General features: G+C 70.9%; 39 protein-coding genes and 1 pseudogene (1 of these 40 running past the window's edge). 20 read left to right on the plus strand and 20 right to left on the minus strand.

What is annotated here, in order from left to right:
• Nucleotides 1-478, minus strand: the 5' portion of a protein-coding gene (locus ACIRA5_RS30155) for a hypothetical protein (RefSeq protein ID WP_403695748.1). The gene continues 155 nt to the left of window position 1, outside the view; 478 of the gene's 633 nt are visible here — the first part of the coding sequence; it begins with the start codon at nt 476-478; the stop codon falls past the left edge of the window.
• A 159-nt stretch (nt 479-637) separates the two neighbouring features.
• On the minus strand, nt 638-2,311 hold the full coding sequence (locus ACIRA5_RS30160; protein WP_403695751.1) for a glycoside hydrolase family 3 protein: 1,674 nt from the start codon (nt 2,309-2,311) through the stop codon (nt 638-640).
• A gap of 546 nt (nt 2,312-2,857) precedes the next feature.
• On the opposite strand from ACIRA5_RS30160, the gene aroA reads away from it, so the two are divergent.
• Entirely contained in the window at nt 2,858-4,099 is a 1,242-nt protein-coding gene (gene aroA, locus ACIRA5_RS30165) for a 3-phosphoshikimate 1-carboxyvinyltransferase (RefSeq protein WP_403695753.1), read from the plus strand.
• On the opposite strand, the gene hemC is transcribed toward aroA, so the two are convergent.
• Together hemC and ACIRA5_RS30175 are read right to left on the minus strand one after the other, a co-directional pair.
• Nucleotides 4,100-5,035, minus strand: coding sequence for a hydroxymethylbilane synthase (gene hemC / locus ACIRA5_RS30170; RefSeq protein ID WP_403695756.1), 936 nt, complete (start codon nt 5,033-5,035; stop codon nt 4,100-4,102).
• 83 nt (nt 5,036-5,118) lie between these two features.
• Nucleotides 5,119-5,919, minus strand: a complete 801-nt coding sequence (locus ACIRA5_RS30175) for a sugar phosphate isomerase/epimerase family protein (protein ID WP_403695873.1) — start codon at nt 5,917-5,919, stop codon at nt 5,119-5,121.
• 73 nt (nt 5,920-5,992) lie between these two features.
• Between ACIRA5_RS30175 and ACIRA5_RS30180 the strand changes: the two genes are divergently transcribed.
• A complete protein-coding gene (locus ACIRA5_RS30180; protein WP_403695758.1) occupies nt 5,993-6,124 on the plus strand; it encodes a hypothetical protein in 132 nt (43 codons plus the stop codon).
• A 10-nt stretch (nt 6,125-6,134) separates the two neighbouring features.
• On the opposite strand, the gene ACIRA5_RS30185 is transcribed toward ACIRA5_RS30180, so the two are convergent.
• Nucleotides 6,135-7,067: a bifunctional helix-turn-helix transcriptional regulator/GNAT family N-acetyltransferase gene (locus tag ACIRA5_RS30185; RefSeq protein ID WP_352046929.1), complete on the minus strand. Its 933-nt coding sequence runs from the start codon at nt 7,065-7,067 to the stop codon at nt 6,135-6,137.
• Nucleotides 7,068-7,383: 316 nt separating this feature from the next.
• On the opposite strand from ACIRA5_RS30185, the gene ACIRA5_RS30190 reads away from it, so the two are divergent.
• Nucleotides 7,384-8,811, plus strand: coding sequence for an alkaline phosphatase family protein (locus ACIRA5_RS30190; protein ID WP_403695761.1), 1,428 nt, complete (start codon nt 7,384-7,386; stop codon nt 8,809-8,811).
• Between the two features lie 312 nt (nt 8,812-9,123).
• Here ACIRA5_RS30190 and ACIRA5_RS30195 read toward each other — a convergent pair whose 3' ends face one another.
• The gene (locus tag ACIRA5_RS30195; RefSeq protein WP_403695764.1) at nt 9,124-10,173 is read right to left on the minus strand and encodes a LacI family DNA-binding transcriptional regulator; all 1,050 of its coding nucleotides are present in this window, start codon (nt 10,171-10,173) and stop codon (nt 9,124-9,126) included.
• A 304-nt stretch (nt 10,174-10,477) separates the two neighbouring features.
• Between ACIRA5_RS30195 and ACIRA5_RS30200 the strand changes: the two genes are divergently transcribed.
• Genes ACIRA5_RS30200 through ACIRA5_RS30210 form a run of 3 tightly spaced genes read left to right on the plus strand, consistent with a single transcriptional unit; the run spans nt 10,478 to nt 13,607 of the window.
• Nucleotides 10,478-11,629 carry a Gfo/Idh/MocA family protein gene (locus tag ACIRA5_RS30200; RefSeq protein ID WP_388521268.1) on the plus strand — a complete coding sequence of 384 codons (1,152 nt, stop codon included), beginning with the start codon at nt 10,478-10,480 and terminating at the stop codon, nt 11,627-11,629.
• Nucleotides 11,626-12,780, plus strand: a complete 1,155-nt coding sequence (locus ACIRA5_RS30205) for a dihydrodipicolinate synthase family protein (protein ID WP_403695767.1) — start codon at nt 11,626-11,628, stop codon at nt 12,778-12,780. The genes ACIRA5_RS30200 and ACIRA5_RS30205 overlap by 4 nt, the downstream gene beginning before the upstream one ends.
• Nucleotides 12,777-13,607 carry a sugar phosphate isomerase/epimerase gene (locus ACIRA5_RS30210; RefSeq protein WP_054231848.1) on the plus strand — a complete coding sequence of 277 codons (831 nt, stop codon included), beginning with the start codon at nt 12,777-12,779 and terminating at the stop codon, nt 13,605-13,607. Before ACIRA5_RS30205 ends, ACIRA5_RS30210 begins: the two co-directional genes overlap by 4 nt.
• Before the next feature lie 29 nt (nt 13,608-13,636).
• Here the strand turns inward: ACIRA5_RS30210 and ACIRA5_RS30215 are convergent, their stop codons facing one another.
• From ACIRA5_RS30215 to ACIRA5_RS30245, 7 genes and pseudogenes are all read right to left on the minus strand, one after another.
• Entirely contained in the window at nt 13,637-14,023 is a 387-nt protein-coding gene (locus ACIRA5_RS30215) for a DUF937 domain-containing protein (RefSeq protein WP_403695770.1), read from the minus strand.
• A gap of 226 nt (nt 14,024-14,249) precedes the next feature.
• Complete coding sequence (gene rbsD / locus ACIRA5_RS30220; protein ID WP_261684776.1) at nt 14,250-14,639, minus strand: D-ribose pyranase; 390 nt, start codon at nt 14,637-14,639, stop codon at nt 14,250-14,252.
• Entirely contained in the window at nt 14,636-15,535 is a 900-nt protein-coding gene (locus tag ACIRA5_RS30225; protein WP_403695773.1) for a ribokinase, read from the minus strand. Before ACIRA5_RS30225 ends, rbsD begins: the two co-directional genes overlap by 4 nt.
• A 99-nt stretch (nt 15,536-15,634) precedes the next feature.
• Complete coding sequence (locus ACIRA5_RS30230; protein WP_403695776.1) at nt 15,635-17,587, minus strand: substrate-binding domain-containing protein; 1,953 nt, start codon at nt 17,585-17,587, stop codon at nt 15,635-15,637.
• Nucleotides 17,577-19,121: a sugar ABC transporter ATP-binding protein gene (locus ACIRA5_RS30235; protein WP_403695779.1), complete on the minus strand. Its 1,545-nt coding sequence runs from the start codon at nt 19,119-19,121 to the stop codon at nt 17,577-17,579. Before ACIRA5_RS30235 ends, ACIRA5_RS30230 begins: the two co-directional genes overlap by 11 nt.
• Nucleotides 19,118-20,152, minus strand: a complete 1,035-nt coding sequence (locus ACIRA5_RS30240; protein ID WP_403695782.1) for a LacI family DNA-binding transcriptional regulator — start codon at nt 20,150-20,152, stop codon at nt 19,118-19,120. The genes ACIRA5_RS30235 and ACIRA5_RS30240 overlap by 4 nt, the downstream gene beginning before the upstream one ends.
• A 389-nt stretch (nt 20,153-20,541) precedes the next feature.
• Nucleotides 20,542-20,749 (minus strand): annotated as a pseudogene (locus tag ACIRA5_RS30245) (LysR family transcriptional regulator); the annotation flags it as partial.
• A gap of 103 nt (nt 20,750-20,852) precedes the next feature.
• Between ACIRA5_RS30245 and ACIRA5_RS30250 the strand changes: the two are divergent.
• Both ACIRA5_RS30250 and ACIRA5_RS30255 read left to right on the plus strand, forming a co-directional pair.
• Nucleotides 20,853-23,117, plus strand: coding sequence for an ATP-dependent RecD-like DNA helicase (locus ACIRA5_RS30250; protein WP_403695785.1), 2,265 nt, complete (start codon nt 20,853-20,855; stop codon nt 23,115-23,117).
• A 335-nt stretch (nt 23,118-23,452) separates the two neighbouring features.
• Complete coding sequence (locus tag ACIRA5_RS30255; RefSeq protein WP_054231840.1) at nt 23,453-24,742, plus strand: citrate synthase; 1,290 nt, start codon at nt 23,453-23,455, stop codon at nt 24,740-24,742.
• A gap of 580 nt (nt 24,743-25,322) precedes the next feature.
• Here the strand turns inward: ACIRA5_RS30255 and ACIRA5_RS30260 are convergent.
• The 4 genes from ACIRA5_RS30260 to ACIRA5_RS30275 form a co-directional block, all read right to left on the minus strand.
• On the minus strand, nt 25,323-27,626 hold the full coding sequence (locus ACIRA5_RS30260) for a heavy metal translocating P-type ATPase (RefSeq protein WP_403695789.1): 2,304 nt from the start codon (nt 27,624-27,626) through the stop codon (nt 25,323-25,325).
• Between the two features lie 173 nt (nt 27,627-27,799).
• On the minus strand, nt 27,800-28,039 hold the full coding sequence (locus ACIRA5_RS30265; protein WP_403695792.1) for a heavy-metal-associated domain-containing protein: 240 nt from the start codon (nt 28,037-28,039) through the stop codon (nt 27,800-27,802).
• A gap of 64 nt (nt 28,040-28,103) precedes the next feature.
• Nucleotides 28,104-29,054, minus strand: coding sequence for a PrsW family intramembrane metalloprotease (locus ACIRA5_RS30270; RefSeq protein WP_403695795.1), 951 nt, complete (start codon nt 29,052-29,054; stop codon nt 28,104-28,106).
• Nucleotides 29,055-29,184: 130 nt separating this feature from the next.
• Nucleotides 29,185-29,808 (minus strand): TetR family transcriptional regulator, encoded by a 624-nt coding sequence (locus tag ACIRA5_RS30275; RefSeq protein ID WP_403695876.1) that lies wholly within the window; start codon nt 29,806-29,808, stop codon nt 29,185-29,187.
• Between the two features lie 605 nt (nt 29,809-30,413).
• Here ACIRA5_RS30275 and ACIRA5_RS30280 point away from each other — a divergent pair.
• Together ACIRA5_RS30280 and ACIRA5_RS30285 are read left to right on the plus strand one after the other, a co-directional pair.
• Nucleotides 30,414-32,687 carry an MMPL family transporter gene (locus ACIRA5_RS30280; protein WP_403695798.1) on the plus strand — a complete coding sequence of 758 codons (2,274 nt, stop codon included), beginning with the start codon at nt 30,414-30,416 and terminating at the stop codon, nt 32,685-32,687.
• 44 nt (nt 32,688-32,731) lie between these two features.
• Complete coding sequence (locus ACIRA5_RS30285; RefSeq protein ID WP_403695802.1) at nt 32,732-33,766, plus strand: zinc-dependent alcohol dehydrogenase family protein; 1,035 nt, start codon at nt 32,732-32,734, stop codon at nt 33,764-33,766.
• A 108-nt stretch (nt 33,767-33,874) separates the two neighbouring features.
• Here ACIRA5_RS30285 and ACIRA5_RS30290 read toward each other — a convergent pair whose 3' ends face one another.
• Nucleotides 33,875-34,072: an AlpA family transcriptional regulator gene (locus ACIRA5_RS30290; protein ID WP_054231835.1), complete on the minus strand. Its 198-nt coding sequence runs from the start codon at nt 34,070-34,072 to the stop codon at nt 33,875-33,877.
• Nucleotides 34,073-35,557: 1,485 nt separating this feature from the next.
• The gene (locus ACIRA5_RS30295; protein ID WP_403695805.1) at nt 35,558-36,487 is read right to left on the minus strand and encodes a sugar phosphate isomerase/epimerase family protein; all 930 of its coding nucleotides are present in this window, start codon (nt 36,485-36,487) and stop codon (nt 35,558-35,560) included.
• 122 nt (nt 36,488-36,609) lie between these two features.
• On the opposite strand from ACIRA5_RS30295, the gene iolC reads away from it, so the two are divergent.
• The 10 genes from iolC to ACIRA5_RS30345 all read left to right on the plus strand — a co-directional run bounded on the left by iolC (nt 36,610) and on the right by ACIRA5_RS30345 (nt 52,294).
• A complete protein-coding gene (gene iolC, locus ACIRA5_RS30300) occupies nt 36,610-37,593 on the plus strand; it encodes a 5-dehydro-2-deoxygluconokinase (protein WP_403695808.1) in 984 nt (327 codons plus the stop codon).
• Nucleotides 37,590-38,540: a deoxyribose-phosphate aldolase gene (locus tag ACIRA5_RS30305; RefSeq protein WP_403695810.1), complete on the plus strand. Its 951-nt coding sequence runs from the start codon at nt 37,590-37,592 to the stop codon at nt 38,538-38,540. Before iolC ends, ACIRA5_RS30305 begins: the two co-directional genes overlap by 4 nt.
• Nucleotides 38,541-38,547: 7 nt before the next feature.
• Entirely contained in the window at nt 38,548-39,408 is an 861-nt protein-coding gene (gene iolB, locus ACIRA5_RS30310; protein WP_403695813.1) for a 5-deoxy-glucuronate isomerase, read from the plus strand.
• The gene (iolD, locus tag ACIRA5_RS30315; RefSeq protein WP_403695814.1) at nt 39,405-41,288 is read left to right on the plus strand and encodes a 3D-(3,5/4)-trihydroxycyclohexane-1,2-dione acylhydrolase (decyclizing); all 1,884 of its coding nucleotides are present in this window, start codon (nt 39,405-39,407) and stop codon (nt 41,286-41,288) included. Before iolB ends, iolD begins: the two co-directional genes overlap by 4 nt.
• Nucleotides 41,289-41,302: 14 nt before the next feature.
• On the plus strand, nt 41,303-42,805 hold the full coding sequence (gene mmsA, locus ACIRA5_RS30320; RefSeq protein ID WP_352046906.1) for a CoA-acylating methylmalonate-semialdehyde dehydrogenase: 1,503 nt from the start codon (nt 41,303-41,305) through the stop codon (nt 42,803-42,805).
• A 560-nt stretch (nt 42,806-43,365) separates the two neighbouring features.
• Nucleotides 43,366-44,775 carry an APC family permease gene (locus tag ACIRA5_RS30325; RefSeq protein WP_403695817.1) on the plus strand — a complete coding sequence of 470 codons (1,410 nt, stop codon included), beginning with the start codon at nt 43,366-43,368 and terminating at the stop codon, nt 44,773-44,775.
• A gap of 172 nt (nt 44,776-44,947) precedes the next feature.
• Nucleotides 44,948-47,605: an alpha/beta fold hydrolase gene (locus tag ACIRA5_RS30330; protein ID WP_403695819.1), complete on the plus strand. Its 2,658-nt coding sequence runs from the start codon at nt 44,948-44,950 to the stop codon at nt 47,603-47,605.
• A complete protein-coding gene (locus ACIRA5_RS30335; protein WP_403695820.1) occupies nt 47,602-48,465 on the plus strand; it encodes an ABC transporter permease in 864 nt (287 codons plus the stop codon). The genes ACIRA5_RS30330 and ACIRA5_RS30335 overlap by 4 nt, the downstream gene beginning before the upstream one ends.
• Before the next feature lie 174 nt (nt 48,466-48,639).
• On the plus strand, nt 48,640-50,244 hold the full coding sequence (locus ACIRA5_RS30340) for a von Willebrand factor type A domain-containing protein (protein WP_403695822.1): 1,605 nt from the start codon (nt 48,640-48,642) through the stop codon (nt 50,242-50,244).
• 130 nt (nt 50,245-50,374) lie between these two features.
• Nucleotides 50,375-52,294, plus strand: a complete 1,920-nt coding sequence (locus ACIRA5_RS30345) for an AMP-dependent synthetase/ligase (RefSeq protein WP_403695823.1) — start codon at nt 50,375-50,377, stop codon at nt 52,292-52,294.
• 64 nt (nt 52,295-52,358) lie between these two features.
• Here ACIRA5_RS30345 and ACIRA5_RS30350 read toward each other — a convergent pair whose 3' ends face one another.
• A complete protein-coding gene (locus ACIRA5_RS30350; RefSeq protein ID WP_403695826.1) occupies nt 52,359-52,766 on the minus strand; it encodes a rodlin in 408 nt (135 codons plus the stop codon).
• Nucleotides 52,767-53,104: the final 338 nt, after the last annotated feature.

Below are 53,104 nucleotides of genomic sequence, written 5' to 3' on the forward strand. Positions count from 1 at the left end.
GCCCGTCACCGGAGCTGTAGACACAGTCGCCGACGATGGTGCGGGGCCCGCCGCCCCCGCCCGGATCGCCGGGGTGCGGGGCCTCCAGTTTGCGCATGCAGGCGTACCCCTGGGGCACGACCCCGTCGCCGTTCTCGTCGGAGGCGGGCCGGGTCTCGCTGATGTGCAGCACGAAGTCCGTGGTCGCGGGGCACAGCGGCCCGTCGGCCACCTTGCCGTCGTAACGGGCGATCACCCGCGCGGCGGCCCGTTCGCTGCTGCAGGGCACCTCGGTGAAGCTGGTCGTCCCGAAGGAACTGCACTCGTCGACGGCGAGGAACACCGCCCCATAGCCCGAGGGCTGCGTCGACGTCGTCCCCGCGCCGGGCTCGGCGCTCCCCGAGTCCGACCAGCGGTCGCACCCCGCGAGCGCGGCGACGATCAGCAGCAGCGCGCACACCACCCCAACGCAACGCCGACCCGACGAGCTGGCTCGCATGGCTTCCCCCCGATACCCCCGCCCAGCGTGACCCGTCGCGACGGGCACACGCCAGACATCCGGGGTGCTTTGCGTCCTTTGGGGGGAGTGCGCCGGGTGTGCGGCGTAGGGCCTGTACGTCAATCCCCGCCCGGGGCGGTACGTCGGCCCATACCGGACCTAGTACGTCAATCCATACCCGATCGGATACAGCGCCTTCGTCGGGTCGTCCGCCCGCTGCACCTCCACCGGCAGCCTCCCGCGGGGCCTCGCGCTGCCCGCGATCACCCGTGCGGCGGCGCGCAGTTCGACGTCCGTCCAGGAGTAGGTCGCCAAGTAAGCGTGCACGTCAGGGAGTTGCGCCACGTCGTACGGGTTGCGGATCGCGATCGCGACCACCGGGACGCCGGTGGCGACGAGCCGCTCGACGAGGGTCTTCTGCGACCCGGTCGCCGTCACGTTGTACGTGCCGACGACGACCGCGTCCACACCCCCGGCCGCCGCCACCGCGTTGTCGATGCTCGCCGCGGAGGGTGCCGTTCCGGTGGACAGTGCCGTCGCCGTGAAACCCAGCTCGGTGAGGGCGGTCGCGAGGACGGTCGTGGGCGGTCCGTCGGTACCGGACGGCGAGGCGGGATCGGCGCCGACGACGAGGACGCGCGGGGTGCTCCGGCGTGAGAGCGGGAGCAGGCGCTCCTGGTTGACCAGCAGTGTCGTCGTGCGCTCGGCGATCCGGTCGGCCGCCCTGCGGTGCGCGGCGGTGCCGACCGTGTGGTCGACGCCGGAGTCGCTGACGTACGGATTCTCCAGCAGGCCCAGCTTGGCCTTGAGACGCAGGACGCGCAGGACGGACTCGTCGAGGCGGGCCTCGGTGAGCTCGCCGCCGTGCACGGCGTTCAGGACCGCGTTCCAGGCCACGTGGATGGACGGCGGGTTGAGGAGCTGGTCGACACCGGCCTTGAGCGCCAGTACGGGGACGCGGTCGTCGCCGTACTTCGTCCGGACGCCCTCCATGCCGAGCGAATCGGTCACCACGAGCCCGTCGTAGCCGAGTTCCTCACGCAGGATGCCGGTGAGGATCTGGTGGGAGAGCGTCGCGGGGTCCCCGGACGGGTCGAGCGCCGGGACCATGATGTGGGCGGTCATGACCGAGTCGATGCCGGCGCGGACGGCGGCCCGGAAGGGCACGGCGTCGAGGGACGACCACAGCTCGCGGCTGTGCGTGATGACGGGGAAGCCGAAGTGGCTGTCGACGGCGGTGTCCCCGTGCCCCGGGAAGTGCTTCGCCGTGGCCGCGACCCCAGCGCTCTGATAGCCCTTCACCTCGGCCGTCACCAGCCCGGCCACGGCGTCCGGATCGGCGCCGAAGGAGCGTACGCCGATGACCGGGTTGGCCGGGTTGACGTTCACGTCGGCGACCGGGGAGTAGTCCTGTCGGATGCCGAGGGCGCGCAGTTCGGCGCCGCCGAGGCGCCCGACCGTACGAGCGTCCTCCCGCGAGCCGCCCGCGCCCAGCGCCATCGCGCCCGGGAACAGCGTCGCGGGCTTGCCCACCCGGGCCACCGCTCCGTACTCCTGGTCGGTGGAGATGAGGACGGGCAGCCCGCGCGGCTGGTCGAGGGACACCTTCTGGATGCCGTTCGAGAGGGCCGCGATCTGGTGCGGGTCACGGGTGTTGTGCGCCCAGGTGAAGTAGATGATCCCGCCGACGCGGTACCTGGCGATCAGCTCGGCGGCCGTCCTGACGCCCAGTTCCTCGAGGTTGGTGTCGATGTCGGCCTGGTCGGGCGCGGTGGCCGAGTGCCCGTACACCCGCATCACGAAGAGCTGGCCGACCTTCTCCTCCAGCGTCATCCGGGAGACGAGCGCTCGGAGTGACGATTCGTCAGGTCTCTCCTCGGCCGCCCGGACGGAGGTGGTGCTCAGGGTCAGGGCCGCGGTGGTTCCGGCGGTGGCGGCGAGAACGGTACGTCTGGACGGTCTGGAAGAACTCGATGGCCGCACGTGCGCTCCTCCCTCATGAAGGAAACTTCCGAGGAGTCACGAATATCCGGGAAGTTTCTTCCAGTCAAGGGTGTGCACGGTATCCCGGGGAGGGGCCGTCACCGGCGCAGTTGGAGGGGGGCGCGCCGGTGACGGCGTGCTGCCGGCCGCAGGCGGCGGAGAGGGTGGTCAGCGTTCGCAGCCAGCAGCGAGGCCGACACCGCTCTGCGGAGACTCATCCGGCAGTATGCGGATTGGACGAAGCGGTGCGGGTCGGGGTTCCCCGGTTTCCGCCGGTTCGGGGAATTGGTGCGGGTGGGGCGAATGGGTGGGACGGTTCGACGCCGGGCTCGCGCAGACAGGTCCATTTGGCGGACGTTCCCACGCCGGAGCGGGTCGGGGAGCCAGCATGAGGACATGGCCGTCGTCGACATCCCCGGTTCCAAGTCCATCACCGCGCGTGCGCTCTTCCTGGCGGCGGCGGCCGACGGGGTCACGACCCTCGTACGGCCGCTCCGGTCGGACGACACGGAGGGTTTCACGGAGGGCCTGAGCCGGCTCGGCTACCGCGTCGGACGCACCCCGCACGCCTGGCAGATCGACGGCCGTCCCCAGGGCCCGGCGGCCACCGACGCCGACGTGTACTGCCGCGACGGCGCGACCACCGCCCGCTTCCTGCCGACCCTCGCCGCCGCCGGGCACGGCACCTACCGCTTCGACGCCTCCCCGCAGATGCGCCGCCGCCCACTGCTCCCGCTCACCCGCGCCCTGCGCGACCTCGGTGTCGACCTGCGGCACGACGAGGCGGAGGGCCACCATCCGCTGCGGATCGCCGCGGCCGGCGTGGAGGGCGGTGACGTGACGCTCGACGCGGGCCAGTCCTCCCAGTACCTGACCGCCCTCCTGCTGCTCGGCCCGCTGACCCGCAAGGGCCTGCGCATCACCGTCACGGACCTGGTCTCGGCGCCGTACGTCGAGATCACGCTCGCGATGATGCGGACGTTCGGCGCGTCCGTGCGCCGGGAGGGCGAGGTGTTCGTGGTCTCGCCCGGCGGCTACCGCGCTACCACCTACGCCGTCGAGCCCGACGCCTCCACCGCGAGCTACTTCTTCGCCGCGGCCGCCCTGACCGGCCGCGAGGTGACGGTCCCCGGCCTGGGCACCGGAGCGCTCCAGGGCGATCTGGGCTTCGTCGACGTACTGCGGCGGATGGGAGCGCGGGTGGAGGTCGGCTCCGGCGGGACGACGGTCGCGGGCACCGGCGAACTGCGCGGCCTCACGGTCACCATGCGGGACATCTCCGACACCATGCCGACGCTGGCCGCGATCGCGCCCTTCGCCTCGGGCCCGGTCCGCATCGAGGACGTCGCCAACACACGCGTGAAGGAGTGCGACCGCCTGGACGCCTGCGCGGAGAACCTCCGGCGGCTGGGCGTACGGGTGGAGACCGGGGCCGACTGGATCGAGATCCACCCCGGTGCGGAACCCGTGCCGGGCGCGGAGATCAAGACGTACGGTGACCACCGCATCGTCATGTCCTTCGCGGTGACCGGCCTCCGCGCGCCGGGCGGCGTCTCGTTCGACGACCCCGGCTGTGTACGGAAGACGTTCCCCGCCTTCCACGAGGCCTTCGCCGCCTGGGCCGGCCCGCTCGGGTGATCAGTGCGGGATGTCGTCGATCAGTTCGCGGGCGCCCTGGCGCAACAGGGCGACGGCGACCGACGTGCCGAGTGTCGCGGCGTCGAGGCGGCCCGCCCACTCGTGGGCGTTCAGTACGGTCTTGCCGTCCGGGGTGAACACGCAGGCACGCAGGGACAGTTCGCCACTGCGGTGGGCCTTCGCGTAACCGGCGATCGGTGAGTTGCAGTGGCCCTGGAGGACGTGCAGGAACATCCGCTCCGCCGTGGCCTCGCGGTGCGTGTTCGGGTCACCGAGGTCGCTGATCGTCTCGATCACGTCGGTGTCGCCCTCACGGCACTGGAGGGCGAGGATGCCCGCCCCGATCGGCGGCATCATCGTCTCGGGCGACAGGATCTCCGTGATCACGTCCGCCCGGCCGATCCGCTCCAGCCCCGACACCGCCAGCATCAGCGCGTCCGCCTCACCCGCCGCCAGCTTCTCCAGCCGCCGGTTGGCGTTCCCCCGGAACGGCACGCACTCCACGTGCGGGTGCGAGGCGGCCAGCTGAGCGCCCCGCCGTACGGACGAGGTGCCGATCCGTGTCCCCTGCGGCAGCTCGTCCAGCGTGAGCCCGCCCGGGTGCACGAGGGCGTCCCGGATGTCGTCCCGTGCCAGGAACGCGGCGAACATCGTCCCCGCCGGGAGGGGACGGTCCGCGGGGATGTCCTTCACGCAGTGCACCGCGAGATCGGCCTCACCGGCCAGCAGCGCCGCGTCGACCTCCTTGGTGAACGCGCCCTTCCCCTCGACCTTGGCCAGGTCGCCCATCCACTTGTCACCGGTCGTCCTCACGGGCACGACCTCGGTACGGATGTGCGGATGGAGTGCGCCCAACTCGGCACGGACACGCTCCACTTGGGCCAGGGCCATGGGCGAGTCGCGGGAGACGATACGGATCAGTTCCGGTGCCGACATGCGCTCCACGATAGCCCGTCGGCGAGGAGCGGCGAGCCGCGGGACGCCCGCCCGGGCGTGTGCGCGCGTCGCCCCGACCGGTCCTAGGCGGAGTCGTTCAGCAGGCGCCCGAGGTGCTCCCGGCCCGGTCCCAGCAGCTCAGGCAGCGGCGCGGCCCCCTCGTGCCACCGCTTCTCGTACTCCCAGCACAGCCAGCCGTCCCAGCCCTCCCGGGAGAGGAGTTCCACACAGTCGGCGAGGGGCAGGACGCCCGCGCCGAGGGGGAGCGGCGTGGTGTCCTCGGCGGAGGCGATGTCCTTGACCTGGAGGTAGCCGAGGTAGGTGCACAGGGCCGCGTAGGTCTCCGGCGGCTCCTCGCCGCCGAGCCAGGTGTGCATGATGTCCCACAGCGAGCCCACGTGGTGATGGCCGACCAGGCCCAGGATCCTGATCGCGTCCGCGCCCGTGCGGTGCGAGTCATGGGTCTCCAGCAGGATCCGTACGCCCAGGTCGGCGGCGTACTCCGCGGCCGTGCCGAGCCGCCGAGCCGCCGTCGCGTCCGCCTCCTCGACGCTCTGCTCGGAACTCGCGCCCGGGAAGACGCGTACGAACGGGGCGCCGAGGTCGTGGGCGAGGTCGAGGAGCTCCTTGATCTCGGCGACGACGATGCCGTCGTCGCCCGGCGCCGCCACCCGCGCGTAGCCCGCCACGCCCAGGATCTCGATGCCGCCCGCCTTGAACGCGGCGACCACCTCGGCCCGCTCGGCCGCCCCGATCCCGGGGTGCACCGGCTCCTCGGGATGCGCGCGCAGCTCCACCCCGTGGTAGCCGTGCGCGGCGGCGAGTCGTACGACGTCGGGGATCGGAAGCCCGGGCACGCCGAGCGTGGAGAAGGCCAGCTTCATGGGCATGGACCCTACCTTTTCCACCAGCACTGCCACGTGCCCTTTGTGTCGCCAAGATGCCGAAATCGCTGGCGTGCGAGCGGTGGTGGGAGGCGTCGACTTCGACGGGGCGATGGGAAAGGTCCGCTTCGACGCGAACGGCGATGGCGTGTCCCCGGTGGTGACCGTCCACCGGATGAGCGGCGGCACCTGGAATCCCGTGTGAGCCCGACCGGTCACTCCTGTGGGGGATGCAGATCCAACCGCCAGTCCTGGCCGGTCAGGTCCGCTCCGAACGAGCGGTGCGGTTTCTCGGCGACGAGGACGAAACCGTGGCGCTGGTAGATGCGGCGGGCGGCGGAGAGCACGTCGTTGGTCCACAGGACCAGGTCCCGGTAGCCGCCGTCCCGCGCGAAGTCGATGACGGCCTCGACCAGCCGGTCGCCGATGCGCAGCCCGCGCGCGTCGGGCTCGACGAGGAGGAGGCGGAGGCGGGCGGTCCCGGGCGCGTCGTCGCGTACGCACATCACGCAGCCCACCGGCCGGCCGTCCAGCTCGGCGATCCACACCCGCTCCAGGTGCGGATCGTGGTCCTCGGCGAAGTCCGCCACGATCCGGGCGACCAGGCCTTCGTAGTCGGCGTTCCAGCCGTACTCGGCGGCGTACAGCGCGGCGTTGCGCTGCACGATCCAGCCGAGGTCGCCGGGTCCGGGGTCGCGCAGGACGACGTCCTCGCGGCGGGGTGGGCGCCCGGAGGAGAGCAGCGTGCGCACGGTCCGCATCGCCTCGGCGAGCCGGGGGCGGTCGTCGGCCGGCACGGTCGCCAGCAGCGCCCCCACCGATTCCCGTGAGCGCTCGTCCAGCAGGGACGCCGTCTCCCTGCCCTGTGCCGTGAGCGTGATGCGGCGCCGCCGCGGGTCCCGCTCCGAGGGCGTCCGCTCGATCAGGCCATCCTGCTCGAACTTGTTCAGGATGCGGCTCAGGTAACCCGCGTCCAGGGACAGTTCGCCGCGGAGGTCGGCGGCGTCGGTGCGGGGGGAGTGGGCGAGCTCGTACAGCACACGGGACTCGGTGAGGGTGTAGGGGGCGTAGAGGTGGCGGCCGTAGTCGAGGGCCCCGATGACGTTCGTGTAGAAGCGGTTGAAGGAGCGGATGTCCTGGACGGTCATGATCACTCAACCCCGGATGGTCGGCGCTGGTTGTTCCGGTCTGGCTCAGCGGCCTTGGTTGCTCGGACCTGATAGTTGACTCAGTCAGAGGTATGTGCCGAGCCTACGGCTTCGGCCAAGCGCGGGCAACGGTCGGGCAACTCCCTGGCAATCCCGGTCATGACGTGGCCAACCCCTTGCCGCGCGTTGGCCACGAGTTCATCGCAGGCCTCTGCCAACCCTCGGTCGTCCCTAGGAGAGTGAAGCGGCGGGCCCGCTCCCGTGCGGGCCGCCGTTCGACTCCGGAGAGCTGACGAAGTCTCAAGAAGGGGCAGCAATGGCCGAGTTGACACGTCGTAGACTCCTGGGTTCGGCCGCGGGCGCGCTGGGCGGCGCCGCGGCACTCTCCCTCCTCCCGCCGAGCGTCCAGAAGGCCGTCGCGGCCGGGCCGCCGAAGCACGGCTCGCTCCGCGACATCGAGCACGTCGTCCTGCTGATGCAGGAGAACCGGTCCTTCGACCATTACTTCGGCACCCTGTCCGGCGTTCGCGGCTTCGCCGACCCGCACGCGCTGAAGCTCGACACCGGGCGGTCGGTGTTCTACCAGCCCGACGCCGTGAACCCGAAGGGGTATCTGCTCCCCTTCCACCTCGACACCCACACGTCCAGCGCCCAGGCGATCCCGTCCACGAGCCACGCGTGGGCGGTGCAGCACGAGGCGTGGAACGGCGGGAAGATGGACCGCTGGCTGCCGGCGCACCGCAAGGCGGACGGGATCAACGGGCCGTACGTGATGGGCTACTACACGCGTGAGGACATCCCCTTCCAGTTCGCGCTGGCGGAGACCTTCACCGTCTGCGACCACTACTTCTGCTCGGTGTTCGGGCCGACCTGGCCCAACCGGCTGTACTGGATGACCGGCACGATCGACCCCGGCGGCACGCAGGGCGGACCGGTCCTCGTCAACAAGGCGCCGACGCCGTACCGGTGGACGACGTACGCGGAGCGGCTGCAGGCGGCCGGGGTCAGCTGGAAGGTGTACCAGCAGGACGACGACTACGGCTGCAACATGCTGGAGCAGTTCGCGAGCTTCCGCGCGGCGGCGCCGGGGTCCGACCTGTACGAGCGCGGTGTACGTCCGCAGCCGGAGGGCACGTTCGAGGACGACGCGCGGAACGACCGGCTGCCGGCCGTCTCCTGGATCATGCCGACGAGCTTCCAGTCCGAGCACCCGGACTACCTGCCCGCCGCGGGCGCCGATTTCGTCGCGTCGAAGATCGAGGCGATCGCCTCGAATCCGAAGGTGTGGCGGAAGACCGCGTTCATCCTGAACTACGACGAGAACGACGGCCTGTTCGACCATGTGCCGCCGCCGACGCCCGCGGCCGGTACGCCGGACGAGTTCGTCCAGGGGCTGCCCATCGGGGGCGGATTCCGGGTCCCCGCGATCATCGTCTCGCCCTGGACGGTGGGGGGTTGGGTGGCCTCGGAGGCGTTCGACCACACCTCGACGCTGCAGTTCCTCGAGCGCTTCACGGGGGTCGAGGAGCCCAACGTCAGTGACTGGCGCCGGTCGACGTTCGGCGACTTCACGTCGGCGTTCCGCTTCTCGGACGGGCGTCCGCGTCCGCCGCGGCTGCCGGACGACACGGCGGAGCAGCTGGAGAAGGCGAAGGAGGAGGTCGCGACCCTTCCGAAGCCGACGCTTCCCGGTGCCGACCAGTCGTTCCCCCGTCAGGAGAAGGGGCACCGCCCGCACGTGTGATCGCGGGCCCGTGTGGGTGGGTCGGGGCCGTGGCGGTACGTCGAGCCCGTCGCCGCCGGATCAGACGTGGGCCGGGCAAGCGATCCGCTGCTCGATCCGAACGTAAGCGACGCGCTTGCGACGCACCGCCACGGCCCCTTCCGTGTGTCCCCCGGCTGCGGGTGAGTGGGGGCGTAGCCCCCCCAGGGGCGCAGGGAACTGCGAGCCCGGCCCCCACCGGCCCGCAGGTGACAAACCCACCCGGGGGTCTGGGGGCGGAGCCCCCAGGGACGGGAGGGTCGGGTAGGGGCGGCGGGGGCGAAAACCCCACGTTCAGACTCGCGGTACCCCCGTGGACCCCCGCACCATCAACTCCCCCCGCACCGTCGCGATCCCGCCCGGCGGCGGCTCCTCGCGGCCCATCGCGATACGCCCGGCCCTGGCCCCCGCCTCCGAGAGGGGCAACCGCACCGTCGTGAGCGCGGGGACGGCGTCGATACTGAAGGGGAGGTCGTCGAAACCGGCGACGGACACGTCGTCGGGGATACGCAGGCCCGACTCACGCAGCGCGGCACACGCGCCGAGCGCGACGGTGTCGTTGGCGGCGACGACAGCCGTCAACGACGGGTCACGGCGCAGGAGTTCGAGGGTCGCCTCGTAGCCGGCGCGACGGTCGTAGCGTCCGTGCACCGTGCGGCGCGGATCGTCCTCGATGTCGTGCGCGGCGAGCGCGACGCGGTGCCCCTCGAGGCGGTGCCGGGTCGTCGTCCGCTCCTCCGGGCCCGCGATGTAGCCGAGCCTGCGGTGGCCGAGCCCGATCAGATGCTCGGTGAGCTGCTGTCCGCCGCCCCTGTTGTCGAAGGTGAGCGCGATCGCCTCGGGGGCGTCGGGCGCGGGCGGCCGTCCGCACAGGACCACCTGGGTCCCCGCGTCCCCGAGCTTGCGCAGCTTCGCCGCGACCGCCGCCGCGTGCGGCGCGTCCTCGACGGCGCCGCCCGTCAGGACGACCGCGGCGGCGCGCTGGCGCTGAAGGAGGGTGAGGTAGGTCAGCTCACGCTCCGGGGAGCCGCCGGTGTTGCACACGACCCCGAGCCGTTCGCCGCCCGCACGTCCCCCGGGCCCGCCGATCTCCGACTGGATCGCGGCCGCCATGATTCCGAAGAAGGGGTCGGCGATGTCGTTCACCAGGATGCCGACCAGGTCGGAGGTGGCGGCGGCCAGCGAACTCGCGGGTCCGTTCAGTACGTAGTCCAGGTCGTCCACCGCGCGCAGCACCCGCTCGCGCGTGGACGCCGCGACGGGATAGTTCCCGTTCAGCACCCGGGACACGGTCGCGGGCGAGACCTGCGCACGCGCCGCCACGTCCGCCAGGGTCACGGTCATCTCGTCGTCCTCCGGTCACGCATCTCGTAGCACCTCATCGTGCTTCTCGTGCTCGCTGTGCTCTTTGGCCTGCCGTACCCGTCGTACCCGTCGTACCTGTCGTGCACGTACTGCTCGTAGTGCTCCATCCGACCGTGCCACGCCCCCTACGTCCAGCCGTCCGGACGGTCGAACATCTCGTCGTCCGTATGGTCTTGTCCAATCGGCTCGACAGAGGCTAACTTCTTCTTGTGTAGAAAGCGCTTGCTGTCACGTTCACCAGTGGGGCGTACGCGGCGCGGAACCCGCGTACGAAGGGAATCACGTGACACGCAAGACGGTGCGAATCGCCATGAACGGCGTGACGGGGCGCATGGGCTACCGCCAGCACCTCGTCCGCTCGATTCTCGCCCTGCGCGACCAGGGCGGCCTCGACCTCGGCGACGGCACGGTGCTGTGGCCCGAGCCGGTCCTCCTCGGCCGCCGCGAGCACGCGCTGAAGGCGCTCGCCGAGCAGCACGGCCTGGAGCACTGGTCGACGGACGTGGACGAGGTCCTCGCCGACCCGACCGTGGAGATCTACTTCGACGCCCAGGTGACCTCCGCCCGGGAGGAGGCCATCAAGAAGGCCATCGCGGCGGGTAAGCACATCTACACCGAGAAGCCCACCGCCACCGGCCTCGACGGCGCCCTGGAGCTGGCCCGCCTCGCCCACGAGAAGGGCATCAAGCACGGGGTCGTGCAGGACAAGCTCTTCCTCCCGGGGCTGCTGAAACTCAAGCGGCTCATCGACGGGGGCTTCTTCGGGCGGATCCTGTCCATCCGCGGGGAGTTCGGGTACTGGGTCTTCGAGGGCGACTGGCAGAGCGCCCAGCGCCCCTCCTGGAACTATCGCGCGGAGGACGGCGGCGGCATCGTCGTCGACATGTTCCCGCACTGGGAGTACGTGCTCCACGAGCTGTTCGGCCGGGTCACCTCCGTCCAGGCGCTCACCGCCACCCACATCCCGCAGCGCTGGGACGAGCAGGACAAGCCGTACGACGCCACGGCCGACGACGCCGCGTACGGCGTCTTCGAGCTGGAGGGCGGCGCCATCGCCCAGATCAACTCCTCCTGGGCGGTGCGCGTCAACCGCGACGAGCTGGTCGAGTTCCAGGTCGACGGAACGGAGGGGTCGGCCGTCGCGGGGCTGCGCAACTGCCGCGTCCAGCACCGCTCGGCGACCCCCAAGCCGGTCTGGAACCCGGACATCCCGGCCACCTACTCCTTCCGCGACCAGTGGCAGGAGATCCCCGACAACGCCGAGTTCGACAACGGCTTCAAGGCACAGTGGGAGCTGTTCCTGCGGCATGTGTACGCCGACGCCCCCTACCACTGGGACCTCCTCGCCGGCGCCCGCGGCGTCCAGCTCGCCGAACTGGGGCTGAGGTCCTCGGCCGAGGGCCGCCGTCTCGACGTGCCGGAGATCTCGCTGTGACCATCCAACTGCCCTCCGCCAGTGGGCGGTTGAAGGCCTATGAGCCGCGTGCCGTCCCACTCGCCGTCACCACCGGCGCGCCCTTCGCCTCCCGTACGGTCTTCTCGGCCGCGCACGTCGTCGCCGACCCGTTCGCGGACGTCTCGCCCGACTCGGCCGCCGCCGTCGACTGGGACGCCACCCTCGCCTTCCGCCGCCACCTGTGGTCCCACGGGCTCGGCGTCGCCGAGGCGATGGACACCGCGCAGCGCGGGATGGGCCTGGACTGGGCGGGCGCGGCGGAACTCATCCGCCGGTCCGCCGCGGAGGCGAAGGCGGTCGGGGGCCGTATCGCGTGCGGTGTCGGCACCGATCAGCTCACCGGTCCGGCCTCGTTGGACGAGGTGCGGACGGCCTACGAGGAGCAGCTCGCCCTCGTCGAGGAGTCGGGGGCGCAGGCCATCCTCATGGCCTCCCGGGCGCTGGCGGCGACCGCGAAGGGGCCCGAGGACTACCTGAAGGTCTATGGGCATCTGCTCCGCCAGGCGGCCGAGCCCGTGGTCCTGCACTGGCTCGGCCCCATGTTCGACCCCGCCCTTGAGGGCTACTGGGGGTCGGGCGACCTGGACGCGGCCACGGACGTGTTCCTGGAGGTCATCGCCGCCCACCCGGACAAGGTCGACGGCATCAAGGTCTCCCTCCTCGACGCCCAGCGCGAGGTAGACCTGCGCCGCCGCCTGCCGCAGGGCGTCCGCTGCTACACGGGTGACGACTTCAACTACCCCGAACTGATCGCGGGCGACGAGCAGGGCTTCAGCCACGCCCTGCTCGGCATCTTCGATCCGCTGGGTCCGCTCGCGGCCGAGGCGGTACGGGTGCTCGACACCGGTGACGTGAAGGGCTTCCGTGAGCTTCTCGACCCCACCGTCGAGCTCTCCCGCCATCTCTTCGAGGCGCCGACCCGGTTCTACAAGACGGGCGTCGTCCTGCTGGCGTGGCTGGCCGGGCACCAGGAACACTTCACCATGGTCGGCGGGCTCCAGTCGGCCCGCTCGCTGCCGCACTTCGCGCGGGCGTACGAGCTGGCGGACACCCTGGGCCTGTTCCCGAACCCGGAGCTCGCCGAGGCCCGGATGAAGACCCTGCTGGCCCTGTACGGAGTGACCTCATGAGCAGCCTCGCCCGTTTCTCCATCAACCAGATGACGGTCAAGCAGCTGTCGATGCCCGAACTGGTCGAGTCCTGCCTCGAGCTGGGGATCCCGGGTGTCGGACTCTGGCGTGAACCCGTCCAGTCGTACGGCCTGGACGCCACCGCCAAACTCGTCCGCGACGCCGGTCTGGCCGTCACCACGCTCTGCCGTGGCGGCTTCTTCACGGCGATCGACCCGCAGGAGCGGGCCCGCGCCCTGGACGACAACCGTGCGGCCGTCGACGAGGCCGCGACCCTCGGCACCGACACCCTGGTGCTGGTCTCCGGGGGGCTGCCGGCCGGCTCGAAGGACCTGCACGGCGCGCGGGAGCGGATCGCCGACGCGCTGGGGGAGCTGGGCCCGTACGCCGCCGAGCGGGGCGTGCGGCTGGCCATCGAGCCCCTCCACCCCATGTACGCCGCGGACCGTTGTGTGGTGTCCACCCTCGCCCAGGCCCTGGACCTCGCGGAACGCTTCCCGGCGGACCAGGTGGGCGTCACCGTCGACACCTACCACATCTGGTGGGACGACACGGCTCCCGCTCAGATCGCCCGCGCGGGCGCCGGCGGCCGTATCCACACCTTCCAGCTCGCCGACTGGACGACTCCGCTGCCCGAGGGTGTCCTCAACGGCCGCGGTCAGATCGGCGACGGTTCGATCGACATGCGGGAGTGGCGGGGGTACGTCGAGGCGGCCGGATATTCCGGGCCGATCGAGGTCGAGCTGTTCAACGACGGGCTGTGGGCGCGCGACGGGCGGGAGGTCTTGGCGGAGACGGCGGCGCGGTTCGTGGAGCACGCCGGGTAGCCCCGTCGGCGGCCGCTGTCATTTCCTGGTCACTTCTTGCGTGCCGCCCGCTTGCTGAGGACCGCCAGTACGACCGGGACGAGCATCTCGATGACGCGGGTGACCGTGGCCACCGGGATGCCCGTCTTCTTGGCGACGGCGTTCGCGACCGGCTTGCTCACCCTGGCCAGCACCCCGGCCATCAGACCGCCGGTGGCGAACCCGCCCAGGGTGGACACGCCCTTGAGCGGGGCCTCCTCCTCGGGCGCCGCCGCGGCCTCCTCCTGTACGGGGCCGGCGAGTGCCGAGACCGTGGTCCCGACCACCTCCTGGGCGCCCGCCGTGTCGGTCCCCAGCAGCCCCGCGATCTCCTGGAGCTTGTCGTCGCCCAGTTCACCGAGCACGTCGTCCTCGAAGGAGGAAGCGGATTCACTCATGCCGGAAAGCATCCCGAAAAAATCTCGGAAGGCCGTGCAACCCTTCCCGCAGCCCGCGTGTCGTACTTGGCATCAGGACTTCTGGAGGGGGATCTGGGGGGATCGCGGGGGTTCTGATGTCGGAGGGGAAAACCGAGGGGCCTGGTCGACGGACCGGGCCCCTCGAAGCATGTCGGGCACCGGGCTGAACGTGTGGTGCACCGTGCCGAACCTGTCGCACACCGGGCTAGAAGAACACCCCGCACCGCAGCAGCACGTTCGCGTACGGCCGTGCCTCTCCCGTGCGGACGATCAGCTTCGCGCCCGCCGACAGCGACTTCAGTTCCTCGTGGGAGACCGTCGACAGCGTGGGGAAACGGGCGTCCAGCAGGGCCGTCGCCTCCGGGTTGGCCCCGCGGACCTCGTGCGCGGCCGTGGCGCCCTCCACCACGAGTTCCTCCAGCAGCCCGTCGAGCACCTCGGCGAAGGACGGCACCCCGGCCCGGAAGGCCAGGTCCACGACGCGCGGACCGGCGGGGATGGGCATCCCGGCATCGCAGACGAGGACCCCGTCCCCATGGCCCAGCTCGGCCAGCGCGCCCGACAGATGGCGGTTCAGGATTCCGGCCTTCTTCAAAGGGACGCGACCTCCTCGGCCGTAGGGAAGGACTGCTGTGCGCCGGCGCGGGTGACCGCCGCCGCACCGACCCGGGCGGCGTACGCGGCGGCCTCGGCGAGCGGCTCGTCGAGCCCGAGCCGCCACGCCAGTGCCGCCGTGAACGCGTCCCCCGCGCCCGTCGTGTCCACCGTCTCCACCTTCACCGACGGCACCCGCGCGGCGCCCTCGGCGGAGGCCACCAGCGCGCCCCGCGCACCCAGCGTGATCACCACCGAGCGCGGGCCGAGGGCGAGCAGGGCGGACGCCCAGTCCTCCGGTGAGTCCCCGAGATCCGTGCCGACGATCACCCGTGCCTCGTGCTCGTTCACGATCAGCGGATCGCAGGCCGCGAGCACCTCGGCGGGCAGCGCGCGCGGCGGCGACGGGTTCAGTACGAAACGGCTGCCGGGAGCGAGATTCCGTACGACCTCCACGACCGTCTCCAACGGGATCTCCAGCTGTGCCGAGACCACGCGGGAGGCCGCCAGGAGGTTTCCGGCGGACCGCACGTCCTCGGGTGTGAGGCGGCCGTTGGCACCGGGCGAGACCACGATGCTGTTGTCCCCGGAAGGGTCCACCGTGATGAGCGCGACCCCGGTCGGGGCCCCGCCGACGAGCACGCCCGCCGTGTCGACCCCGGCCGCCCGCTGCGAGTCGAGCAGCAGCCGCCCGTGCGCGTCGTCGCCGACCCGGGCCAGCAGCGCCGTACGGGCTCCGAGGCGGCCGGCGGCGACCGCCTGGTTGGCGCCCTTGCCGCCCGGGTGGACGACGAGGTCGGAGCCGAGCACCGTCTCGCCGGCCGCGGGCCGCCGCTCGACACCGATCACCAGGTCGGCGTTGGCCGATCCCACGACCAGCAGGTCGTAGTCGTACATGAACTTTCTCCCTATGAAGGTGAGTCGAAGCAACGGGGCGAGCCGCCCGGCGGCGCGCGGAGGTCGTCCGCGTCGCGCTGCCCGGGCGGCCCGCTCAGGTCATCCGCCGAAGCCGGCCACATTCTCCTTCGTGACCACCTTCACCGGCACCATCACCGTCTTCTCGACCTTCTTGCCCTCGGCGGCGTTCAGCGCGTTCTCCACCGCGATCCGGCCGAGCTCCTTCGGCTGCTGGGCCACGGACGCGTACATCGTGCCGTCCTTGACCGCCTTCAGGCCGTCCGGTTCGCCGTCGAAGCCGATGACCGAGACCGACGTGCCGGCCTTGGAGCCGAGCGCCTTGACCGCGCCGAGCGCCATCTCGTCGTTCTCGGCGAAGACGCCCTGGATGTCGGGGTGCGCCTGAAGCAGGTTCGTCATCACGTCGAGGCCCTTGGTGCGGTCGAAGTCCGCAGGCTGCCGGGCGACGACCTGGATGCCCGGGTAGGCCTTCAGGCCCTCGGCGAAGCCCGCGCCGCGCTCACGGCTCGCGGACGTTCCGGCCAGGCCCTGCAGGATCACGATCTTGCCCTTGCCGCCCAGCTTCTCGGCCATCGCCTTGGCGCCGAGCTTGCCGCCCGCGATGTTGTCGGAGGCGACCAGCGCGGCCGTGTCGGCCTTGTTCACGCCCCGGTCCACGCCGACGACGGGGATGCCGGCCTTGTTCGCGGAGCGGACCGCCGGGCCCGCCGCGTCCGAGTCCACCGGATTGACGATGATCGAACCGAGACCCGAACTGGTGAAGTTCTGGAGCTGGTTGGCCTGCTGCGAGGCGTCGTTCTGCGCGTCCGTGACCGTCAGGTCCACGCCGAGCCTCTTCGCCTCCTGCTGGGCACCCGACTTGATCTGCACGAAGAACGGGTTGTTCAGGGTGGAGAGGGACAGGCCCACCTTCTTCGTCGCCGACGAGGAGGAGCCGTTGTGCAGGAAGGACATCGCACCGACGACGGCCGCCGCGACCACGGCCGCGATGATGTACGTCGCCGCCTGCTTGCCCCTGCCGCCCGGCGCACCCGTCCCGGCGGCCACCGGCGTCGTCCCGGCCTTGCGCCGCAACGTGTCCAGCAGCACCGCCAGCGCGATCACGACACCGATGACGACCTGCTGCCAGAAGGCGGAGACGGAGAGCAGGTTCAGACCGTTGCGGAGCACCGCGAGTATGAGGGCGCCGATCAGCGTGCCGGACGCCTTGCCGGTGCCGCCCGCCAGGGAGGCGCCGCCGATGACGACCGCGGCGATCGCGTCCAGCTCGTAGCCCTGCGCGGCCTGCGGCTGCGCGGAGGAGAGCCGGGAGGCGAGCACGATGCCCGCGGCGGCCGCGAAGAGACCCGACAGGGCGTAGATCGCGAGCTTCTGCTTCTTCACCCGCAGACCCGAGAGGCGCGCGGCCTCCTCGTTGCCGCCGATCGCGTACATGGAGCGGCCGATGTAGGTACGGCCCAGGATCAGGGCGGTGATCAGGCCCATGACGACCATCACCAGGACCGGGACCGGCAGCCAGCCGCCGAGGGTGTCACCGAGGTGCGAGACCGAGTCGGGGAAGGCGATCGGCGAGCCCTGCGAGATCACCAGGGACAGGCCTCGGCCCACCGACAGCATCGCGAGCGTCGCGATGAACGGCGGCAGCTTCCCGTAGGAGATCAGGACGCCGTTGACCAGGCCGCACGCTATGCCGGTCGCGACCGCGAGGATCACCGCGATCCAGACCGGGACGCCCTCCGATGTCGCCATCCAGGCGAGGACGGTGGCGGACAGCGCGGCGACCGAGCCGACCGACAGGTCGATGCCCGCCGAGACGATCACGAAGGTCACACCGAAGGCGAGGATGGCGGTCACGGCCGCCTGGACGCCGATGTTGAGCAGGTTGTCCGTCGTCAGGAAGTCGCCGGACAGCGCCGACATCGCGATGACGAGGGCGATGAGCGCGGTGAGCGCCCCGTTGTCGAGCAGAAGGCGGCGGACCGCCGAGGCGCCACTCGCGCCCGTAGTGCTCTTGAGCGTGTCAGTGGCCACGGGAGCCCTCCACAGCGGTAACAGTGTTGGTGGTCGGTGTGCTGACGGCGAGTGCCATCACGGAGTCCTGGGTCGCCTCGTCGGCGGACAGTTCGCCCGCGATCCGGCCCTGGGCCATCACCAGCACCCGGTCGCTCATGCCGAGCACCTCGGGCAGATCGCTGGAGATCATCAGGACGGCCGCGCCGGCGGCCGTCAGTTCGTTGACGAGCTGGTAGATCTCGACCTTGGCGCCGACGTCGATGCCACGGGTCGGCTCGTCGAGGATCAGCACCTTGGTGTCGGCCAGCAGCCACTTGCCGATGACGACCTTCTGCTGGTTGCCACCGGAGAGTGTGCGCACGTGCTGGCCGAGACCGGCCATCCGGACGCCGAGCTGCTCGGCGATCCGCGCGGCGGCCACCCGCTGGCCCTTGAGGTCGACGAGCCCGCCATGGGTCGCCGCCCGCATCGTGACCAGGCCGAGGTTCTCCTCGACGGAGGCGTCCAGGAGCAGCCCCTGGCCCTTGCGGTCCTCGGGGATGAGCCCGATCCCGGCCGCCATCGCCGCGTTCACGTCGTGCCGCCGCAGCGCGGAACCGGCGACCTTGACGGCCCCCTTGTCGTACGGATCGGCCCCGAAGACCGCTCGTACGACCTCCGTACGCCCGGCCCCCACGAGCCCCGCGATACCGACGACCTCACCGGCCCGCACCTCGAAGCTCACGTCGTGGAAGACCCCGTCGCGGGTCAGCCCCTCGACGGTCAGCAGGGCGGCCCCGGAGCCGCCGTCACCCGTGGCCCGCACGCGTGGATACTGCTGCTCGATCGACCGCCCCACCATGAGCCGTACGAGCTCGTCCTCGGTGGTGGAGGCCGGGACCTGCCCGACGCTCTTGCCGTCCCGGATGACGGTGACCCGGTCCCCCAGGGCGGCGATCTCCTCCAGGTGGTGCGTGATGAAGACGATGCCGACACCGTCCTCGCGCAGCCGACGCACGATGGAGAAGAGTTTTTCGACCTCTTCGGAGGTGAGCACCGCGGTCGGCTCGTCCATGATCAGCACGCGGGCGTTCAGGCTCAGCGCCTTCGCGATCTCGACCATCTGGAGACGTGCGATGCCGAGTTCACGCACCCGCGCGCGCGGGGAGACGCTGACACCCACCCGCTCCAGCAGTTCGGCGGCCTCGGCCTCCATCGTCTTCCGGTCGATCAGCCCGTAGCGGCGCGGCTGCCGCCCCAGGAAGATGTTCTCGGCGACCGTCAGATCGGGAACGAGGTTGAACTCCTGGTAGATGGTCGCGATCCCGAGGCGCTCGGAGTCCTGCGCACCGTGGATGCGCACCTCCTCGCCGTCGACGAGGACGCGCCCGGAGTCGGGCTGGTAGGCGCCCGAGAGCATCTTGATGAGCGTGCTCTTGCCGGCACCGTTCTCGCCGAGCAGCACATGCACCTCGCCGCGGCGCAGATCGAAGTCGACGCTGTCGAGCGCGACCACGCCGGGGAAGGTCTTTCGGATGCCCTCGATGCGCAGCAACTCGTCCTGGTTGCTCACGACTTGCTCCTGTTCGTTACGGGGGAGTGCGGGGTGGGGGCCGGTTCGCCGCACGAGCGGCGGACGACGAGACGGGCGGCGAGGGTGACCGACTGCGGGGGGCGCCCCTCGATCCGGTCGACGAGCGCGCGTACGGCGGCCCGCCCCAGCTCGCCGGTCGGCTGGGCCACCGCGGTGATCGGCGGATCGGTGTGCACGAACCACGGGATGTCGTCGAACGCCGCGAGCGCGACGTCCTCGGGAACCCGCAGCCCGCGCGCGCGGACCGCGTCCAGCGCGCCGAGCGCCATCAGGTTGTCGGCGGCGAAGACGACCTCGGGCGGCTCGGGCAGGTCGAGGAAGCCCTCGGTGACCCGCCGTCCGCTCTCGGCCTGGAAGTCGCCCTGGCCTATGTAGGCGTCCGGGAGCGGCAGCCCGTGCTCGGCCATGGCCTCCCGGAAGGCCTCCACGCGCTCGCTGCCGGTGGTGGTCGCCGCGGGCCCCGCGATGATCGCGAGCCGGCGGTGTCCGAGCCCGTGCAGATGCGCCACGAGATCCCGGACCGCCGTCCGGCCGTCCGCCCGTACGACGGGCACGTCCACGCCCGGGATCCAGCGGTCCACGAAGACCATCGGCGTCCCCGCACGCGCGGCGTCCAGCATCCCCGGGGAGCCGCCGTCGGCGGGGGAGACGAGCAGTCCGTCGATCCGCCGGTCCAGCAGGGTCCGTACGTGGTGGTCCTGGAGGTCCGGCCGTTCGTCGGCGTTGCCGATGATCACGCTGTAGCCGAGGGCGCGGGCCTCCTCCTCGACGGAGCGGGCCAGCTCGGTGAAGTACGGGTTGAGTACGTCGCTGATGACCAGGCCGAGGGTGCGGGTCTGGTCGGTGCGCAGGGAGCGGGCGACGGCATTCGGGCGGTAGCCCAGGGTCTGCACGGCGGCCAGCACGCGGGTGCGTGCGTCTTCGCTGACCGACGGATGATCGTTCAGGACGCGCGAGACCGTGGCGACGGATACGCCGGCCTCGGCGGCAACGTCCTTGATGCTCGCCATCGCCGCTCCACCTCCTCGTGGAATCGATTACATGGAGGATTGGAATCGATTACACGAGCATTAATCAAGACCTCAACCACATGCCGAGACCGGATCGTGATGAATCGCGCTCGGATGAGCGGGGTGAGATGGGGGCGGGCAGGGGGTGGAGCATCCCCGGGGTACAGGGGTGGAGCACCCCTGGGGGTACGGGGGTGGAGCACTCCCGGGGGTACGGGGGTGGAGCACTCCCGGGGGTACGGGGGTGGAGCACTCCCGGGGGTACGAGGGTGGAGCACTTCCGGGGGTACGAGGGTGGAGCACTTCGGGGCAGGGCGGTGGAGCACCTGTCCCTTGCGGATCGCGGGTGCTCCTGCGGGGCTACTTCAGCCAGTCGGTGCAGCGCGTGGCGGCGATGCGGGCGCCCGTCTTGGTGGTGAGGACGTGGTCAGGTCGACGACCACGCGGCGCCGGCCGGCGCCGCGTCCACGCCCTGACCGGTGAGGATGCCGACCCCGGTGGACGGCGAGTGCGGCACCGCCTCGTGTCCGGCCGCGTCCAGGTCCCGTACGACCTGTGACCCGATCAGCCGGTCCCGCCGATGACTGCGAACTTCATGAGACGCCCTGCGATCCGTCTCCGTCTCCGTCTCCGTCGTCGGCCCGGCGCCGCCGTCTGCCGCGGCGCCCCGGCTGTCAGTCGTCACAGGTACCTTCGGATCATGTCCAATCAGGCGGGGGACCGGCAGGTGCAACTGGCGGTTGTCGAGGGCGTGCTCGAGCGGATCACGTACGCCAACGAGGAGAACGGGTACACGGTCGCGAGGGTGGACACCGGTCGCGGCGCCGGCGACCTGCTCACCGTCGTGGGTGCGCTCCTCGGCGCCCAGGTGGGCGAGTCGCTCCGGATGGAGGGCCGTTGGGGCTCCCACCCGCAGTACGGCAAGCAGTTCACGGTGGAGAACTACACGACCGTCCTGCCCGCCACCGTCCAGGGCATCCGCCGCTACCTCGGCTCCGGTCTGGTCAAGGGCATCGGCCCGATCTTCGCCGACCGCATCACCCAGCACTTCGGGCTGGACACGCTCCAGATCATCGAGGAGGAGCCGAAGCGCCTCATCGAGGTCCCCGGCCTCGGCCCCAAGCGCACCAAGAAGATCGCCGACGCCTGGGAGGAGCAGAAGGCGATCAAGGAGGTCATGCTCTTCCTTCAGACCGTCGAGGTGTCGACGTCGATCGCGGTGCGCATCTACAAGAAGTACGGCGACGCGTCGATCTCGGTCGTCAAGAACCAGCCCTACCGCCTGGCCGCCGACGTCTGGGGCATCGGCTTCCTCACCGCGGACAAGATCGCCCAGTCCGTCGGCATCCCGCACGACAGCCCCGAGCGCGTCAAGGCGGGCCTCCAGTACGCCTTGTCGCAGTCCGCCGACCAGGGCCACTGCTTCCTCCCCGAGGAGCAGCTGATCGCCGACGCGGTGAAGCTGCTCCAGGTGGACACGGGCCTGGTCATCGAATGCCTGGCGGAACTGGCGGAGCCGACCGAGGACGAGAACGAGCCCGGTGGCGTGCGGGAGCCGGGCGTCGTACGCGAGAAGGTCCCCGGTCCCGACGGCGGCCCGGACACGGTCACGGCCGTCTATCTGGTCCCCTTCCACCGCGCCGAACTCTCCCTCTCGGCCCAGCTGTTGCGTCTCCTGCGCACCACCGAGGACCGGATGCCCGGTTTCCATGACGTGGCCTGGGACAAGGCACTGACCTGGCTGAAGGGGCGTACGGGCGCGGAGCTGGCACCAGGGCAGGAGGAGGCCGTCCGGCTGGCGCTCACCAAGAAGGTCGCGGTGCTCACCGGGGGCCCCGGCTGCGGCAAGTCGTTCACGGTCCGCTCGATCGTGGAGCTGGCGCGCGCCAAGCGGGCGAAGGTGGTGCTCGCGGCGCCGACGGGCCGTGCCGCCAAGCGACTCGCCGAGCTGACCGGAGCGGACGCCTCCACCGTGCACCGGCTCCTGGAGCTCAAGCCGGGCGGGGACGCGGCGTACGACAAGGACCGGCCGCTGGACGCCGACCTGGTGGTCGTGGACGAGGCCTCCATGCTCGACCTCCTGCTCGCCAACAAGCTGGTCAAGGCGGTGCCGCCGGGCGCCCATCTGCTGTTCGTCGGGGACGTCGACCAACTCCCCAGCGTCGGCGCCGGAGAGGTCCTGCGCGACCTGCTCGCCGACCGCAGCCCCATCCCCTCCGTCCGTCTGACCCAGGTCTTCCGCCAGGCCCAGCAGTCCGGAGTGGTGACGAACGCGCACCGGATCAACTCCGGGCAGCACCCCGTCACCGACGGCATGAAGGACTTCTTCCTCTTCGTCGAGGACGAGACCGAGGAGGCGGGGCGGCTCACCGTGGATGTGGCGGCACGGCGGATTCCCGCCAAGTTCGGGCTCGACCCGCGCCGGGACATCCAGGTGCTGGCGCCCATGCATCGGGGCCCGGCGGGCGCGGGCACCCTCAACGGCCTGTTGCAGCAGGCGATCACGCCGGGCCGCCCCGACCTCCCCGAAAAACGCTTCGGTGGCCGGGTCTTCCGGGTCGGCGACAAGGTGACCCAAATCCGCAACAACTACGAAAAAGGGGAGAACGGCGTCTTCAACGGCACCGTGGGCGTGGTCACCTCGCTCGACTCCGAGGAGCAGCGTCTGACGGTGCTGACGGACGAGGACGAGGAAGTTCCCTACGACTTCGACGAACTCGACGAGCTGGCCCACGCGTACGCGGTGACGATCCACCGCTCCCAGGGCAGTGAGTACCCCGCGGTGGTGATTCCGGTCACCACCGGCGCGTGGATGATGCTCCAGCGCAATCTGCTCTACACGGCGGTCACCCGGGCCAAGAAGCTCGTCGTCCTGGTGGGCTCCCGCAAGGCGATCGGCCAGGCGGTCCGCACGGTGTCGGCAGGCCGCCGCCACACATCCCTCGACCACCGCCTCACCACCTGAGGGCCCCGGGTCTTCAGGGGTGCGGGGAACTGCGCGACCAGCCCCCACCGGCCCGCAGCCGAAAGAGACGCACCACGGGGTCCGGGGCGGAGCTCCCGGGGGGAGGGGACACCCACCCCAGGCATCACAAAAAATGATCGATCAAATGAGTCGCAAAGGTCACACAGCACTTCCGGAACCAGGGCGAACGGGGGCAGGATGAGCAGGTTGGCGGCACTGAGTGCCGCCAATAGGCCCAATGGTCGACCCCGAGTGCACTCTCCAGGGCCAAATGGGGGATGGTAGAGACAGTCAGGGCACCTCGAAGAAGAGGCACAACGTCGGTGAGGGATGACGTGAGCGACAACTCTGTAGTACTGCGGTACGGCGATGGCGAGTACACCTACCCGGTGATCGACAGCACCGTCGGCGACAAGGGCTTCGACATCGGGAAGCTCCGCGCCCAGACCGGGCTGGTGACGCTGGACAGCGGGTACGGCAACACCGCCGCGTATAAATCCGCGATCACCTACCTCGACGGTGAGCAGGGCATCCTCCGGTACCGCGGCTACCCGATCGAGCAGCTGGCCGAGCGCTCCACCTTCCTTGAGGTGGCCTCTCTGCTGATCAACGGTGAGCTGCCGAACGTGGACGAGCTCTCCACCTTCAAGAACGAGATCACGCAGCACACCCTGCTGCACGAGGACGTCAAGCGCTTCTTCCAGGGCTTCCCGCGCGACGCTCACCCGATGGCGATGCTGTCGTCGGTGGTCAGTGCCCTGTCGACGTTCTACCAGGACAGCCACAACCCGTTCGACGAGAAGCAGCGTCACCTTTCGACGATCCGCCTTCTCGCCAAGCTTCCGACGATCGCGGCGTACGCCTACAAGAAGTCGATCGGTCACCCCTTCGTCTACCCGCGCAACGACCTCGGGTACGTCGAGAACTTCCTGCGCATGACCTTCTCGGTCCCCGCGCAGGACTACGAGCTCGACCCGGTCGTCGTCGCCGCGCTCGACAAGCTGCTCATCCTGCACGCCGACCACGAGCAGAACTGTTCGACCTCCACCGTGCGTCTGGTGGGCTCGTCGCAGGCGAACATGTTCGCGTCGATCTCCGCCGGCATCAGCGCGCTGTGGGGCCCCCTGCACGGTGGCGCCAACCAGTCCGTGCTGGAGATGCTGGAGGGCATCCAGGCCTCCGGCGGCGACGTCGACTCCTTCATCCGCAAGGTGAAGAACAAGGAGGACGGCGTCCGTCTGATGGGCTTCGGCCACCGCGTCTACAAGAACTTCGACCCCCGGGCGAAGATCATCAAGGCGGCGGCGCACGACGTCCTCTCGGCGCTCGGCAAGTCCGACGAGCTGCTGGACATCGCGCTCAAGCTGGAGGAGCACGCGCTCTCCGACGACTACTTCGTCTCGCGCAGCCTCTACCCGAACGTGGACTTCTACACCGGTCTGATCTACCGCGCCATGGGCTTCCCGACCGAGATGTTCACGGTCCTGTTCGCCCTCGGCCGCCTCCCGGGCTGGATCGCCCAGTGGCACGAGATGATCAAGGAGCCCGGATCCCGCATCGGCCGCCCGCGCCAGATCTACACGGGCGTCGTCGAGCGCGACTTCGTCCCGGTCGAGGCCCGCTAGGCCCGAGGCACTCGCAAGAAAAACGGAAAGCGCCCTGCTACCGGTCCCCCCACGGGCCGGCAGTCAGGGCGCTTTCCTTGTCCCGGTGCGGATTCCCCCCACGGGATCCGGCCGGGCGTCTGTGGACAGCGCCTGAATCGCTGCGAGCGTGCTGACGCGTTGCTCCCGGCCGGCCGGGCTGACCGGACCGGCCGTGAGCAAAACGAGCAAAACTCTCTGTACTACTGCGGTGCTGATGTGCTGCTGGGGTGCGGTCTGCCGGGACCCGTACCGACGGGAGGGCCGCTCAAAGCTCCCCGCTGCACGTGCCCCGGCAACGCAGTTCCGGGAACGTCCCCCAAGACATCCCCAGATGTCAGAGACGCCCCCCAAGACGTCTCCGGCATCGCCAACTTAGACTCACGAACCCCTTCGATGGTTACGTTCGCATCACTGTGATCTGCGTCTCTTGCGTATGTCCTGAAGATACGCAAGAGACTGATATGGCAAATCGAGACCCAAGCGTAAGGAAGATGCGCGAGCCTTGTGAAGAGCTTATGTGAGGCTCCCGTTGGACTCTAGGGGGACTCTTACTCCGTCGTCATGAGAATGTCCTGAGTCGAAGGCTGTTTGTCACCACGAACACCGACGAGAAGGCCATCGCGGCCCCCGCGATCATCGGGTTGAGGAGTCCGGCCGCGGCGAGCGGCAGCGCCGCCACGTTGTATCCGAACGCCCACACCAGGTTGCCCTTGATCGTGGACAGGGTCCTGCGCGACAGCCGGATCGCGTCCGCCGCCACCCGCAGATCCCCCCGGACCAGCGTCAGGTCGCTCGCCTCGATCGCCGCGTCCGTGCCCGTCCCCATCGCGAGGCCGAGGTCGGCGGTGGCGAGGGCCGCCGCGTCGTTCACCCCGTCGCCGACCATCGCCACGGTCCGCCCCTCGCTCTGGAGGCGCTTGACGACGGCGGCCTTGTCCTCGGGCAGCACCTCGGCGATCACATTCCCGGGGTCGATGCCGACGGCATGCGCCACGGACCGGGCGACCGCCCGGTTGTCCCCGGTGAGCAGAACCGGCGTGAGCCCCAGGCCGCGCAGTGCGCGCACCGCCTCGGCGCTGGTCTCCTTGATCGCGTCGGCGACGGTCACGACACCGAGTGCCACCCCGTCCCGGGTGACCACGACGGCCGTCCGTCCGTCCGTCTGTGCCTCGGCCTTGGCGCGGGCCAGCGCCTCCGGGAGCTCGCCTTCGTGGAGCCGTCCCACCTGGATGTCGTGACCCTCCACGCGCCCGCGTACGCCGAGCCCGGGGACGTTCTCGAAGTGCTCCACCGGAGGGAGGGCGCCAGTCCGCTCCTGAGCGCCCGCGGCGATCGCGCGGGCCACCGGATGCTCGGAGGCGTGTTCCAGGGCGCCTGCGAGCCGCAGGAACTCCTTCTCGTCGGTGTCGGCGACGGCGTACACCTCCCGCAGTGTCATCCGTCCCGTCGTCACCGTGCCGGTCTTGTCCAGGACGACCGTGTCGACGCGGCGCGTGGACTCCAGGACCTCGGGGCCCTTGATGAGGATGCCGAGTTGGGCGCCGCGGCCCGTGCCGACCATCAGGGCGGTCGGGGTCGCGAGGCCGAGGGCGCAGGGGCAGGCGATGATCAGCACCGCGACGGCCGCGGTGAAGGCGGCGACCGTGTCGCCGGTGACGCCGAGCCACACCCCGAAGGTGCCGAGCGCGATCACCAGCACCACCGGCACGAAGATCCCGGAGATCCGGTCGGCGAGGCGCTGCACCTCGGCCTTGCCGTTCTGCGCGTCCTCGACAAGTCGGGCCATCCGTGCGAGTTGGGTGTCGGCGCCGACCCGGGTCGCCTCGACGACGAGCCGTCCGCCGGCGTTCACGGTCGCGCCGGTGACGCCGGAACCCACCGTCACGTCCACCGGCACCGACTCGCCCGTCAGCATGGCGGCGTCGACGGCGGAGGAACCCTCCACCACCGTCCCGTCGGTGGCGATCTTCTCGCCGGGCCGTACGACGAAGCGGTCGCCCGTCGCCATCCGCGCGACCGGGATACGGACCTCACGGCCGTCCCGCAGTACCGCGACGTCCTTGGCCCCCAGCTCCATCAGCGCCCGCAGCGCCGCTCCGGCCCGCCGCTTGGAGCGGGCCTCCAGGTAGCGGCCCAGCAGGATGAACGCGACGACACCCGCGGCGACTTCCAGATAGATCGTCGACGACCCCTCCGTACGCGAGACGGTGAGGTCGAACCCGTGCCGCATGCCCGGCATGCCCGCGTGCCCCCAGAACAGCGCCCACAGGGACCAGCCGAACGCGGCGAGCGTGCCGACCGAGACGAGGGTGTCCATGGTGGCCGTGCCGTGCCGCGCGTTGGTGAGCGCGGCCCGGTGGAAGGGCAGCGCGCCCCAGACCACGACGGGCGCGGCCAGGGTCAGCGAGAGCCACTGCCAGTTGTCGAACTGCAGCGCCGGGACCATCGACATCAGGACGACGGGGAGGGCGAGCAGGGCCGACACGACGAGCCGTTCGCGCAGGGAGGCGAGTTCGGGGTCCTCGTCGGCGCCGACGGCATCGGTGGCCCGTTCCGGCGTCTCGAGGCGCGGCGGCGGGGGTTCCTCGGCCGTGTATCCCGTCTTCACGACGGTGGCGATGAGGTCGGCGACCTGTACCCCCACCGGGTATGAGACCTTCGCCTTCTCCGTCGCGAAGTTGACCGTGGCGGTGACGCCGTCCATGCGGTTGAGCTTCTTCTCGACGCGGGCCGCGCAGGAAGCGCAGGTCATTCCGCCGATGGCCAGCTCCACCTCCGACGGCGCGGCTGTCGCGGTGGTCGGGGTGGTCGCGGTGGTCTGCGCCGTCTCGGCTATGGCCGGCTCGGGTGCTGCGGTGGTCATGGTCGGGCTCCAGGGAATGAGCCGGGCCGTACGGAGCCAGTATCAGCTGGTCGGTACGGCCCGGTGTGGAGAGCTGCGTGAAGTGCTGGGTGGTGCGTGGCGAACGGGTGATGCGGGTGATACGGGGAACGGGAAGGCGCGGGGGAGCGACTGCTGAGTGCGGGGCCGGTGACTCACGCCTGGCCGGCGAGCTCGAAGCCCGCCTCGTCGACGGCGGCGCGCACGGCCTCCTCGTCGAGCGGCGCCGCGGAGACCACGGTCACCTCGCCGGTGGCGGCGACGGCCTTGACCGAGGTGACGCCGGGGATCTCGGAGATCTCGCCGGAGACGGAGCCCTCACAGTGCCCGCAGCTCATTCCGCTCACCTGGTAGACGGTCGTGACGGAACCCGGGGTCTCGGTCTGCGTGGTCATGGCGTACTCCTCGTCGAGGCGTGTGAGGTTCGGGTGACTTGCTCAGGCGACCAAGACTATACCCCTAGGGGGTATTTCTCCAAGCAAAGTCGCGGCGTGTCAGCGAACGCACCCAGCCGACCCCCGCGAGCGCCACGATGATCAGGCCACCCACCGAGAACAGCGTGAAGAGATGTTTCTGCTCGTCGGTGGGGCTCTGCAGGTACCCCAGTCCGAACAGCGTCCGGTCGAGCCCCGTCGTGGTCAGCCGCGCGACCAGCCAGAGCGCGATGCCGTGTGTCGAGTCCCACAGGGCGTGCAGCAGCGACACGCCGACGTAGGTGCCCGCCACCGGGCCGGCGTACTGGAAGCGCCCGTGCGGGTGGCGGTACGTGAGCAGCACCGCGCCCGTGATCGCCGTCCACAGGCCGTGCCCGAAGGGGGTGAGCAGCCCGCGCAGGATCTCCGTCTCCAACAGTGCGCGCAGATCCAGTCCCTTGAGGGAGACGGCGGCGTTGAACGCGTACCCCGCGCTCTCCAGCGCCGCGAAGCCGAAGCCGACGCTCGCGCCGAGCACGAGGCCGGCCCGCAGTCCCCGGAGCCGGGGGTGGCGGCGCAGGACGAACGCCAGCGCGGTCAGCTTCGCCGCCTCCTCGACCAGTCCGACGCCGACGCACCTCGACGGCGAGGGGTGGAGCAGGTGGTTCTCCATCACCGACGCGCCCAGCACCCCGAGGGTCCCGCCGGTCAGGAAGCAGCCGAGGATCACCTGGACGCCGAGGTCGCGGCCGTGGCGCTCGTACGCCCAGAGTGTGAAGACGACGGGGGCCAGGAAGCTGCCGAGCAGGATCAGGGTGGGCAGCAGCGTGGTGTTCCTCGTCGTGTAAGTGACGATCGCCGTCAGCGTCCAGAGCGCGAGCCCGCCGCCCAGGCAGCGTCGCCACAGTCCGCTGCGGATCTGGGGGTACGACGGTGGGGGCTGCTGGGGTCCGGGAATGCGGGCCCGGGGCGCGCCGGGCGGCTGATTCTGGGTCACGGCTTGCCCCTTGGGCTCGGTCTGATTTATCCGAACCTTATGGCACATGTCTGCTTTGTCGCAGTATGGGGTACTCCGCCACGGCCGGCGCGCGAGTGGCCGCGCTCGACGGCCGGGTCGCCGTGTGTGGTCAGGGGGTTGGGGCCGTGAACCCCGCGGGGTCGGCGGTGAGGTCCGCCGGGGTGAGTGTTCTGTCGCGGATCATCGGCTCCAGGTAGCGGAGCAGGACGTCCTTCAACTCTCGGATGTACGCCTCGCGCTCGGCTCCCTGGTTCGAGAGGACCAGCTCCAGGCCGGCCTTGTAGATGCCCAGGCACACGTGCGCGATGCGCGTGACCTCGGTGGCGGGTGCGTCGGACATGAGGGAGGAGAGCAGCCCCTCTATCCGCGAGATCAGGGTCGCGTGCAGGGCGTCGTGCTCCTCGGCGATCCGGCCCGGGATGTCGGGGCCGTGCATCAACGCGAAGAACACGGGGTGATCGCAGTTGAAGGCGATGAACCGGTCGACCGCGGCGCCCACGGCCTCCTCCAGCGGGGTCGCGGGGTCGACCGGGGCCAGTGCCTCGCCGTACGTGTCGCGCATCTCGTGCATGAGCCGGTCGCCCAGTTCGATCGCGATGGCCTCTTTGTTCGGGAAGAACTGGTACAGCGTGCCCGGTGAGACGCCCGCCTCGCGGGCGATGGCGTTGGTGCTGGCAGCGGTGTAGCCGGTGGTGCAGAAGACGGAGGCGGCGGCCTCCAGCAGCTGGGCGATCCTGCGCTCGCCGCGGGCCTGCCGTCGGCGGGGCCGCTCGTCGGCGGTCTGTGCGTCGGCGGTCCGTGCGTCGGCGGTCTCTCTGTCGACGGTCTGCGCGTCGGCGGTCCGCTGCGTCTCGGGCTTGTCGGGCACGAGTTATCCCCAGCTCTCCGAACGTGATTGACAAACGCGAGCGGTCGCTCGCATTCTAGTGAAACGCGAGCGATCTCTCGTGTTTGCCATTCTATGGCAATGGTCGACCCCTGCCACCTGCGCACACGACCGGATGGTTGGACGGACGCCGCCAGGCGGACAGGGGGTCACGGTGAAGGGGACACCGCACGATGACCGAAGTCAACAGCGCGGATGACGGCCACGGGAGCGGCGCGGAGCGCGGGAGGGGCGCGAGCGTCGACGCGAGCGCGGGCGACGAGCCGCAGGTGGGCGGAGGTCCGCCGGAGAGCGGAAGTCCGCCGGGGAAGAGCGGTCCGCGGGCGGGTGGCGGCCGACGGGCGGGCGACGGCAGAGGGGTGAGCGACGGTCAACGGGTGGGTGACGGTCAACGGGTGAGTGGTGGCCCGCGAACCGGTCGCGGTGTCCGGGTCGGTGGCTGGACCCGGTTCGTGACCGCGCGCCCCCGGCTCTCCCTGCTCGTCGCGCTGCTGCTCACCGCGCTCGCCGTGGTCGCCGGCAGTGGGGTCGCCGACCGGCTGGGCAGCGGCGGCTGGCAGGACCCGACCGCCGAGTCGACGTACGCGACCAAGGCGCTGGAGCGGGAGTTCCCCGCCTCGCAGCCCAATCTGCTGCTCCTGGTCGACTCGGGGCGTGCCACGGTCGACGCTCCCTCGGTCGCGGCCGAGGCGAAGCGGCTCGCGGCGCGGCTCGCCGACGAGCGGGGCGTCACGGGGGTCGCTTCGTACTGGGCGTCTGGCGCGCCGGCGCTGAAGGCGAAGGACGGACACGAGGCGCTGATCGCCGCGCGGATCACGGGCGACGAGAAGACGGCGAGCGAGACCCTGGACCGCCTGGCGCCCTCCTACCGAGGGACACACGGGCCCGTCGAGGTCAGGGTCGGCGGCCCGGTCGCGGTGCAGCACGAGATGCAGACGACCATCCGCGAGGACCTGACCCGGGCCGAGATGATCGCCCTGCCGGTGACCCTCGTGCTGCTGGTGATGGTCTTCGGCAGCGCGATCGCGGCCCTGCTGCCGCTCGGCGTGGGCATCGTCGCGATCCTGGGCACGAACGCGATACTGCGCGGCCTCACCGAGTTCACCGACGTCTCGGTCTTCGCGATGAACCTCACCACGGCCCTGGGACTCGGCCTCGCCATCGACTACGCCCTGTTCATCGTCCGCAGGTTCCGCGAGGAGCTGGCCAAGGGCGCCGTGCCTTCCCCAAGCTCTCCACCGCGTTCAAGCAGGGAAGACGCCATCAGGGCCATCGCCACGACCCTGCGCACCGCGGGCCGCACGGTCCTCTTCTCCTCCCTCACGGTCGCCGTCTCCCTGGCCGCGATGCTGCTCTTCCCGCAGTACTTCCTGCGCTCCTTCGCCTACGCGGGCATCGCCGTGGTGCTGCTGGCCGCGGCCGCCGCCCTGGTCCTGCTCCCGGCGGCGCTGGTGCTGCTCGGCCACCGGGTGAACTCGCTGGATCTGCGCCGCCTGTTCCGGCGCGGAAGGCCGGCGGCGAGCGCGGACGGGGCCGCCTGGGGACGCATGGCCTCACTCGTCATGCGCAGGGCGCCGGTCTTCGCCGTCGCCACCACCGTCGGGCTGATCGTGCTCGGACTGCCGTTCCTGGGCGTGAAGTTCGGCACCGCGGACGACCGCCAGCTGCCCTCGGGCGCCGAGTCCCACGTCGTCCAGCAGCACATACGGGACGGCTTCCCGGGCAGCCCCGGTGGCGCCCTGGAGGTGCTCGCGGAGGGCCGGGCGACCGAGGCCCAGTACACGGCCTACAAGGACCGGATCGCCGCGCTGCCCGAGGTGCTGCGGGTGGACGGGCCCCTGGCGCAGGGCGACTCGGCCTACTTCACGGTGCTGCCGAAGGGCGAGGCCGTCGGCGACGGAGCCCAGCGGCTGGTGCGCGAACTGCGAGCGACACAGGCCCCGTTCGACACGGCGGTGACCGGCACGGCGGCGGTGCTGGTCGACTCCAAGCACGCGATAGCCGACCGGCTCCCCTGGGCCGCGGCCTTCATAGCGATCGTCACCCTGCTCCTGGTCTTCCTCCTCACCGGCAGCGTGCTGATCCCGATCCAGGCGGTGCTGCTCAACGCGCTCAGCCTGACGGCGATGTTCGGCGCGGTGGTCTGGGTCTTCCAGGACGGCCATCTGTCGGGCCTGCTCGGCTTTATTAGCCCGGGATCGATAGAGACGACGCTTCCCGTCCTCATGTTCTGCGTCGCCTTCGGCCTCTCCATGGACTACGGAGTCTTCCTGCTCTCCCGGATGAAGGAGGAGTACGACCACACGGGCGACCACCGGGAGGCGGTCCGCTTCGGCCTCCAGCGCACCGGCGGACTCATCACCGCGGCCGCGGTCATCCTCGCCGTGGTGATGGTCGCGATCGGCACCTCACGCGTGACCAACACCAAGATGCTCGGCCTGGGCATCGCGCTCGCCGTGCTGATGGACGCGATGGTCGTCCGCAGCCTGCTGGTCCCGGCGGTCATGCGCCTCACGGGCCGCGCGACCTGGTGGGCACCGGGGCCGCTGCGGCGCTTCCACGACCGGTTCGGACTGAGCGAGGGCGAGGCGGAGCCGGACGGCACCCGGCAGGCGGACGACCGGGAGCACGACAGGGAGGACGACCAGGAACACGACCGGCAGCACGACCAGGAGGGCGGCAGGGAGGACGACAGGAAGCGGGACAAGGTCGAGGCGCGCGGATAGCGTTCGCTCCGGAAGGGTGATCTTCGGACGGAGGGGCGAGACGGATGCGGGCAGTGGTGTTCGAGCGGTACGAGGAGCCGGCCGAGGTGCGTGAGGTGGCGGACCCGGTGCCCGCGGAGCACGGGGTGGTGGTGCGGGTCGAGGCCACCGGGCTGTGCCGCAGCGACTGGCACGGCTGGATGGGGCACGACCCGGACATCACCCTGCCGCATGTGCCGGGCCACGAACTCGCGGGGACCGTCGAGGCGGTCGGTGCGCGGGTGACCGGCTGGCGCCCCGGCGACCGGGTCACCGTCCCGTTCGTCTGCGCCTGCGGGACGTGTCCCTCCTGCGCGGCGGGTGACCAGCAGGTGTGCGAGCGGCAGACCCAGCCGGGGTTCACCCACTGGGGTTCCTTCGCCCAGTACGTGGCACTCGACCACGCCGAGGTGAACCTGGTGGCGGTGCCGGACGAGCTGTCCTTCGCGACGGCGGCCTCGCTGGGCTGCCGGTTCGCCACGGCGTTCCGCGCGGTGGTCGCGCAGGGCCGGGTGGCGGCGGGGGAGTGGGTCGCGGTGCACGGCTGCGGAGGCGTGGGACTGTCGGCGGTGATGATCGCGGCGGCGGCCGGGGCGCGGGTCGTGGCCGTGGACCTCTCACCCCAGGCCCTGGACCTGGCGCGGAAGTTCGGCGCGGTGGAGGTCGTGGACGCCTCGCGGGCCGGGGACACGGCGGCGGCGGTCCGGGAACTGACCGGCGGCGGCGCCCATCTCTCCCTCGACGCGCTCGGCTCCCCGGTCACCTGCGCGGCCTCGGTGAACGGTCTGCGCCGCCGGGGGCGCCACGTCCAGGTCGGTCTGCTGCCCGAGGACCCCGCGGTTCCGATGGCCCGGGTGATCGGCCTCGAACTCGAACTCCTGGGCAGCCACGGCATGCAGGCACACGCCTACCCCCGCATGCTCGAACTGGTCCGCGCCGGGGTCCTCCGCCCCGACCTCCTGGTCACCTCCACCATCCCGCTGGACGCGGTCCCCGCGGCCCTGGCGGCGATGGGGACGGTGCCGGGGGCGGGGGTGACGGTCATCGAACCGTGGAGCTGAACCCGGACAGGGGCTGTGCCCCGCACCCGGGCGAGGGGCGGGGCACAGCGCGTGGGCACAGCGCGTGGGCACCGTGAGTGCGTGTGACGAGCGGGGCGGGGCGCGTGGTCAGTCTCTTCGACCGCGGTTTCCGGGGCGGGAGGCGACCCAGGCGCGGACGGTGTCCGCGTACCAGTAGGGCTTCCCGCTCTCCACGTGGTCGGGCGGCGGCAGCAGTCCGTGCTTGCGGTACGACCGCACGGTGTCCGGCTGCACCTTGATGTGCGCCGCGATCTCCTTGTACGACCAGAGCCTACGGTCGGTCATGAGTGGCACCTCCCTGCGCGCGCCGCGGCGGCGGCCGAGGGGTGGCCGTCGGGGGAGCCGGGTGCTGCGCTGGCGATCACAAAGCCTGCGCCCGTTGAACGACACAGAGTGACCGCAGGACAGGGCCTGTTGGCCGGGTGTGACGCAAGACCCGCGTACACGTGACATGTGTGACAGGGCGGTGGTTTTTGTGACACGCGTGACGCATTCGCGCCGAGGGGACCGTCGGGACGTATACGTGTCGGTGGCCGTTGGCGGGCCGGGTGCGTCGTGCGTACGTGAGCGGTGGGCCGGACCTGCTCCAGGTCAGGCCCAGGCCCACCGGCTCCCCGCATCCCCCTCGGAAGCCGTCCGCATCCCCCGTCGGATCAGCCGCCGGAAGTTCAGCCGGCAATCAACGGAGCCCACCGGTCTTGGAAAAGATCGCACCCAGGCCACTTTGATCGCTCCGGTCGGGGGAGAGCACCAGGCTGGTCGCCTCCCCGGCCATCCGATCGGTCCCCGGCGGACCGGGCCCTGGAACCGGCTGCGCTCCGTGGGCTGCCGTGAACTCCCGCGGTGTGCACCCGGTCATCGCCCGGAACTCGCCGCTGAGGTGGGCCTGGTCGTAGAACCCGCAGGCCGCCGCCGTTCTTTGCCTGTGAGCGTCCCGCGGCGAGCAGTCGGCGGGCCCGTTCCAGTCGCAGCACCGGGGCCGCCGCCTTGGGGCCGAGCCCGATCTGCTCCCGGAAACGATTCTCCAACTGCCGTACGCTGCAGCCGACATCCTCGGCGAGCCGGGCCACCGGCAGCGCGCCCCAGGTCCGTTGCAGCTGCGTCCACGCCCGCACGACCCGTGCCGAACCGGGCGTCCCCGCCGAGCGCCGGCGCACGAGGACGTCGTCCAGCAGTTCGAAGCGTTCCGGCCATCCCGGCAAGGCGGCCAGCGCGGCGGAGAGTTCACCGACGCTCCGCAGGCGGCGCCCGCCCGGGCCCGCGTCCCGCGAGCCCAGTCCATGCGGGAACTCGTCGGGATCCAGGGTGCGGTCGGCGAGTTCGTACTGCGGTGTGCCGAAGAGTTTGAATCCTCACCTCCGTGAACGGAGGTGATTCCTGGCTCACGCTGCCTCTCGGACCGGCGGTCCGTCAGGTCTTCCACGATCAACACCAGCCGGGCTGAAGCCGGCCCGGACAGCTCACCTGCTGCAAGGTCACACAACTTCAAGGAGACGCCGCGTGCTCGGCTCTCGCGACACATCGTCTGCGTTTGACGCCACTGGCACGCCGGTCCGCCCCGGGGGCGAACCGGCCGTTCCTGCCGTGTCGCACGGGTGTCCGATTCCTCCCGGGCCTGAAGACCGGGGCGTCCTCTGGGGAACCCCCATGGCGCAACGCGGCACGGCGACGCCGGAAGGCCCGCCGAGCCCCGAGCTCTCGACGGGCCCCACGGCCCCCCCGCGGAGGGTCAGGCTCCGCGGGACGCTGTGAAGCGGTCACATCGAACGGTCAGGCCCCGCAGGACCTCAGGAACGCCCGGGTGCGCTGGGCGATGGGCAGCGGCTTGTCCGGCGGGCACGGGTACATGTCCTGCTCGACGATGGCGAAGAGTTCGACGTCGAGCCTCTGGGCGGCGGCGAGGACGGGTTCGAGGGCCGGTACGCCGGACGGCGGTTCGCACATCACGCCCTTGGCCACCGCGGGCCCGAACGGCACCTCGTTCGCCCGCACCTCGGCCAGGATCAGCGGATCCACCTGCTTGAGGTGGAGGTAGCCGATGCGCTCCCCGTAGGTCTCGATGAGCTTGACGCTGTCGCCGCCGCAGTACGCGTAGTGGCCGGTGTCCAGGCACAGCGACACCAGGGAGGAGTCGGTCGCGTCGAGGAAACGCGTGACGTTCTCCTCGCTGTCGATGTGCGTGTCCGCGTGCGGGTGGACGACGATCTTCAGCCCGTAGCGCTCCCGCACCTCATGGGCGAGCCGCTCGGTCTGAGCGGTCAGATTGCGCCACTGCGTCGGCGTCAGCGCGCTGTCCTCCAGCACCTCGCCCGTCTTGTCGTCCCGCCAGAACGCCGGGATGACGACGAGGTGCTCGGCGCCCATCGCCTGGGTGAGCGCGGCGATGTCCGAGACGTGCGCCCAGGTGGCGTCCCACACCTCGGGACCCCGGTGCAGTCCGGTGAAGACGGTGCCGGCCGACACGGTGAGCCCGCGCCGCGCGGTCTCCTCCTGGAGCACCGCCGGATCCGTGGGCAGATAACCGTAGGGGCCCAGCTCGATCCACTCGTACCCGGACTGGGAGACCTCGTCGAGGAAGCGCTGCCAGGGGACCTGCTGAGGGTCGTCGGGGAACCAGACGCCCCAGGAGTCCGGAGCCGAACCGATCCGGATGCGGGACAGTGAGGACTGAGGTGATGCCTGCGGTGACAACGACGTCATGGGCGTCAGCTTCGGGTGGCACGAGGGAGGTGTCAAGGCCTGGTCCGAATGTCCGGACAAACTGTTGACAGGGCTCCCCGTGCGGCGCTAGACCTTGGGGGAGCCGAAGCGAAGGGAACTCGATGGCGTACGACCTGATCACCATGGGGCGGATCGGTGTGGACCTCTACCCGTTGCAGACGGGGGTCCCGCTGGCGCAGGTGACGTCCTTCGGGAAGTTCCTGGGCGGCTCGGCGACGAACGTCGCGGTGGCCGCGTCCCGGCTCGGACGGCGTACGGCGGTGATCACGCGCACCGGTGACGACCCCTTCGGCGCGTACCTCCACGAGGCGCTGCGCGGCTTCGGCGTGGACGACCGCTGGGTCACCCCGGTCGCCGGGCTGCCCACCCCGGTGACCTTTTGCGAGATCTTCCCGCCCGACGACTTCCCGCTGTACTTCTACCGGCAGCCCAAGGCCCCGGACCTGGAGATCGACGCGCACGACCTCGACCTGGACGCCGTCCGTGAGGCGCGCATCTTCTGGGTGACCGGGACCGGCCTGAGCGAAGAGCCCAGCCGGACGGCGACGCTCGCCGCGCTCGCCCACCGCGCCAAGTCCGCCACGACGGTCTTCGACCTCGACTGGCGGCCCATGTTCTGGAACAACACAGCCCGGAAGAACACAGCCCCGAAGGACCCCGAGGACTCCGCCCGGGCCTTCTATGCCGAGGCCCTGCGCCACACCACCGTCGCCGTCGGCAACCTCGACGAGGTCGAGATCGCCACCGGCGTCCGCGAACCGCACGCGGCCGCCGAGGCCCTCCTCAAGGCGGGCGTCGAACTCGCCGTCGTCAAACAGGGCCCCAAGGGCGTCCTCGCCGTCCACCGCGACGGCACGTCGGCCGAGGTCCCGCCGCTCCCGGTGACGGTCCTCAACGGCCTCGGCGCCGGTGACGCGTTCGGCGGCTCCCTCTGTCACGGCCTGCTCGCCGGCTGGGACCTGGAGCGGATCATGCGGTACGCCAACGCGGCCGGTGCCATCGTCGCCTCCCGGCTGGAGTGTTCCTCCGCGATGCCGACCCCCGAAGAGGTCGAGGACGCGCTCACGGCGGGAGCGGTCCGATGAGGGCGGGACGCGTGGGACACGAGGGCGGAGACCCCGTCCTGCCCCCGGCTCCCCCCGTGCCGCTGAGAACCGTCGACGCGGCGGAGCTCGTCCGGCTCCGCGCCCACCGCCCCGAAGCCATCGCCGAGGCCGCCGCGCGCCGCCCCCGCCGCCCCCTCGTGGGCGACAACGGGCGGCTGATGATCATCGCCGCGGACCATCCGGCCCGCGGAGCGCTCGCCGTCGGCGACCGCAAGCTCGCCATGGCGAACCGAGCGGACCTCCTGGAACGGCTCTGCCTCGCGCTCTCCCGCCCCGGCGTCGACGGCGTCCTCGCGACCGCCGACATCCTCGACGACCTGCTGCTCCTGGGCGCCCTCGACCACAAGGTGGTCCTCGGCTCGATGAACCGCGGCGGCCTCCAGGGCGCCTCCTACGAGCTGGACGACCGTTTCACCGGCCACCGTCCGCAGGACATCGAGCGGCTCGGCTTCGACGCGGGCAAACTGCTGCTGCGCATCGACTACGACGATCCGGGCTCGCTGAACACCCTCGAGTCCACCGCCCGCGCGATCGACGAGATGGCGGAGCGTCATCTCCCGGTCTTCGTCGAGCCGTTCCTCAGCCGCCGCACCCCCGAGGGCAGGCTGGTCAACGACCTGAGTGCCGAGGCCGTCATCAAGTCCATCGCCATCGCCAGTGGCCTGGGCGGCAGTTCGGCGTACACCTGGCTGAAGGTCCCCGTCACCGACAACCCGGACGACATGGCCCGGGTCATGGAGACCTCCACCCTGCCCGCCGTCCTGCTCGGCGGGGATGTCGGCGAGGATCAGGAGAGCGCGTACGAGAAGTGGCGCGGCGCGCTCCAACTGCCCACCGTGCAGGGCCTGGTCGTCGGCCGCTCGCTGCTCTACCCGGCCGACGGGGACGTGACCGCCGCGGTGGACACCGCCGTAGGACTGCTGTGAGGACCCGATGACGGACCCCAGGACGCACTCGACGACGGACGCGCCCCGGAGCGAGCGCCTGTACGTGCCCAAGGGCGCCACCGCAGGCGGGCTGTACGCCGTCGACATCGACCCCAAGTACACCGGCTGGACCCACAGCAGCCTGCGCGTGGTCGACCTCGGACCGGGCGGCACCCACACCTTCACCACCGGCGACAGCGAGTGGATCGTGCTTCCACTGGGTGGCGCCTGTACGGTGCGCACAGAGGACGAAGAGTTCCAAATCCTGGGCAGGGAAAGCGTGTTCGCGGGGGTCTCCGACTTCGTGTACGTGCCCCGTGACGCCCGGGCCCAGATCGCCTCCGGTGCGGGAGGCCGCTTCGCCCTGGCAGGAGCGAAGTGCGAGCGCCGACTCCCCGCCCGCTACGGCCCCGCGCCGGAGGTCCCCGTCGAAGACCGAGGCAGTGGCAACTGCGCACGTCAGGTGCGCAATTTCGCCTCCGCCGACGCCTTCGAGTGCGACAAGCTCATCGCCGTCGAGGTCATCACCCCCGGCGGCAACTGGTCCTCGTATCCGCCGCACAAGCACGACGAGCACCGGCCCGGTGTCGAGTCGGAGCTGGAGGAGATCTACTACTTCGAGATCGACGGCCCGAACGGATTCGGCTATCAGCGCGTATTCCCTTCGCGCGAGGGCGGATCCGATGTCCTCGCCGAGGTCCGCACCGGCGATGCCGTCCTCGTCCCCGACGGATGGCACGGCCCGTCCATCGCCCAGCCCGGCCACACCATGTACTACCTGAACGTGATGGCCGGACCGGGCGAGGAGAGGGAGTGGCGGATCTGCTTCCACCCGGGACATCTAGAGAGCACAGAGGGATACCGATGACCTCAACGACGAGGCTGACGGTCGCACAGGCGCTGGTGCGCTTCCTGGCCGCCCAGTACACGGAGCGGGACGGCGAGCGGCGGCGGCTGATCAGCGCCACCTGGGGCATTTTCGGTCACGGCAACGTCGCCGGACTCGGCCAGGCGCTGATCGAGTACGCCGACGAGATGCCCTACCACCAGGGCCGTAACGAGCAGTCGATGGTGCACGCGGCGGTCGGCTTCGCACGCCAGTCCAACCGGCTGTCGGCGCACGCCGTGACCACCTCCATCGGACCCGGCGCCACCAACCTCGTCACCGGCGCCGCGCTCGCGACGATCAACCACCTCCCGGTGCTCCTGCTGCCCGGCGACATCTTCGCGACCCGCCCCGCCGACCCGGTCCTCCAGCAGCTCGAAGTCCCCTACGCGGGCGATGTGTCGGTCAACGACTGTCTGCGCCCGGTGTCGAAGTACTTCGACCGCGTCACCCGGCCCGAGGCGCTGATCCCCGCCGCCCTGCAGGCCATGCGCGTGCTCACCGACCCGGTCGAGACCGGCGCCGTCACGCTCGCGCTGCCGCAGGACGTGCAGGCGGAGGCGTACGACTGGCCGGAGGAGTTCTTCCAGGAGCGGACCTGGACCGTGCGCCGTCCGGCGGCCGACGCCTGCGAGCTGGCCGCCGCCGTCACGGCGATCCGCGAGGCCCGGCGCCCGCTGATCATCGCGGGCGGCGGGGTCCACCACAGCCGCGCCGAGGACGTGCTCGCCGAACTCGCCGCCACCACCCGCATCCCCGTCGCCTCCACACAGGCGGGCAAGGGATCACTGAAGTGGGACCACCCGCAGGACGTCGGCGGTGTCGGACACACCGGCACGGCGACCGCGAACGAGCTCGCCCGCACCGCCGACCTGGTGATCGGCGTCGGCACCCGCTACACCGACTTCACCACCGCCTCCGGCACCCTCTTCACCGCCTCGAACGTCCGCTTCCTGAACCTCAGCATCGCGCCGTACGACGGTCACAAGCTGTCGGGGATCCCGCTGATCGCGGACGCGCGGGCCGGGCTTGAAGCGCTCACGGAGGCGCTGCTGCTGCACGGGCACCGCGTCGAGCCCGCGTACGCCACCGAGTACACGGACGACAAGGAGCGCTGGGAGTACCGCGTCGACGCGGCGTACGAGGCCGAGGACATCGACATCCGGCCCACCCAGCCGCAGGTCCTCGGCGTCCTCGACGAGCTCGTCACCGAGGACGACATCCTGATCAACGCGGCCGGATCGCTCCCCGGTGACCTGCACAAGCTGTGGCGGGCCCGGTCGCGCGACCAGTACCACGTCGAGTACGGCTACTCGTGCATGGGCTACGAGATCCCGGCCGCGATCGGCGTCCGGATGGCGGCCCCCGACCGGCCCGTGTGGGCGCTGGTCGGCGACGGTACCTACCTGATGATGCCGACCGAGATCGTCACCGCCGTGCAGGAGGGCGTCGCGATCAAGGTCCTCATACTCCAGAACCACGGGTACGCCTCCATCGGCGGCCTCTCCGAGTCCGTGGGCGCCGAGCGGTACGGCACCGCCTACCGCTACCGCTCCGAGGACCGTACGTACACGGGCGCGCCGCTGCCCGTCGATCTCGCCGCCAACGCGGCCAGCCTCGGCATGCGGGTGCTGCGCGCGAAGACCGTCCGTGACCTGCGGGCGGCTCTTGCCGAGGCGCGCGCCGCGGACACTCCCACATGTGTCTACGTGGAGACCGAAACGGCAGACACAGTGTCGGGCGCGCCCCCGGCCCAAGCCTGGTGGGATGTACCTGTGGCCGAGACCGCGACCCGATCGTCGGCGGTCAAGGCACGTGAGGAGTACGACCGGCACGTCGCCGCCCGACGCCGCCATCTGTGAAGGAGTTTTTGGCCATGACGAAGACCGTCAACCACTGGATCGGTGGCAAGACTGTCGAGGGTGCGTCGGGTACGTACGGGCCGGTCACCGACCCGGCGACCGGCGCCGTGACCACGCAGGTCGCCTTCGCGACCGTCGACGAGGTGGACGCCGCGGTCGCCGCGGCCAAGGACGCGTACGCGACCTGGGGCCAGTCCTCGCTGGCCAAGCGGTCCACGATCCTCTTCAAGTTCCGGGCGCTGCTCGACGCGAACAGGGACGCGATCGCCGAGCTGATCACCGCCGAGCACGGCAAGGTGCACTCGGACGCGCTCGGCGAGGTGGCGCGCGGCCTGGAGATCGTCGACCTGGCGTGCGGGATCACCGTGCAGCTGAAGGGCGAGCTGTCGACCGAGGTGGCCTCCAAGGTCGACGTGGCGTCGATCCGGCAGCCGCTGGGCGTCGTCGCGGGCATCACGCCGTTCAACTTCCCGGCCATGGTGCCGATGTGGATGTTCCCGCTCGCCATCGCGTGCGGCAACACCTTCGTGCTGAAGCCGTCCGAGAAGGACCCGTCGGCCGCCATGAAGGTCGCCGAGCTGCTCGCCGAGGCCGGTCTGCCCGACGGTGTCTTCAACGTCGTCCACGGTGACAAGGTGGCCGTCGACCGCCTCCTGGAGCACCCGGACGTCAAGGCGGTGTCCTTCGTCGGCTCGACCCCGATCGCCCGCTACATCCACACCACGGCCTCCGCGAACGGCAAGCGCGTGCAGGCCCTGGGCGGCGCCAAGAACCACATGCTGGTGCTCCCGGACGCCGACCTGGACGCGGCCGCGGACGCCGCCGTGTCGGCAGCCTATGGCTCCGCCGGCGAGCGCTGCATGGCCATCTCCGCCGTCGTCGCGGTCGGCTCGGTCGGCGACGCGCTGGTGGAGAAGATCCGCGAGCGCGCCGAGAAGATCAAGATCGGCCCCGGCAACGACCCGACCTCCGAGATGGGTCCGCTGATCACGGCCGTGCACCGCGACAAGGTGGCGTCCTACGTCACGGGCGCGGCGGCGCAGGGCTCCGAGGTCGTCCTCGACGGCACCGGGTACACGGTCGAGGGGTACGAGGACGGCCACTGGATCGGCCTCTCGCTGCTCGACCGGGTGCCGGTGACCTCGGACGCGTACAAGGACGAGATCTTCGGCCCGGTGCTGTGCGTGCTGCGCGTGGACACCTACGAGGAGGGTGTCGCCCTCATCAACGCGTCGCCCTTCGGCAACGGCACCGCGATCTTCACCCGGGACGGCGGCGCCGCCCGCCGGTTCCAGCTCGAGGTCGAGGCGGGCATGGTCGGTGTGAACGTGCCGATCCCGGTGCCCGTCGGCTACCACTCCTTCGGCGGCTGGAAGGACTCCCTCTTCGGGGACCACCACATCTACGGCAACGACGGCACGCACTTCTACACCCGCGGCAAGGTCGTCACCACCCGCTGGCCCGACCCGGCCGACGCCCCCACGGGCGTGGACCTGGGCTTCCCGCGCAACCACTGAGCGACCCTCTGGTGCCCCGTCCTCCGTCCCGGGGGGCGGGGCACCGCCGTGTTCGCGTCCTCAGCTCCGCTGCTGGGCGGCGGCCCTCAGCTCCTCGGTCATGTCACCGGTCCGCGCGGCGGGCGGAGCCTCGCCCCCGGCCGTGGCGCCGAACTTCGCGAAGTCGTTCACGGGCGAATGCTTCCCCACCCCTGGCTGTGCGGACCAATCCTGGTGAATTTCACGGCCTTGGCTGCGGTTCTCGTCATGAGGTGATGAAACGGATAGCGGAGGTGTTTTGTCGTCACGGCCTTCGAAAGCAAGGTCACACTCCGATGTATCTTGATGATTGCAACATGTAGGCGTCGGTGCCTGGGAAAGCGATGTGACCTGCGTCGCTTCAATGGTGCGGATTCCGTAGGTAAACGGCCATTGACGCAACGGTTTCCGTCAAGGTTCCATCAGCGTCGGGAGCGGACGACGAGATGAACGACGCGAGCCGCCGGAGGCGATAGCGCTCCCGACCAAATCACCTGACGCACGAGTCGTCTTCTGACGCACAAGTCGATCGGAACCGCTTCATGACCGACACGCTCCGCCCTGTCGAGCAGGCCCTGCCGGACGCCGCCCCCACGGCCTCCGGGAGCCCCCAAAAGCTCAAGCGTTCCATCGGCGTCGTCGGCGGCACCCTGCTGACGCTCTCGTGCGTGACGCCCGCCTCCACGCTCTTCGTGGTCGTGCCCGACCTGTTCTCGTCCCTCGGCACGGCGACCGCGCTCACCATCGCGATCGGCTCGCTGCTCTGTATCGCCGTGGCGTTCTGCTACTCGGAGCTGGGCACCCTCATCCCCAGCGCGGGCGGCGAGTACGCCATGGTGTCGACGATGGCCGGACGACTCGCGGGCTGGCTGGTCTTCGTGCTCTCCCTCCTCGTCGTCATGATCGTGCCGCCGGTGATCGCGATGGGCACCGCGGACTACCTGGCGCCGATCGTGCACCTCAACCCGTCGATGGCGGGCGCGGGCGTGATGCTCCTGGCCACCCTCGCGGGCCTGCTCGACCTGCGGGCCAATGCCTGGATCACCGGCGTCTTCCTCGTCCTGGAGGTCATCGCGGCGGCCGTAGTGGCGGTGCTGGGCTTCACGCACAGCCAGCGCGGCATCGGCAGCCTCACCTCGATGCAGGTGGCGGGCTCCGGCGGCCACACGGACACCGTGACGGCCATGCTGGTGGTCTCGGGGCTCGCGATCGCCCTCTTCATCACCCAGGGCTTCTCGACCGCGGTCTACCTCTCCGAGGAACTGGAGAACCCGCGCCGCAACGTCGCCCGTACGGTCCTGGCCACCCTCGCCATCTCGACCGTGATCATCCTGGTCCCGGTCGTTGCGATCACCATGGGCGCCTCGGACCTGTCCACCCTCACCGGCGGCGACATCAGCAGCATGGTCACCGCCTGGTCCAACTCCGCCGTCGGCACCTTCGTCAGCCTCTGCGTCGCCCTCGCGATCATCAACGCGGGCATCGTCATGGTCATCCAGAACTCCCGGGTGCTGTTCGCCTCCGCCCGTGACAAGGCCTGGCCCGAGCCGGTCAACCAGAGCCTCTCCCGCCTCGGCCGCTTCGGCTCCCCGTGGGTCGCCACCCTCCTGGTGGGCGTCCCCGGCGCCCTCCTCTGCTTCGTCAACCTGGACACCCTGTACGGCGTCACAGGCGTCTCGGTGACCGCCATGTACCTGCTCGTCGCGGTCGCCGCCCTGCTCGCCCGGCGCGGCCAGCACCGCCACACCCCGGCCTGGCGCATGCCGCTGTGGCCCGCGATGCCGGTGCTCCTGGTCGCGGTCCTCGCCTACATCCTGAGCCAGCAGGAGATGACATACCTGCTGTGGACCGGCGGCATCACAGCCGTCGCCACCCTCTACTGGGCCTTCTACCTCCGCCCGCGCCGCGAGACCCGCTGGCTGGTGTCGATCCCCGAGGACGTCCAGGCCTGAGCCCTCCGGGGTGCACGCGAAGTCCCATGTCACCACCGCGCCCGTGAAGATGCCCGAGAGGGCTCGTACCACGGGCGCGGTATACGGGAGGGGCCTCGTACGCCCGGAGGAGGGGCGCGGGTTCAGACCGGCGGCTGCCTTCGTTGTCGGTGGCGGCCCGTACCGTTGACGCATGGATCTTCGACTGCCCCGACTGCGCGGGCCCGCACGGCGAGGACGCCGACGGTGGCTCGCCGCCGCGGCCGCCGTCGTCGTGCTCGCCGGCGCCGGCACGTGGACCGCTGTCGCCTCGGACGACGGGCCGGCCGTCCACCGCACCGACCATGTGATGACCACGGGCGCCGGGGTGAACATCGACACGTCGTTCTTCACCGCGGGCTCCGGCCGCCGCCCCGCCGTGCTCCTCGGGCACGGCTTCGGCGGCAGCAAGGACGACATGCGGCACGAGGCGGAGCAACTCGCCCGCGACGGATACGCCGTGATGACCTGGTCGGCACGCGGCTTCGGGCGTTCCACCGGCAAGATCGGGCTGAACGACCCCAAGGGCGAGGTCGCCGACGTCTCCAAGCTCATCGACTGGCTGGCCAAGCGGCCCGAGGTCCGGCTCGACAAGAGCGGCGACCCGCGCGTGGGAGTAGCCGGAGGCTCGTACGGCGGAGCGATCTCCCTGCTGGCCGCCGGGTATGACAAGAGGGTCGACGCGATCGCCCCCTCGATCACGTACTGGAACCTGGCGGACGCGCTCTTCCCGAACGACGTGTTCAAGAAGCTCTGGGCCGGCATCTTCATCAACTCCGGCGGCGGCTGCGACCACTTCGAGGCGCAGCTGTGCGCGATGTACGACCGGGTGGCGGAGTCGGGGAAGCCGGACGCCCAGGCGCGCGCCCTGCTGGAGCAACGCTCACCGTCCGCCGTCGGCGACCGCATCAAGGTGCCCACGCTCATCCTGCAGGGCCAGACCGACTCGCTCTTCCCGCTCGGCCAGGCCGACGCGATGGCCAAGGCGATCCGGGCCAACGGCGCGCCGGTGGACGTCGACTGGATCGCCGGCGGGCACGACGGCGGTGACCCGGAGACGAGCCGCGTCGAGGCCCGTGTCGGTTCCTGGTTCGACCGCTATCTGAAGGACGACAAGAACGCCGACACCGGTCCCGCCTTCCGTATCACCCGCACCGGCGGCATCGACTCCACCGACGGCGCCGCGCAGCTGCGGGGCGCGAGCGGGGACGTCTACCCGGGCCTGGAGAGCGGCGAGCACGCCATCGCGCTGAGCGACGGCCGACGCGAGCAGACCTTCCAGAACCCCGCGGGTGCGAGTCCGCCCGCGATCTCCGCCCTCCCCGGACTCGGTGGCACCGGCGGCCTGTCGCAGCTGTCCGCGCTCGGGCTCGGGGTGTCCCTCGACTTCCCGGGCCAGTACGCGCAGTTCGACTCCGCGGCGCTCCGCCACGGCCTGCGGATCACCGGGTCGCCGACCGTGACCGTCCACGTCCGGTCGAGCACCGACGACGCGGTCCTCTTCGGGAAGGTGTACGACGTCGGGCCCGGCGCCACCCAGCCGGTACTGCCCTCGCAGCTGGTGGCGCCCGTGCGGGTGACCGGCGCGAAGGCGGGCAAGGACGTCACGATCGTGCTGCCCGCGATCGACCACGAGGTCCAGAAGGGCCACCGGCTGCGCCTGGTCCTCGCCTCGACGGACCTCGGCTACGCCTCGCCGGCGGCCCCGGCGACGTACACGGTCTCCTTGAAGAGCGACCTGCGCGTGCCCACCGCGCCCGGTGTGAAGACCGCCGCCGCCGCGCTGCCCTCCTGGGTGTGGTGGCTGCCCCTGGCCGGCGCGCTCGCCGCCGCCGCACTTCTGCTGACCGGCCGTCGCCGGACGGCTCCGGTCGCGCCCGACCCCGAGCTCGCCGAAGTCGCGCTCCAGATCACCGACCTGAGCAAGCGGTACGCGAAGTCGGCGGACCGGTACGCGGTACGGGACCTGTCGTTCCGCGTGGAGAAGGGCCAGGTCCTGGGCCTGCTGGGGCCGAACGGCGCGGGCAAGACGACCACGCTGCGCATGCTGATGGGCCTCATCAAGCCCGACGGCGGCGAGATCCGCGTCTTCGGGCACGCGATCCGGCCCGGCGCCCCGGTGCTCTCCCGGGTCGGGGCGTTCGTCGAGGGCGCGGGCTTCCTGCCGCACCTCTCGGGCCGCGAGAACCTTGAGCTGTACTGGCAGGCGACGGGCCGTCCGGCCGAGGACGCCCACATGGAGGAGGCGCTGGCGATCGCGGGCCTGGGCGACGCGCTGGCCCGCGCGGTCCGCACCTACTCCCAGGGCATGCGCCAGCGCCTGGCCATCGCCCAGGCGATGCTGGGCCTCCCGGACCTCCTCATCCTCGACGAACCGACCAACGGTCTCGACCCGCCCCAGATCCGCGAGATGCGCGAGGTCATGATCCGCTACGCCGCCGCGGGCCGCACGGTCATCGTCTCCAGCCACCTGCTGGCCGAGGTCGAGCAGTCCTGCACCCACCTGGTGGTCATGGACCGCGGCCGGCTGATCCAGGCCGGCCCGGTGAGCGAGATCGTCGGCTCCGGCGACACCCTCCTCGTCGGTACGGGCGCGCCCGTGGAGGGGCCGGTCGTCGACAAGGTCGGCGCGCTGCCCGGCGTGGCCTCGGCCGTCGCCGCCGAGGGCGGGCTGCTGGTCCGCCTCGACGAGGGCGGCAGCGCCGAACGCCTGCTCGTGGAACTCGTACGACTGGAAGTCCCCGTGCGGTCGGTGGGCCCCCACCGTCGGCTTGAGGACGCGTTCCTCACCCTGATCGGAGGCGCCGCATGAGCACGCTCGTCGAACGGGCCGAGACGGCGGACGGCTACCGGGCGCGGCACACGCTGCCGCTCCGCGTAGAGCTCCTGCGGCAGTTGAAGCGGCGCCGCACGCTCGTCATGGGCGCGATCCTCGCGGTGCTGCCCTTCGTCCTCGTCGTCGCGTTCGCGATCGGCGGTGACCCGGGCTCGCGGGGCGGGCAGGTCACCCTGATGGACACGGCGACCGCCTCGGGCGCCAACTTCGCCGCGGTGAACCTCTTCGTCTCCGCGGGCTTCCTGCTGGTCATCCCCGTCGCGCTGTTCTGCGGGGACACGATCGCCTCCGAGGCGAGCTGGTCCTCGCTGCGCTATCTGCTCGCGGCCCCCGTACCGCGGGCCCGGCTGCTGTGGTCCAAGCTCACCGTCGCCCTCGGCCTCAGCCTCGCCGCGATGGTGCTGCTGCCGATCGTCGCCCTCGCGGTGGGCACGGCGGCGTACGGCTGGGGGCCGCTGGAGATCCCCACCGGCGGCGCGCTCCCCGCGGGCACCGCGGCCCAGCGGCTCCTGGTGGTCATCGCGTACGTCTTCGTGTCCCAACTGGTCACGGCGGGGCTCGCGTTCTGGCTGTCCACCAAGACGGACGCGCCCCTGGGCGCGGTCGGCGGCGCGGTCGGCCTGACGATCGTGGGGAACGTCCTGGACGCGGTCACCGCCCTCGGCCACTGGCGCGACTTCCTGCCCGCACACTGGCAGTTCGCCTGGGCCGACGCCATCCAGCCCAAGCCGGAGTGGGGCGGCATGATCCAGGGCACCGCGATTTCGATAACGTACGCCCTCGTCCTGTTCGCCCTGGCCTTCCGGGGTTTCCGGCGCAAGGACATCGTGTCGTAGATCTCCGGAGCGTCACCTACCGGTCTCGACGACCGCCCTTCGTGGCCGCTTCGAGATCCATCCGCAACGCTCCGTAGCGCACATCCGGGCCCCCTCGGGCGTCACAGTCACAGACGTCGGCCCATGGACGTCGGCGGACAGCCGGCAGACAGGCGACTCACCGAGGGGGCACGGATGACACTGACGGGGAACGACGAACACACAGGGCGACCGCGGCGGCAGCCGAGGATCGGGCGACCGTGGCGACCGGTCGCCGCCCTGATCGGCCTGACGCTCGCGGGCGGCCTGCTCCTCACCGGCTGCGGCGCGAGCGACAGCAACGGCTCCTCGACGGACGGTTCGAACAAGTCCGGCGGACGCGGGTTCCCGCAGCCCGCCCCGAACCGGACCTCCGGGACCTCCCAGGGCGAACAGAAGGACACGCCTACGGGCGGCGCGAGCCGCGAGTTCGCGCCGTCCCCCGACTACCTCTCCACCTTCGCCCTCGACGTCGACACCGCCTCCTACGGCTACGCCCGGCGCGCCCTCGCCGACGGCCGGCTGCCCGACGCGTCGACCGTCCGCCCCGAGGAGTTCGTCAACAGCTTCCGGCAGGACTACCGGCGGCCCGAAGGCAACGGCTTCTCGGTCACCGTCGACGGCGCCCGCACCCAGGAGAAGGACTGGTCGCTGGTCCGCGTCGGCCTCGCCACCCGCACCGCGGCCCAGAGCGGCGAACGCCCGCCCGCCGCCCTCACCTTCGTCATCGACATATCCGGCTCCATGGGCGAGCCCGGCCGGCTCGACCTCGCCCAGGACGCCCTCGGCGTGATGACGGACCGGCTGCGCGACGACGACTCGGTAGCCGTGGTCACCTTCAGCGACGAGGCCAGGACCGTGCTCCCGATGACCCGCCTCGGCCACCACCGCGACCGCGTCCACGACGTGATCAGGGGACTGGAACCGACGGAGTCGACCAATCTCGGCGCGGGCGTGCGCACCGGGTACGCCACGGCCGTCAAGGGCCTGCGCGAGGGCGCCACCAACCGCGTCGTGCTGATCTCCGACGCCCTCGCCAACACCGGCGAGACCGACGCGGACGCCATCCTCGAGAACATCTCCACCGCCCGCCGCGAACACGGCATCACCCTCTTCGGTGTCGGCGTGGGCAGCGAGTACGGCGACGCCCTCATGGAGCGCCTCGCCGACAAGGGCGACGGCCACACGACGTACGTCTCGAACCCCGAGGACGCCCGCAAGGTCTTCTGCGAGCAGCTTCCGCAGAACATCGACCTCACGGCCCGCGACGCCAAGGCACAGGTCGCCTTCGACCCGCAGACCGTCAAGCAGTTCCGGCTGATCGGATACGACGACCGCCAGGTCGCCGACGAGGACTTCCGCAACGACCGGGTGGACGGCGGCGAGGTCGGACCCGGCCACACGGTCACGGCCCTCTACGCGGTCCGCACCAGGCCCGGCGCCTCCGGCCACCTCGCCACCGCGAGCGTCCGCTGGCTCGACCCCGACACCCGCGCCCCGCACGAGGAGTCCGGCCAGCTGGAGACCGGCTCCCTCGACGAGGACCTGTGGACCTCCTCCACCCGCCTCCAGGTCGACGCCGTGGCCGCGTACTTCGCCGACGACCTGCGCACGAGCGACGACAAGGCGGACCCGCTCCCCGGCGCCCTCCCGCTGGGCGAACTCGCCGACCGGGCCCACCGGGTGGCGTCCGCCGCGGAGGACAAGGCGGTGGACGACCTGGCGGACGCGGTGGAGCGGGCGAGTGGACTCATGGGATAGCGGCGGCGTCGGTCCGTCACGGCGCTCACCGGGTCGGCATCGAGTCCGAGTCCGACGGCCGCATTGAACTTCCTTTACGAGTGAGTAAGTTGACTCCCGAGTAAGAACCCTGCGACCTGGTGGAGCCGTGATGGGCGTACGCAAGGATCTGAAACGGGCGAAGCGGCGCACGGACCTCGCGTCCCGCGGTGAGGTCGAGCTGATCAGGGACGGGACCGGCACGGTGCGCGAGGTCCGCACCGCCCCCATGGCCCCGCGCCCCACCACCGGCAGCGTCGCCGACCTGCCCTTCACCAACGCGGCCCAGGCGCCCGACGCCGTGGTCCTGCGCCGCGGGGAGAGCGAAGGCCGGCGCCCGGTCACCGCGGCGGCCTTCGCCCGCGAAGTCACCGACACCGCGAAGGGGTTGATCGCGGCGGGCCTCGAACCGGGCGGCCGGGTCGTGGTGATGTCCCGTACGCGCTACGAGTGGACCGTCCTCGATTTCGCGATCTGGGCGGCCGGTGGCCGGTCCGTCCCCGTCTACCCGACCTCGTCGGCCGAGCAGGTGGAGTGGATCGTCCGGGACTCGGGGGCGCACTTCGCGATCGTCGAGACGGTCCAGAACGCCGACACCGTGACCACCGCCACGGCCCGGCACCCCGCACCCCCGCGCGTCTGGCGACTGGACACGGACGCGCTCGCCGAACTCGCCGCCCTGGGACGGGACATCCCCGACGAGGAGGTCACCAAGCGCCGCGCCGCGCTCACCCCCGACACGGTCGCGACCCTCTGCTACACCTCAGGCACCACCGGACGGCCGAAGGGCTGCGTCCTCACCCACGCCAATCTGCACGCCGAGGCGGCCAACACGGTCGAGTTGCTGCACCCCGTCTTCAAGGAGGTCACCGGCCAGACCGCCTCGACCCTCCTGTTCCTGCCGCTCGCCCACATCCTGGGCCGCACCCTCCAGATCGCCTGCCTGATGGCCCGCATCGAACTGGGCCACTGTCCGAGCGTCAGACCGGACGAACTCCGGCCCGCGCTGCGGGAGTTCCGCCCCACCTTCCTCGTCGGCGTGCCGTACCTCTTCGAGAAGATCCACGACACCGGCCGCGCCACCGCCGAGAAGATCGGCCGCGGTGCCTCCTTCGGCCGCGCCGACCGCGTCGGCGTCCGCTTCGGGCAGGCGTATCTGAACAGGTTCCTCGGGACGGGCAAGGGCCCCGGACCCGGCCTGTACGCCGCCTGGGCGCTGTACGACCTGCTGGTCTACCGCCGTGTCCGCAAGGAACTCGGCGGCCGTATGCGCTACGCCATCAGCGGCGGCTCACCGCTCGACCGCGACCTCAACCTGTTCTTCTACGCCGCCGGAATCATCGTCTACGAGGGGTACGGCCTGACGGAGACCACCGCCGCGGCGACGATCGTGCCGCCCCTGCGGCCCCGCCCCGGCACCGTGGGCCTCCCGGTCCCCGGCACGGCGGTCCGTATCGCCGACGACGGCGAGGTGCTCGTCAAGGGCGGTGTCGTCTTCCGCGCCTACTGGAACAACGCGGAGGCGACGGAAGCGGCGCTGCGCGACGACTGGTTCGCGACCGGCGACCTCGGCGCCCTCGACGAGGACGGGTACCTCACCATCACCGGCCGCAAGAAGGACCTCCTCGTCACCTCAGGCGGCAAGAACGTCTCCCCCGCCGTCCTGGAGGACCGACTGCGCAGCCGCCCGCCGGTCGGCCAGTGCGTCGTCGTCGGCGACAACCGCCCGTTCATCGCCGCGCTGATCACCCTGGACCCCGAGGCCCTCGCCCACTGGCTCACCGTCCGCAAACGGCCCGCCGACACCCCGCTGTCCGAACTCGTGGGGGATCCCGCTCTGCGCGCCGATGTCCAGAAGGCCGTGGACCACGCGAACGAGGCCGTCTCGCGCGCCGAGTCCATCCGCGCGTTCGCCTTGGTGGAAGGCGAGTTCAGCGAGGACAACGGCCTGCTCACCCCGTCCCTGAAGGTCAGGCGGCACGCGGTGACGGCGGCATACGCGGCCGAGATCGAGGCGCTGTACGGGGGCTGAGAGCCGTACACACGGAAAAGCGGGCCGCCGAGGTGCTCGGCGGCCCGCTCTCGCGGTGCTGGGATCAGCGGTTGTTGGTGCCGTTGCCCGAGAGGACCGGGATCTGGTCCAGGATGTGCGACAGCGGCTCGTCGCCCTTGGCCTGGGTCGAGTTCTCGACACACTGCTGGTTCTGCGGGGCCGACAGGATCGGGATGTCCTGCACGGTGACCGGGACGGCGCCCGCGACCCCACCGAGGTTGAGCTTGGCCGGCAGGCCGATGCAGGGCTTGTTCAGCGAACCCTGGACCAGCGACAGCTGCGGGCTCATGTCGCCGAACGTGGCGGAGTTGCCGAACGACTGCTCGGCGCCGTTGCCGCTGACGGACGTGGTACCACCGCCGTCGCCGATCGCCAGCGCCTCGGGGGCGGCCGTGGCCGAGATCCCGGCGATGGAAGCGGCGATAGCAGCGGTTGCCCACAGCTTCTTCATGTTCATTCCCTTCGGAAAGCGGACTCCTGTTGGGGAGCTGCATGATCATTAACTGGATAGACCACGCAAGGGTTGCGGGTTATACCCCATATGGCCCAGCGTGCGGAGGTTTCAACCGTCATGCGTGCGCCGGTGAGCTCCCCGAGTCGCGGTCGGCGGTCATGTGTGCGCGGCGGGAAAGCCGACGGGCCGCCGAGGAATTCGGCGGCCCGTCGACGAGAATCCCAGGAAGGGTACGGAGTACTAGTAGGACTCCGTTAGGTCTTTCTGTCGGCCGTGTTCAGCGGCATGCTGAGTGTGTGGACGCACATGAAGTGAACCGTGCTCGGGCGCAGTTG

Source organism: Streptomyces sp. NPDC096311 (genome assembly GCF_044763085.1).
In the GTDB taxonomy this organism is placed as follows: domain Bacteria; phylum Actinomycetota; class Actinomycetes; order Streptomycetales; family Streptomycetaceae; genus Streptomyces.

What these genes read in the sequence shown, in the direction of transcription:
- iolD (WP_403695814.1), top strand. Translation starts at nt 39,405, where the DNA reads ATGACCTCAACGACGAGGCTGACGGTCGCACAGGCGCTGGTGCGCTTC.
- ACIRA5_RS30190 (WP_403695761.1), top strand. Translation starts at nt 7,384, where the DNA reads ATGGCCGAGTTGACACGTCGTAGACTCCTGGGTTCGGCCGCGGGCGCG.
- hemC (WP_403695756.1), bottom strand. Translation starts at nt 5,035, where the DNA reads ATGTCGGCACCGGAACTGATCCGTATCGTCTCCCGCGACTCGCCCATG.
- ACIRA5_RS30185 (WP_352046929.1), bottom strand. Translation starts at nt 7,067, where the DNA reads ATGACCGTCCAGGACATCCGCTCCTTCAACCGCTTCTACACGAACGTC.
- ACIRA5_RS30285 (WP_403695802.1), top strand. Translation starts at nt 32,732, where the DNA reads ATGCGGGCAGTGGTGTTCGAGCGGTACGAGGAGCCGGCCGAGGTGCGT.
- ACIRA5_RS30175 (WP_403695873.1), bottom strand. Translation starts at nt 5,919, where the DNA reads ATGAAGCTGGCCTTCTCCACGCTCGGCGTGCCCGGGCTTCCGATCCCC.
- ACIRA5_RS30305 (WP_403695810.1), top strand. Translation starts at nt 37,590, where the DNA reads ATGAGGGCGGGACGCGTGGGACACGAGGGCGGAGACCCCGTCCTGCCC.
- ACIRA5_RS30195 (WP_403695764.1), bottom strand. Translation starts at nt 10,173, where the DNA reads ATGACCGTGACCCTGGCGGACGTGGCGGCGCGTGCGCAGGTCTCGCCC.
- ACIRA5_RS30225 (WP_403695773.1), bottom strand. Translation starts at nt 15,535, where the DNA reads ATGTACGACTACGACCTGCTGGTCGTGGGATCGGCCAACGCCGACCTG.
- ACIRA5_RS30345 (WP_403695823.1), top strand. Translation starts at nt 50,375, where the DNA reads ATGGGCGTACGCAAGGATCTGAAACGGGCGAAGCGGCGCACGGACCTC.
- ACIRA5_RS30215 (WP_403695770.1), bottom strand. Translation starts at nt 14,023, where the DNA reads ATGAGTGAATCCGCTTCCTCCTTCGAGGACGACGTGCTCGGTGAACTG.
- ACIRA5_RS30290 (WP_054231835.1), bottom strand. Translation starts at nt 34,072, where the DNA reads ATGACCGACCGTAGGCTCTGGTCGTACAAGGAGATCGCGGCGCACATC.
- ACIRA5_RS30335 (WP_403695820.1), top strand. Translation starts at nt 47,602, where the DNA reads ATGAGCACGCTCGTCGAACGGGCCGAGACGGCGGACGGCTACCGGGCG.
- iolB (WP_403695813.1), top strand. Translation starts at nt 38,548, where the DNA reads ATGACGGACCCCAGGACGCACTCGACGACGGACGCGCCCCGGAGCGAG.
- ACIRA5_RS30210 (WP_054231848.1), top strand. Translation starts at nt 12,777, where the DNA reads ATGAGCAGCCTCGCCCGTTTCTCCATCAACCAGATGACGGTCAAGCAG.
- ACIRA5_RS30350 (WP_403695826.1), bottom strand. Translation starts at nt 52,766, where the DNA reads ATGAAGAAGCTGTGGGCAACCGCTGCTATCGCCGCTTCCATCGCCGGG.
- ACIRA5_RS30265 (WP_403695792.1), bottom strand. Translation starts at nt 28,039, where the DNA reads ATGACCACGCAGACCGAGACCCCGGGTTCCGTCACGACCGTCTACCAG.
- ACIRA5_RS30260 (WP_403695789.1), bottom strand. Translation starts at nt 27,626, where the DNA reads ATGACCACCGCAGCACCCGAGCCGGCCATAGCCGAGACGGCGCAGACC.
- ACIRA5_RS30330 (WP_403695819.1), top strand. Translation starts at nt 44,948, where the DNA reads ATGGATCTTCGACTGCCCCGACTGCGCGGGCCCGCACGGCGAGGACGC.
- iolC (WP_403695808.1), top strand. Translation starts at nt 36,610, where the DNA reads ATGGCGTACGACCTGATCACCATGGGGCGGATCGGTGTGGACCTCTAC.
- ACIRA5_RS30325 (WP_403695817.1), top strand. Translation starts at nt 43,366, where the DNA reads ATGACCGACACGCTCCGCCCTGTCGAGCAGGCCCTGCCGGACGCCGCC.
- aroA (WP_403695753.1), top strand. Translation starts at nt 2,858, where the DNA reads ATGGCCGTCGTCGACATCCCCGGTTCCAAGTCCATCACCGCGCGTGCG.
- ACIRA5_RS30250 (WP_403695785.1), top strand. Translation starts at nt 20,853, where the DNA reads ATGTCCAATCAGGCGGGGGACCGGCAGGTGCAACTGGCGGTTGTCGAG.
- mmsA (WP_352046906.1), top strand. Translation starts at nt 41,303, where the DNA reads ATGACGAAGACCGTCAACCACTGGATCGGTGGCAAGACTGTCGAGGGT.
- ACIRA5_RS30295 (WP_403695805.1), bottom strand. Translation starts at nt 36,487, where the DNA reads ATGACGTCGTTGTCACCGCAGGCATCACCTCAGTCCTCACTGTCCCGC.
- ACIRA5_RS30340 (WP_403695822.1), top strand. Translation starts at nt 48,640, where the DNA reads ATGACACTGACGGGGAACGACGAACACACAGGGCGACCGCGGCGGCAG.
- ACIRA5_RS30240 (WP_403695782.1), bottom strand. Translation starts at nt 20,152, where the DNA reads ATGGCGAGCATCAAGGACGTTGCCGCCGAGGCCGGCGTATCCGTCGCC.
- ACIRA5_RS30160 (WP_403695751.1), bottom strand. Translation starts at nt 2,311, where the DNA reads ATGACGCTGGAGGAGAAGGTCGGCCAGCTCTTCGTGATGCGGGTGTAC.